General features: G+C 58.2%; 52 protein-coding genes, 1 rRNA gene and 1 riboswitch. Of the genes, 43 read left to right on the plus strand and 10 right to left on the minus strand.

Annotation, left to right across the window (positions count from 1 at the left end):
* The coding region (locus FTE24_RS01580; protein WP_202111714.1) for a glycosyltransferase family 39 protein at positions 1 to 964 on the minus strand (964 nt) is incomplete at its 3' end.
* A gap of 308 nt (positions 965 to 1,272) precedes the next feature.
* Here FTE24_RS01580 and kduI point away from each other — a divergent pair.
* The 8 genes from kduI (at position 1,273) to FTE24_RS01620 (ending at position 8,847) form a co-directional block, all read left to right on the plus strand.
* On the plus strand, positions 1,273 to 2,106 hold the full coding sequence (gene kduI, locus FTE24_RS01585) for a 5-dehydro-4-deoxy-D-glucuronate isomerase (RefSeq protein WP_141447214.1): 834 nt from the start codon (positions 1,273 to 1,275) through the stop codon (positions 2,104 to 2,106).
* Positions 2,107 to 2,146: 40 nt separating this feature from the next.
* Positions 2,147 to 2,926: a DeoR/GlpR family DNA-binding transcription regulator gene (locus FTE24_RS01590; protein ID WP_150235403.1), complete on the plus strand. Its 780-nt coding sequence runs from the start codon at positions 2,147 to 2,149 to the stop codon at positions 2,924 to 2,926.
* Positions 2,927 to 2,963: 37 nt separating this feature from the next.
* The gene (kduD, locus tag FTE24_RS01595) at positions 2,964 to 3,716 is read left to right on the plus strand and encodes a 2-dehydro-3-deoxy-D-gluconate 5-dehydrogenase KduD (protein WP_141447212.1); all 753 of its coding nucleotides are present in this window, start codon (positions 2,964 to 2,966) and stop codon (positions 3,714 to 3,716) included.
* A gap of 32 nt (positions 3,717 to 3,748) precedes the next feature.
* The gene (locus FTE24_RS01600; protein WP_150235405.1) at positions 3,749 to 4,609 is read left to right on the plus strand and encodes a sugar phosphate isomerase/epimerase family protein; all 861 of its coding nucleotides are present in this window, start codon (positions 3,749 to 3,751) and stop codon (positions 4,607 to 4,609) included.
* 120 nt (positions 4,610 to 4,729) lie between these two features.
* A complete protein-coding gene (locus FTE24_RS01605; protein ID WP_150235407.1) occupies positions 4,730 to 5,557 on the plus strand; it encodes an SDR family NAD(P)-dependent oxidoreductase in 828 nt (275 codons plus the stop codon).
* 354 nt (positions 5,558 to 5,911) lie between these two features.
* On the plus strand, positions 5,912 to 7,207 hold the full coding sequence (locus tag FTE24_RS01610) for a homocysteine synthase (RefSeq protein WP_150235409.1): 1,296 nt from the start codon (positions 5,912 to 5,914) through the stop codon (positions 7,205 to 7,207).
* 280 nt (positions 7,208 to 7,487) lie between these two features.
* Positions 7,488 to 8,447, plus strand: a complete 960-nt coding sequence (gene trxB, locus FTE24_RS01615; protein WP_141447208.1) for a thioredoxin-disulfide reductase — start codon at positions 7,488 to 7,490, stop codon at positions 8,445 to 8,447.
* 169 nt (positions 8,448 to 8,616) lie between these two features.
* Positions 8,617 to 8,847, plus strand: coding sequence for a glutaredoxin family protein (locus FTE24_RS01620; protein ID WP_141447207.1), 231 nt, complete (start codon positions 8,617 to 8,619; stop codon positions 8,845 to 8,847).
* A 658-nt stretch (positions 8,848 to 9,505) separates the two neighbouring features.
* On the opposite strand, the gene FTE24_RS01625 is transcribed toward FTE24_RS01620, so the two are convergent.
* Positions 9,506 to 10,690 (minus strand): ROK family transcriptional regulator, encoded by a 1,185-nt coding sequence (locus FTE24_RS01625; protein ID WP_150235411.1) that lies wholly within the window; start codon positions 10,688 to 10,690, stop codon positions 9,506 to 9,508.
* Between the two features lie 238 nt (positions 10,691 to 10,928).
* Here FTE24_RS01625 and xylA point away from each other — a divergent pair, with 238 nt between their 5' ends.
* The 3 genes from xylA (at position 10,929) to FTE24_RS01640 (ending at position 15,585) form a co-directional block, all read left to right on the plus strand.
* Entirely contained in the window at positions 10,929 to 12,242 is a 1,314-nt protein-coding gene (gene xylA, locus FTE24_RS01630; RefSeq protein ID WP_141447204.1) for a xylose isomerase, read from the plus strand.
* 430 nt (positions 12,243 to 12,672) lie between these two features.
* Positions 12,673 to 14,175 carry a xylulokinase gene (gene xylB / locus FTE24_RS01635; RefSeq protein WP_150235413.1) on the plus strand — a complete coding sequence of 501 codons (1,503 nt, stop codon included), beginning with the start codon at positions 12,673 to 12,675 and terminating at the stop codon, positions 14,173 to 14,175.
* Between the two features lie 288 nt (positions 14,176 to 14,463).
* Positions 14,464 to 15,585, plus strand: coding sequence for a transglutaminase domain-containing protein (locus tag FTE24_RS01640; RefSeq protein WP_150235414.1), 1,122 nt, complete (start codon positions 14,464 to 14,466; stop codon positions 15,583 to 15,585).
* 110 nt (positions 15,586 to 15,695) lie between these two features.
* Here the strand turns inward: FTE24_RS01640 and FTE24_RS01645 are convergent, their stop codons facing one another.
* Positions 15,696 to 17,168 (minus strand): amino acid permease, encoded by a 1,473-nt coding sequence (locus FTE24_RS01645; protein ID WP_150235417.1) that lies wholly within the window; start codon positions 17,166 to 17,168, stop codon positions 15,696 to 15,698.
* A gap of 120 nt (positions 17,169 to 17,288) precedes the next feature.
* Positions 17,289 to 17,477: riboswitch (Lysine riboswitch) on the minus strand.
* 196 nt (positions 17,478 to 17,673) lie between these two features.
* The gene (locus tag FTE24_RS01650; RefSeq protein ID WP_150235419.1) at positions 17,674 to 18,822 is read right to left on the minus strand and encodes a virulence factor; all 1,149 of its coding nucleotides are present in this window, start codon (positions 18,820 to 18,822) and stop codon (positions 17,674 to 17,676) included.
* Positions 18,823 to 18,990: 168 nt separating this feature from the next.
* Here FTE24_RS01650 and FTE24_RS01655 point away from each other — a divergent pair, with 168 nt between their 5' ends.
* Together FTE24_RS01655 and FTE24_RS01660 are read left to right on the plus strand one after the other, a co-directional pair.
* Complete coding sequence (locus FTE24_RS01655) at positions 18,991 to 20,151, plus strand: MBL fold metallo-hydrolase (protein WP_150235420.1); 1,161 nt, start codon at positions 18,991 to 18,993, stop codon at positions 20,149 to 20,151.
* Positions 20,152 to 20,357: 206 nt separating this feature from the next.
* Positions 20,358 to 21,983 (plus strand): ABC-F family ATP-binding cassette domain-containing protein, encoded by a 1,626-nt coding sequence (locus tag FTE24_RS01660; protein WP_141447198.1) that lies wholly within the window; start codon positions 20,358 to 20,360, stop codon positions 21,981 to 21,983.
* A 95-nt stretch (positions 21,984 to 22,078) separates the two neighbouring features.
* On the opposite strand, the gene FTE24_RS01665 is transcribed toward FTE24_RS01660, so the two are convergent.
* The 3 genes from FTE24_RS01665 to FTE24_RS01675 form a co-directional block, all read right to left on the minus strand.
* Entirely contained in the window at positions 22,079 to 22,261 is a 183-nt protein-coding gene (locus tag FTE24_RS01665; RefSeq protein WP_141447197.1) for a hypothetical protein, read from the minus strand.
* A gap of 260 nt (positions 22,262 to 22,521) precedes the next feature.
* Entirely contained in the window at positions 22,522 to 23,307 is a 786-nt protein-coding gene (locus tag FTE24_RS01670; RefSeq protein ID WP_150235422.1) for a hypothetical protein, read from the minus strand.
* A 321-nt stretch (positions 23,308 to 23,628) separates the two neighbouring features.
* Complete coding sequence (locus tag FTE24_RS01675) at positions 23,629 to 23,799, minus strand: DUF1328 domain-containing protein (protein WP_150235425.1); 171 nt, start codon at positions 23,797 to 23,799, stop codon at positions 23,629 to 23,631.
* 272 nt (positions 23,800 to 24,071) lie between these two features.
* Here FTE24_RS01675 and FTE24_RS01680 point away from each other — a divergent pair, with 272 nt between their 5' ends.
* From FTE24_RS01680 to FTE24_RS01720, 10 genes are all read left to right on the plus strand, one after another.
* Positions 24,072 to 24,590 carry a DUF948 domain-containing protein gene (locus tag FTE24_RS01680; RefSeq protein WP_160441615.1) on the plus strand — a complete coding sequence of 173 codons (519 nt, stop codon included), beginning with the start codon at positions 24,072 to 24,074 and terminating at the stop codon, positions 24,588 to 24,590.
* 94 nt (positions 24,591 to 24,684) lie between these two features.
* A complete protein-coding gene (locus tag FTE24_RS01685) occupies positions 24,685 to 25,224 on the plus strand; it encodes a hypothetical protein (RefSeq protein ID WP_150235429.1) in 540 nt (179 codons plus the stop codon).
* 109 nt (positions 25,225 to 25,333) lie between these two features.
* Entirely contained in the window at positions 25,334 to 25,468 is a 135-nt protein-coding gene (locus tag FTE24_RS23410) for a hypothetical protein (RefSeq protein ID WP_272915048.1), read from the plus strand.
* Between the two features lie 209 nt (positions 25,469 to 25,677).
* Positions 25,678 to 26,832 (plus strand): PP2C family protein-serine/threonine phosphatase, encoded by a 1,155-nt coding sequence (locus FTE24_RS01690; protein ID WP_150235431.1) that lies wholly within the window; start codon positions 25,678 to 25,680, stop codon positions 26,830 to 26,832.
* Positions 26,833 to 30,510 carry a response regulator gene (locus tag FTE24_RS01695; protein ID WP_150235433.1) on the plus strand — a complete coding sequence of 1,226 codons (3,678 nt, stop codon included), beginning with the start codon at positions 26,833 to 26,835 and terminating at the stop codon, positions 30,508 to 30,510.
* Between the two features lie 62 nt (positions 30,511 to 30,572).
* On the plus strand, positions 30,573 to 31,442 hold the full coding sequence (locus tag FTE24_RS01700; RefSeq protein WP_150235435.1) for a CheR family methyltransferase: 870 nt from the start codon (positions 30,573 to 30,575) through the stop codon (positions 31,440 to 31,442).
* An 18-nt stretch (positions 31,443 to 31,460) separates the two neighbouring features.
* The gene (locus FTE24_RS01705) at positions 31,461 to 33,119 is read left to right on the plus strand and encodes a response regulator (protein WP_150235437.1); all 1,659 of its coding nucleotides are present in this window, start codon (positions 31,461 to 31,463) and stop codon (positions 33,117 to 33,119) included.
* Between the two features lie 124 nt (positions 33,120 to 33,243).
* Entirely contained in the window at positions 33,244 to 33,582 is a 339-nt protein-coding gene (locus FTE24_RS01710; RefSeq protein WP_141447188.1) for an STAS domain-containing protein, read from the plus strand.
* 18 nt (positions 33,583 to 33,600) lie between these two features.
* Positions 33,601 to 34,050 carry an anti-sigma B factor RsbW gene (gene rsbW / locus FTE24_RS01715; protein ID WP_141447187.1) on the plus strand — a complete coding sequence of 150 codons (450 nt, stop codon included), beginning with the start codon at positions 33,601 to 33,603 and terminating at the stop codon, positions 34,048 to 34,050.
* On the plus strand, positions 34,047 to 34,820 hold the full coding sequence (locus tag FTE24_RS01720; RefSeq protein ID WP_037291373.1) for a sigma-70 family RNA polymerase sigma factor: 774 nt from the start codon (positions 34,047 to 34,049) through the stop codon (positions 34,818 to 34,820). Before rsbW ends, FTE24_RS01720 begins: the two co-directional genes overlap by 4 nt.
* Positions 34,821 to 34,903: 83 nt before the next feature.
* On the opposite strand, the gene FTE24_RS01725 is transcribed toward FTE24_RS01720, so the two are convergent.
* From FTE24_RS01725 to FTE24_RS01735, 3 genes are all read right to left on the minus strand, one after another.
* Positions 34,904 to 35,323, minus strand: a complete 420-nt coding sequence (locus tag FTE24_RS01725) for a DUF5665 domain-containing protein (protein ID WP_237401584.1) — start codon at positions 35,321 to 35,323, stop codon at positions 34,904 to 34,906.
* Positions 35,324 to 35,428: 105 nt separating this feature from the next.
* Positions 35,429 to 36,073, minus strand: a complete 645-nt coding sequence (locus FTE24_RS01730; protein ID WP_150235438.1) for a YtxH domain-containing protein — start codon at positions 36,071 to 36,073, stop codon at positions 35,429 to 35,431.
* A 397-nt stretch (positions 36,074 to 36,470) separates the two neighbouring features.
* On the minus strand, positions 36,471 to 36,695 hold the full coding sequence (locus FTE24_RS01735) for a DUF1128 domain-containing protein (protein ID WP_150235440.1): 225 nt from the start codon (positions 36,693 to 36,695) through the stop codon (positions 36,471 to 36,473).
* A gap of 192 nt (positions 36,696 to 36,887) precedes the next feature.
* Between FTE24_RS01735 and yyaC the strand changes: the two genes are divergently transcribed.
* From yyaC to FTE24_RS01835, 20 genes are all read left to right on the plus strand, one after another.
* Complete coding sequence (gene yyaC, locus FTE24_RS01740; protein WP_150235442.1) at positions 36,888 to 37,469, plus strand: spore protease YyaC; 582 nt, start codon at positions 36,888 to 36,890, stop codon at positions 37,467 to 37,469.
* A gap of 45 nt (positions 37,470 to 37,514) precedes the next feature.
* Positions 37,515 to 38,300: an alpha/beta fold hydrolase gene (locus FTE24_RS01745; protein ID WP_150235444.1), complete on the plus strand. Its 786-nt coding sequence runs from the start codon at positions 37,515 to 37,517 to the stop codon at positions 38,298 to 38,300.
* A gap of 33 nt (positions 38,301 to 38,333) precedes the next feature.
* The gene (locus FTE24_RS01750; RefSeq protein WP_150235445.1) at positions 38,334 to 38,990 is read left to right on the plus strand and encodes a DUF6483 family protein; all 657 of its coding nucleotides are present in this window, start codon (positions 38,334 to 38,336) and stop codon (positions 38,988 to 38,990) included.
* Positions 38,991 to 39,072: 82 nt separating this feature from the next.
* On the plus strand, positions 39,073 to 40,251 hold the full coding sequence (locus tag FTE24_RS01755; RefSeq protein WP_150235446.1) for a class I SAM-dependent methyltransferase: 1,179 nt from the start codon (positions 39,073 to 39,075) through the stop codon (positions 40,249 to 40,251).
* A gap of 71 nt (positions 40,252 to 40,322) precedes the next feature.
* The gene (locus tag FTE24_RS01760; RefSeq protein ID WP_150235447.1) at positions 40,323 to 40,937 is read left to right on the plus strand and encodes a DedA family protein; all 615 of its coding nucleotides are present in this window, start codon (positions 40,323 to 40,325) and stop codon (positions 40,935 to 40,937) included.
* A 95-nt stretch (positions 40,938 to 41,032) separates the two neighbouring features.
* Positions 41,033 to 41,602, plus strand: coding sequence for a thioredoxin family protein (locus tag FTE24_RS01765; RefSeq protein ID WP_150235448.1), 570 nt, complete (start codon positions 41,033 to 41,035; stop codon positions 41,600 to 41,602).
* Position 41,603: 1 nt separating this feature from the next.
* Positions 41,604 to 42,236, plus strand: a complete 633-nt coding sequence (locus tag FTE24_RS01770) for an MBL fold metallo-hydrolase (protein ID WP_141447178.1) — start codon at positions 41,604 to 41,606, stop codon at positions 42,234 to 42,236.
* A gap of 275 nt (positions 42,237 to 42,511) precedes the next feature.
* Positions 42,512 to 42,766, plus strand: coding sequence for a hypothetical protein (locus tag FTE24_RS01775; protein WP_150235449.1), 255 nt, complete (start codon positions 42,512 to 42,514; stop codon positions 42,764 to 42,766).
* Positions 42,767 to 42,986: 220 nt separating this feature from the next.
* Positions 42,987 to 43,376 (plus strand): ATPase, encoded by a 390-nt coding sequence (locus FTE24_RS01780; RefSeq protein ID WP_150235450.1) that lies wholly within the window; start codon positions 42,987 to 42,989, stop codon positions 43,374 to 43,376.
* A 187-nt stretch (positions 43,377 to 43,563) separates the two neighbouring features.
* On the plus strand, positions 43,564 to 43,851 hold the full coding sequence (gene gatC / locus FTE24_RS01785; protein WP_141447175.1) for an Asp-tRNA(Asn)/Glu-tRNA(Gln) amidotransferase subunit GatC: 288 nt from the start codon (positions 43,564 to 43,566) through the stop codon (positions 43,849 to 43,851).
* Between the two features lie 45 nt (positions 43,852 to 43,896).
* Complete coding sequence (gene gatA, locus FTE24_RS01790; protein ID WP_150235451.1) at positions 43,897 to 45,354, plus strand: Asp-tRNA(Asn)/Glu-tRNA(Gln) amidotransferase subunit GatA; 1,458 nt, start codon at positions 43,897 to 43,899, stop codon at positions 45,352 to 45,354.
* Between the two features lie 31 nt (positions 45,355 to 45,385).
* Positions 45,386 to 46,822, plus strand: a complete 1,437-nt coding sequence (gatB, locus tag FTE24_RS01795) for an Asp-tRNA(Asn)/Glu-tRNA(Gln) amidotransferase subunit GatB (RefSeq protein ID WP_150235452.1) — start codon at positions 45,386 to 45,388, stop codon at positions 46,820 to 46,822.
* 140 nt (positions 46,823 to 46,962) lie between these two features.
* Positions 46,963 to 47,448 (plus strand): GNAT family N-acetyltransferase, encoded by a 486-nt coding sequence (locus FTE24_RS01800; protein ID WP_150235453.1) that lies wholly within the window; start codon positions 46,963 to 46,965, stop codon positions 47,446 to 47,448.
* Positions 47,449 to 47,485: 37 nt separating this feature from the next.
* Entirely contained in the window at positions 47,486 to 48,199 is a 714-nt protein-coding gene (locus FTE24_RS01805) for an MgtC/SapB family protein (protein ID WP_150235454.1), read from the plus strand.
* A gap of 28 nt (positions 48,200 to 48,227) precedes the next feature.
* Positions 48,228 to 48,851, plus strand: a complete 624-nt coding sequence (locus FTE24_RS01810) for a hypothetical protein (RefSeq protein WP_202111716.1) — start codon at positions 48,228 to 48,230, stop codon at positions 48,849 to 48,851.
* Positions 48,848 to 50,110, plus strand: a complete 1,263-nt coding sequence (locus FTE24_RS01815; protein WP_150235455.1) for a DUF4097 family beta strand repeat-containing protein — start codon at positions 48,848 to 48,850, stop codon at positions 50,108 to 50,110. The genes FTE24_RS01810 and FTE24_RS01815 overlap by 4 nt, the downstream gene beginning before the upstream one ends.
* A 97-nt stretch (positions 50,111 to 50,207) precedes the next feature.
* Positions 50,208 to 50,633, plus strand: a complete 426-nt coding sequence (locus tag FTE24_RS01820) for a Fur family transcriptional regulator (protein WP_141447169.1) — start codon at positions 50,208 to 50,210, stop codon at positions 50,631 to 50,633.
* Positions 50,634 to 50,874: 241 nt separating this feature from the next.
* Positions 50,875 to 52,446 carry a glycosyl hydrolase family 18 protein gene (locus FTE24_RS01825; RefSeq protein ID WP_337190001.1) on the plus strand — a complete coding sequence of 524 codons (1,572 nt, stop codon included), beginning with the start codon at positions 50,875 to 50,877 and terminating at the stop codon, positions 52,444 to 52,446.
* Positions 52,447 to 52,638: 192 nt separating this feature from the next.
* Positions 52,639 to 53,508 (plus strand): nucleotidyltransferase-like protein, encoded by an 870-nt coding sequence (locus tag FTE24_RS01830; protein WP_150235458.1) that lies wholly within the window; start codon positions 52,639 to 52,641, stop codon positions 53,506 to 53,508.
* Between the two features lie 570 nt (positions 53,509 to 54,078).
* A 16S ribosomal RNA gene (locus FTE24_RS01835) occupies positions 54,079 to 54,330 on the plus strand; the annotation flags it as partial.

A 54,330-nucleotide genomic window follows, 5' to 3' on the forward strand; every position in this document is an offset into this window, starting at 1 on the left:
CGCCGGCGCCGGCGCCGGCCGCCGCCGATGCCGCCCAGCCGCCGCCGGCTCCGCCCGCGAAGCCGAATGCCGACAGCGGCCCCGCTTCCGGCCCGCCCGGCGCCGCCGGCAACAATCCTCCCGCTTGCGCGGCGGAAGCGTTCGTCGGCGCTGCGGCAATCGGGCTGCCGCCCATCTGCCCGGTCAGCCGGCCGATGCCGTTGTAGCCGAGCGCAAGTTCCAGCACGGAATTGTGCATGCTGCTGCCCACATAGGGGCGTTGGTCGGCCGGCGTGGCGTCGACGAACGTCGCCCACGAGAGCGAGACGGCGACCAGCACCGCCAGGGCCGCCGCCGACTGCTTCAGCAGGCGTCTCCACGGCAGCGTGCGAGCCGCCAGTACAAACAGCGCGAACGCCGGCAGCACGAGGTAAGCCTGCATCATCTTGACGTTGAAGCCGACGCCGACGAGCGCAGCCGCGGCGCACAGCAGCAGCGTACTCTCGGTGCGTACGGCCCGCTTCAAGGCGAGGGTCGCAAGCAGCACGCAGAAGAGCAGCACGCTGTCGGCGTTGTTGGTCCGGCTGACCGCCGCGGCGATCGGCGTCAGCGTCAGGATCAGCGCGGACAGCCGGGCCGCCGCCAGACCGAACGAAGGCCGCACGAGCAGGTAGAGCAGCACGACCGAGCCGGCGAACGCCAGCGCGGACGGCAGCGCCAGACTCCAGGCGTGCAGACCCAGCAGCTTGACGCTGATCGCCTGCAGCCAGAACGCGACCGGCGGCTTGTCGATCGAGATAAAGCCGCCGGGATCGAACGCATTGTACAAAAAGTTGTGGAAGCTCTGGCTCATGCTGACGGCCGCGGCCGTGTAATAAGCGTTGAGATAGCCCGATTTGTCGATCCGCAGCAGCGATAGCAGCAGGGCCGCGAAGGCAAGCGCCGCGGGCAGCGGATCGATTCGGCGAAGCGAAAACAGATTCATGCGCGATTCCTCCGGTCGGGCAGGAACAGGCGGACAGCGTCGCGGTCCGCCTGTTTGCCGTGCCGCTTTGTTTGCTTCCGAGTATAAGCCTCAAGCCTGAGCGGAATCTGAAAAGGCGCTGAACGAAAGCTGAATGTTTGCGCCGGCGCCGGAGAAGTTTTCTTTTTTACCGGAAAGTCTATACAAAAGGAAATAAAAGAACTAAAATGAACCTATATAAACGTTCATTTGCGTATTTGCGCTGGATAGCAGCATGAATGGTCCGCCCGGCAAGTTCTTCACACTCCCAACCCGAAAGGATGAATGTTATGGAAAACCGTTATGCTTCGCACCCGAACGCCGTCAAGACTTTTGATACGACCCAACTGCGGGAGGAATTTTTGATCGAGACGCTGTTTGCGCCGGATCAACTTGTAACCGTTTACTCGCATGTGGACCGTTATATCGTCGGCTCCGCCGTGCCCGTATCGGGCGAGATCAAGCTGGAAGTCGATCTCAAGCAGATCGGCGCGGACTACTTCCTGGAGCGGCGCGAAGTCGGCATCATCAACGTGGGCGGCGAAGGTTCCGTGACGGCGGACGGCGAGACGTTCGAAGTCGGCAAAAACGAATGTCTGTACGTCGGCCTCGGCGTTCGCGACGTGACGTTCCGCAGCGCGGACGGCGGCAGCCCGGCCAGGTTCTACCTCGTCTCCACGCCGGCCCACAAAGCGTATCCGACCCGCAAAGCCGGTCAGGGCGAAGCGATCAAAGCGCATCTGGGCAGTATCGACAGCTCGAACGAGCGCACGATCAACAAGTACATCCTGCCGGGCGGCATCGAGAGCTGCCAGCTCGTCATGGGCATCACGGAGCTTGCGCCGGGCAATATGTGGAACACGATGCCGTGCCATACGCATAACCGCCGCTCCGAAGTGTATCTGTATTTCAATATGCCGGAAGACGCCGCGGTGTTCCATTTCATGGGCGAGCCGCAGGAGACGCGCCATCTGGTCGTACGCAACCAGCAGGCCGTCATCTCGCCGAGCTGGTCGATCCACAGCGGCGTCGGCACGAACAATTACACGTTCTGCTGGGCGATGGGCGGCGAGAATCAGCTGTTCGACGATATGGACGCGGTGGACATGAAAGACTTAAAATAGAGCCTAATCACTTTTTGCGGAATAGGGGCTATATCGACACATGAACGCACTCAAACGGCACGAGAAAATTATGGAAATCCTGATCGAACGGCAGGAGATCGGCGTGGGCGAATTGAGCTCGCTGCTGGACGTGACCGGCAAGACGATACGGGAAGATCTGGCGCGGCTCGAAGAGAAAGGGCTGCTGACGCGGGTGCACGGCGGAGCGATGCTGGCGCAAAACGACCAGTTCGGCATCTTGTCGCCCCGCGGAACGGGAGACCGGCACGCAGCGGAAAAAGCGGAAATCGCCGCCCGCGCGCTGCGTTATATCGAGCCGGGCGACATTATCGCGCTCGACGGCGGCGGGACGACGCTGGAGATGGCCCGCCAGCTGGAGAACGCGCCGCTGACCGTCATCACGAACGACCTGTTCATCCTCAGCGAGCTGGCACGCAAAGACCGGATTCGGCTGGTCGTGCCGGGCGGCGAGCGCGTACGCAACGTGCTGATCGGACCGGGCAGCGCGGACTTCGTGGGCGGGCTGAATATCAGCAAAGCGTTTCTGTCGGCGACCGCGCTGCATGCGGAACTGGGCGCTTCGATCTATACGGGCGATCTCGTGCCGTACAAAAAGGCGCTCGTCCGCACGGCCCGGCACGTATACGGCGTAGTCGAGCACCAGAAATTCGGCAACTTTGCGCTGTGGACGTTCGCGGACTGCGCGGACCTGGACGTGATCATTACCGACGGCGGGCTGGACGCGGCGCAGAAAGAGTTTTTTGCGCAAAAAAACATCAGGCTGGACGACGGAAGCGGAGAACCGGGCCATCCGGCGTAATCCGCTGCCGCGGTTCGGCGATATTCGGGAGGCACTCATGGGCATATTCGATCTAAGCGGCAAAGTGGCAATGGTAACGGGAGCAAGCGGCGGACTCGGGCAGGGGATGACGCTGGCGCTTGCGGAAGCGGGCGCGGACATCGTCGCCGTCTCGTTCAGTTCGTGCGCGGACACGGTAGCAAAAGTACGGGCGCTCGGACGCCAGGCGTATGAAATCCAGGCCGATCTCAGCCAAAAAGAAGGACTGGAAAACGTCGTGGCCCGTGCGCTGGAAGCGGCGGGACGCATCGATATTCTGGTCAACAACGCAGGCATCATCCGGCGTACGCCGATCTCGCAGCACAGCTGGGACGATTTCGACGACGTGCTGGATCTGAACCTGAAGACCGTCTTCTACCTGACGCAGCTCGTCGGCAACCATATGGTCGAGCGCGGCAGCGGCAAAGTGATCAATATCGCGTCGATGCTGTCGTTCCAGGGCGGAATCAACGTGCCCGGCTATACGGCGAGCAAGCACGGCGTAGCCGGGTTGACCAAAGCGTTCGCGAACGAATGGGCTTCCAAAGGCGTGCAGGTGAACGCGATTGCGCCGGGCTATATGTCGACCGACAACACGGCGCCGATCCGCGAAGACAAAGAGCGGACCGATTCGATCACGACCCGCATACCGGCGGATCGCTGGGGCACCGCCGAAGACGTCGGCGGACCGGCCGTGTTCCTCGCTTCGTCGGCGGCCGATTACGTGAACGGTCATGTGCTCTGCGTCGATGGAGGCTGGATGAACCGCTAGACGGCCCGCACCCCACGAGGAGGAATCATAAGATGAAACTTGGCATTCTGGCCCATACGTACGGCAAGCTTCCGGCGGCGGAACTGGCGCGCAAAGTGGCGGACGAAGGCTTCACGTCCGTGCAGCTCGCGCTGCTCAAAGCGATCGGGGATATCGACTGCTCGCCCGGCAAATTGAGCCCGGGGCTTGCGAACCATATCGCCGAGACGTTCGACCGCGAAGGCGTGCGCATCGCCGTGCTCGGCTGCTATATCGATCCGGTGCATCCGGACGAGAGCGTGAGGCGCGCCGAAATCGCGCGCTTCAAAGAACATCTGCGCCTGGCGCGCGATTTCGGCTGCGGCCTCGTGGCGACGGAGACCGGTTCGATCCGGACGTACGCCGAATATCATCCGTCGGATTACGAAGCACGCGGCTGGGGCATCCTGCGGGAGAGCGTATCCGAATTGGCGGAAGAAGCGGAGAAATGGGGCGTGAAGCTGGCGATGGAACCGGTCGCCGGCCATACGCTGCATTCGCTCGACCATTTCCGCCGGCTGCTGGAAGAAGTGCCGTCTTCGACGATCGGGCTGCTGTTCGATGCGTGCAACCTGCTCAACGAAGAGCGGCTGCCGCAGCAGGATCGACTGATCCGTGACGCGTTCGAGACGCTGGCCGACAAAATGGTGCTGATTCACGCCAAAGACGTGGATTTCGGCGAAGGCGGGCATTTTGCCGGCAGCGGACAGCCGCGGCTGGATCGGCCGATCGGCGACGGCCTGCTGAACAAGGCGCTGCTGTACCGGCTGCTCAAAGAACGCAAGCCGCACATCGATATTTCGATTGAAGGCGTCACGGCGAGTGAAGCGAAGCGTTCGGCCGATACGCTGCGCCGCATGTACGCGGAAGCCTGAACAGGCTCTACGAAGCGAAGGAATCGGGCGATTCGCGCTTATGCGGGTTCCGGGCCGGGTAATGGGGCGTGAACGTAAACGTCTATCTATACCGATCTACGGCAAAAGGAGCGAACGCAAATGAACAATCACGTGCTGGATTCGGAACAAGTTCTCGTAGCGCTCGTCACCGGCGGAGCCAAAGGCATCGGCCGCGGCATCTGCCACGTGCTGGCCCAAAAAGGCTATCGCCTCGCGCTCACCTATCATTCGGATTCGGATGACCCGGAAGGCATCACCCGGGAACTGAAACATATTTACGCGGCGGACGCGTTTGCGCTGCAAAGCGATCTGACGCAGCCGGGCGAACCGCAGCGCGTCGTCGAAGACGTATTGGAGCATTTTGGCCGCATCGATCTCGTCGTCAATAACGCCGGGCACGGCTTTTCCGGCGAATTGATCGAATTGGAAGAGGAAAAGCTGGCGGCCATGATCGCGCTGGACTACACCGCGCCGGTGCTGCTGTCCAAATACGCGGTGCGATCGATGATCGAGCGCGGCATCCGGGGCAGCGTCCTGTTTATCACTTCGTCCCGCGGCGAACGCGCCTATCCGGGCGACAGCGTCTACGGGGGCATGAAAGCCGCGTTGATCCGCTCCTGCGGCTCTTTCGCCCTGGAATGGGCGCCGCACGGCATCCGCGCCAACTGCGTCGCGCCCGGCGCGACGGTCAACAAGCCGGAGCAGGATGCCCGGACCGAACCGCTGGGGCGGAAGATTCCGCTCGGACGCATGGGCACGCCGTCGGACATCGGCGAAGCGATCGCCTGGCTGGCGTCCGACAAAGCCGCCTACATCACGGGCATCAATCTGCGGATCGACGGCGGGCTGATCCTGCCGGGCATGCCCGAAGACCTGTCCGAAGCCGCCGGTTACGGCTGGGGCTATATGCATCCGAAGCCGGACTGATCGCACGGATTGCGCGGATCGCGCCGATCCTGCGCCGGTCTTCGTCCGGTACCTTATTCAAGCGGCTCCCGTATGCGGAGCCGCTTTGTCGTTTCATAACAGACTAATCGCATCGGAATTTATTTTAAGGTCTTTTCATTCCTGCCCATCTGTGTAAGAATAAGAGCCAAGTACCGCGTTCAAGAACTAAAGACAAGGGGATTTCCCAATCGCTTGAAGGCATCCAGAGCTGCATGCGCAGGCGGAACACATCGAACGGCCGCAAAGCGGCCGCAATCGTTCCGCAGGCGGGAACAGGGGGAGATTCCGTTCACTATCCGGCGCAAGGCGCCGGCATTTCGGGAGGAATCGAACATGACGGAAGACAGAAAGCTTGCTTTTGAGACGCTCGCCGTACACGGCGGGCAGGAGATCGATCCGGTTACGGGAGCCCGCGCCGTGCCGCTGTACCAGACGACTTCTTACGGATTCCGCGATACGGAACATGCCGCGAACCTGTTCGGCCTCAAGGAATTCGGCAATATTTATACGCGTCTGATGAATCCGACGAGCGACGTGTTCGAGCAGCGCGTCGCCGCGCTCGAAGGAGGAGCCGGAGCGCTCGCGACCGCGTCCGGCCAGGCGGCGATCACGTTCTCGCTCCTGAACATCGCGGGAGCCGGAGACGAGATCGTCTCGTCGGCCAGCCTGTACGGCGGTACGTACAACCTGTTTGCCGTTACGCTGCCGAAGCTCGGCATCAAAGTGCATTTCGTCGATTCGAGCGATCCCGAGAACTTCCGCAGCGTCATCAACGAAAAGACCAAAGCGGTCTACGCGGAGACGATCGGCAACCCGCGCGGCGACGTGCTGGATATTCAGGCGGTAGCGGACATTGCCCACGAGCACGGCGTGCCGCTGATCGTGGACAATACGTTCCCGAGTCCGTACCTGCTGCGCCCGATCGAACACGGCGCGGACATCGTCGTGCATTCGGCCACCAAGTTCATCGGCGGCCACGGCACTTCGATCGGCGGCATTATCGTGGACGGCGGCAAGTTCGACTGGGCCGCGAGCGGACGCTTCCCGGGCTTGACCGAGCCGGACCCGAGCTATCAAGGCGTCGTTTATACCGAGGCGGTCGGCCCGATCGCCTATATCATCAAAGCGCGCGTGCAGCTGATGCGCGATCTGGGTGCAACGATCTCGCCGTTCAACTCCTGGCTGCTGCTGCAAGGGCTGGAGACGCTGCATCTGCGGATGGAGCGCCACAGCCAGAACGCGCTGGCCGTCGCCAAGTTCCTCGAAGGCCACGAGCGGGTCGAGTGGGTCAGCTACTCCGGCCTGCCAAGCCATCCGTCGCATGAATTGGCGCAGAAGTATCTGCCGAAAGGGCAGGGCGCGATTCTGACATTCGGCATTCAGGGCGGAATCGAAGCCGGCAAAAAACTGATCGAGAGCGTCAAGCTGTTCTCGCATTTGGCGAACGTCGGCGACTCGAAGAGTCTGATCATCCACCCGGCGAGCACGACGCACCAGCAGCTCGGCGAGCCGGAACAGATCGCGTCCGGCGTCCTGCCCGGCATGATCCGCCTGTCGATCGGCACCGAATCGATCGACGACATCCTGCACGATCTGGAGCAGGCGATCGCGGCTTCGGGCCAAGCCTGATCCCTGATCCCTGATCCCCGAACCGCCTTCGGCCGCCGGGGAAGAACAGGGAACAACGCGAACGGTCGCGTGAACGGCCGCATGAAGAACGACAGAAAAGCCCATTTTCCGCCGCGGCGGAAAATGGGCTTTTCGCTGCGCCGGCAGGCGGGCGGTTCATGAAATCTTCATTTTCATAGTGGGAAATTCAACTTGACACAATACATTTCAGGACCCATAATGAGAACTACATTGTAATCATTATAAAATAGGAATGACTGAGAAAGAGGAGGATCACCGTATGTATAAATCGATCATTGTCGGTACCGGACCCGCCGGACTGACTGCTGCTATCTATCTGGCTCGCGCCAACATGAGCCCGCTGATCATCGAAGGACCGCAGCCGGGCGGACAGCTCACGACGACGACCGAAGTCGAGAACTTCCCGGGCTTCCCGGACGGCATCATGGGCCCCGAATTGATGGACAATATGCGCAAGCAGGCCGAACGTTTCGGCGCCGAGTTCCGTACGGGCTGGGTCGAGAATGTCGATTTGTCGCAAAGACCTTTCAAGCTTAACGTGGAAGGGCTGGGCGAACTGGTCACCGACACGCTGATCATTTCGACCGGCGCAAGCGCCAAGTACCTCGGCATTCCGGGCGAAGAAGAAAATATCGGCATGGGCGTGAGTACCTGCGCCACGTGCGACGGATTCTTTTTCCGCGGCAAAGAAATCATCGTGGTCGGCGGCGGCGATTCCGCGATCGAAGAAGCGAACTTCCTGACCCGCTTCGCCACCAAAGTGACGCTCGTGCACCGCAGAGGCGAACTGCGCGCATCGAAGATCATGCAGGATCGGGCCCGCCAGAATCCGAAGATCGAATGGGCGCTCGACCATACGCCGCTCGAAGTGGTCAAAGGCGGCATGGAGCTGCAGGGCCTCAAAGTCCGCGACAACCGCACGGGCGAAGAGAAGCTGCTCGAAGCAAGCGGCGTGTTCGTCGCGATCGGTCACCATCCGAACACGGGCTTCCTGAACGGGCAGGTCACGACGGACGAGAACGGCTATATCGTCGTGACGCCGGGCACGAGCGAGACGAACATTCCGGGCGTGTTCGCCTGCGGCGACGTGCAGGACACTCGCTACCGCCAGGCGATTACGGCTGCGGGCAGCGGCTGCGCCGCGGCGATGGACTGCGAACGGTTCATCGAGAGTCTGGAATTTGCCGAAGCTGCGGCCGAAGCCGAAGCGGTCGTCTAAGCATCCATCCAAGCATCCAACCCGGCATCCGTTACGCCAGACCTGTTCTTTTTCACGCTTCCGATCGTTTCCGCGCTTGGTATTGCGGAGCGATCGCGTTACAATATAAGACGACGGATATCCAATCAACAGCCAGTCCAATAATAGAGCGAAAAGGTGGAGAGAGTATATGGCAACCGCAATCGTATACACCAAAACGACTTGTCCGCACTGCACGCAGGTCAAGACTTATCTGAATGCAAAAGGCGTCACGTACGAAGAGCGCAACATCGAGCAGAGCGACGCTTTCGCGCAGCAGGTGTGGGACATGGGCCTGCGCGCCGTACCGGTTACGGTAATCGGCGACGCGAAGATCGTGGGCATGAACAAGCTGCAGCTGGAAAAAGCGTTGAACGCGTAAATCCGGATTTCAAGCGAACTGTTTGAGCGAACTATCATCACGCATAAGCAAATTGAAAAGGCGAAGCCCCTTGGGGCTTCGCCTTCAGTGTGTCGGGAAACCCGGTTCTCCAGCGCGGAGAATCGGGTTTTTTGCATGAACGGTGGATACAGGGCAAGGGAGGTGTGAGCATTCTAACGGATTCAGAGGACGCTTGGAATGAAATGGGGCTTGTTTTTGGCGAAAAAAAGGCGATAAAAAGCGGCTAACGGAACTACGATCCGTTAAAAGTTTGGGGAGGCTTGGTTGGGTGTTCTAAAGGACATACAATCCGTGAGCCGAGCCGAGTCGGATTGCTCTTTTTATCGGCAAGCGTGGAGGCTCGTCAGCGCCTTGCCCGGCGCACAGCGTGCCTGGCCGCTTAATCCGGATCAAAAGTCAGCATTTTATGCGAAAAAGCTGCTCAAAAAGCAAAAAGCTGACCGGAAGTCAGCTTTTTACTTCGATGTAGCCTGCCCAAAGCGAATTTTGAAGAAAAAGTGGACGGGAAGTCAACATTTCCTCCGAACAAGCCGTTCAAACAGCAAAATGTGGATTCCAGATCAGCATCAGGCAGGAGAGCCTTTTTCGCTTGTCCGTGTTCGGACGTTCAGTTGGCCTGTCGGCGTCTCGCTGCCCGCTACAGCGAGACGCGGACGCGGCCGAGAAACTGCGAGACGGCCAGATGCGCCGCGCCAAGCGCCGCCGAGCGGCTGCCCAGCTCCGAGAACGAGACGGCCAGCTCGCGCCGGTGATACGGCAGCGCCCGCTGCGCGATCTCCGCGAGCATGGCGGGCTCGATCCAGGCTTTCGCTTCGGTCAACGGCCCGCCCACGACGATCTTCTCGGGATTGAAGCCGTTGACGAGATTGGTGATGCCGATCCCGAGCCTGCGGCCGATCTCGGCGTACATCGCAAGCGTCCCGGCATCGCCGAGGCTCGCCCGCTCCGTCAGCTCCCGCGTCGTGAGCGCCGGCATGTCCCGCGCCGGCTCCGCCTGCTCCAGTCCGTCGGCATAGGCGTAAGCCCGCTCCGACGCGTACAGTTCCCAACATCCCCGGCTGCCGCAGCTGCACAGCCGGCCGTCGCTTTCGATCGACATATGGCCGGTCTCGCCGGCGTAGCCCCACGCGCCTTTGTACAGCTGTCCGTCGATAATCATGCCGGAACCGATGCCCATGCCCGCGCTGACGTAGACGAGATGCCGCACATGCCGGCCGGCGCCGTATTCGCGTTCGCCCGCCGCGCCGGCATTCGCTTCGTTGTCGACGACGACGGACACGCCGAATTCGGCTTCGAGCCGACTCTTGAGATCGACGCCTTCCCAGCCGAGGTTGGGCGCGTACAAGATGACGCCTTCGTCGTCGACCATGCCCGGTACGCCGATCCCGATGCCGATCAGCCCGTACGGCGTATGCGGCGCCGCTTCAAGCAGCGGCGCGGTCACTTCCCGGATCGCCGCAAAAGCCGATTCCGGATCGTGATCCGCGAGCGGCGCGCTGCGTTCCAGCAGGATGCGTCCGCGCAGATCCGTCAGCGCCGCCTTAACCGCATTGACGCCGAGCTCGATCCCGACCGCGCAGCCCGCCGCGGCGTTGAACAGCAGCATGAGCGGCTTGCGCCCGCCGCTGGATTGTCCCGGCCCGGTCTCCTCGACCAGCTGCTGCTCCAGCAGTTCCGTCGTCAGGTTGGAGACGGTCGCCTTGTTGAGTCCCGTCCGTTCCGAGACGTCCGTACGCGACAGCGGCCCTTTTCTGCGAATCGTGTCCAGCACGATCGATTTGTTCAATTTTTTCACGAGCGCCTGATCCCCGGTCACCCTCATTTCGATTCCTCCATCCGTGCCTCAAACCTCTTGTTATCTTAATCCAAACGTTCCGGGAAAAGAAGGTCGCCGCGCAAACTCCCTGTGCCGTACAGGTTGGTAGCGCTATCATCTTCTGATTCTAACGTACCTGAAGTTTTTGCGAAAGACTTAGTTTATCCAATAGACAAAGTTTTTACGATGTGCTAGGATATCCATGTAAACGATTTCCGCGAACCTATGAGGAGGCATTTCTTACATGGCTTATTTTGAAAATATCGGTAAAGTGGCTTACGAAGGCAGTCAGTCGCAAAATCCATTCGCTTTTAAATTTTACAATGCGGACGAGGTTGTCGCAGGCAAGAAAATGTCCGAGCACCTGAAATTCTCGATGGCTTACTGGCACACGCTGACAGCGGAAGGCAACGATCCGTTCGGCGACACGACGGCGATCCGTCCTTGGCATTCCTACAAAGGCATGGACATGGCCAAAGCCCGCGTCGAAGCCGGCTTCGAGTTCATGGACAAAATGGGACTGGAATACTTCTGTTTCCACGATATCGACATTACGCCTGAAGGATCGACGCTCAAGGAGTTTTTCGCGAACATCGACACGATCGTCGACCTGATTGAGACCCACATGAAATCGACCGGCAAAAAACTGCTGTGGAACACGGCCAACATGTTCACGAACCCGCGCTTTGTGCACGGCGCGGCCTCGACGAACAATGCGGACGTCTACGCCCACGCAGCGGCCCAAATCAAAAAAGGTCTTGAAGTCGGCAAACGCCTCGGCGGCGAGAACTACGTCTTCTGGGGCGGACGCGAAGGATACATGTCCCTGCTCAACACGGACATGAAGCTGGAGCAGGACAACATCGCCCGCATGTTCCACATGGCGGTCGACTATGCCAAGGAAATCGGCTTCGATGCCCAATTCCTGATCGAACCGAAACCGAAAGAGCCGACGAAGCACCAATACGACTTCGACGCGGCGACTTCGATCGCATTCCTGCAAAAGTACAACCTCGACAAAGACTTCAAGCTCAACCTGGAAGCCAACCACGCGACGCTTGCCGGCCACACGTTCGAACACGAACTGCGCGTAGCCCGCATCAACGGCATGCTCGGTTCGCTCGACGCCAACCAGGGCGACATGCTGCTGGGCTGGGATACCGACGAGTTCCCGGTTAACGTCTACGATTCGACACTGACGATGTACGAAGTGTTGAAGAACGACGGCCTGGGCAAAGGCGGCATTAACTTCGACGCCAAAGTTCGCCGCGACTCTTTCGAAGCCGACGACCTGTTCCTGGCGCATATCGCCGGTATGGACACGTACGCCAAAGGCCTCAAAGTCGCAGCCAAGCTGATCGAAGACGGCGCGTTCGATAAAGTGATCGAAGAACGCTACAGCAGCTTCTCCGAAGGCATCGGCGCCGATATCGTAGCCGGCAAGACGACTCTGGCCTCCCTGTCGGAGTATGCGATGAATAATGAGAACCCGCGCCCGAATAAATCGGGACGTCAAGAGCTGCTTCAAGCTGTGCTTAACCAATATATTTATGGTTAAAGGAACGAAACTCGCCGACCCCTCCGGGCAAGGCGAATTGAGTTCCCGCGCCAAGCGACAATCTTTACACGCCGGATCCCCCCAATCCGGCTCCGCGCCTAGCGACTTTTAAATGTTTTAAATCTTCTCAAAAAAAGCCGGCAATTCGACCGGCTAAGCCGCAGCTTACGCTTATCTCTGGGTCTGAATCCTTCAGGTTTCACTTGTTTGGTGCTCGTTGAACCTTCGGGCTTCCCCGTTCGGTTTTCATCGAATCTCCAAGAGGTTCCCCCCAGCGATTTCCGCCGCGGCCGTCAGGGTTCCACACATACAGAATCGCATAAGCGATCACCGCTTTATAATCGGACGGCTTCCCGCAAGCTCCCTTCGGGGAGGGGAGCCGTCCTTTTATCTTTATTCGTAAGCTCCACACCCAAAGGAGGAACCACCTATGACTTACGTAATCGGGATCGACCTCGGCACGAGCGCCGTCAAATCGGTGCTCGTAGACCGCACAGGCAACGTCGTCCGCGAAGAATCGGAACAATATCCGCTGTACCAGCCGAAGCCGGGCTACAGCGAGCAGGAAGCGGAAGACTGGGTTGAGAAGACCGTGCTGTCGCTGAACAAGCTGCTCGCAGCAAGCGGCGTGCAGCCGGAAGAGATCGAAGGCATCAGCTTCTCCGGCCAGATGCACGGACTGGTGCTCGTCGGCGAAGACGGCCGGGCGCTGCGCCGCGCCATCCTCTGGAACGACACGCGCACGACGCCGCAGTGCCGCAAGATCGAGCAGGTGCTCGGCGACAAGCTGCTGAAGATCGCGCGCAACCGCGCGCTGGAAGGCTTCACGCTGCCGAAAATTCTCTGGGTGCAGGAGCACGAGCCGGAAATTCTGGATCAGGCTGCGCTGTTCCTGCTGCCCAAAGACTATGTGCGCCTGCGCCTGACCGGCCAGGCCGCAATGGACTATTCGGACGCGGCCGGCACGCTGCTGCTGGACGTGGGCGGCAAGTGCTGGAGCGAAGAGATCGGCGCGGCGTTCGGCCTCAAGCCGTCGCTGTTCCCGGAACTCGTCGAATCGTTCGACGATACGGGCGCGCTGCTGCCGGAGATGCAGCAGCGCACCGGCCTGACGGGCTCGACGCGCGTCTACGCGGGCGGAGCGGACAACGCCTGCGGCGCGATCGGCGCGGGCATCCTGAGCGAAGGCCAGACGATGTGCAGCATCGGCACGTCGGGCGTCGTGCTCTCGTACGAGACGCGCCGCGACCTGGACTTCGAAGGCAAAGTACATTTCTTCAACCATAGCGAAAAAGACGCTTTCTACATCATGGGCGTCACGCTTGCGGCCGGCTACAGTATGCAGTGGTTCCGCGAAACGTTCGGCGGCGGCGTCTCCTTCGAGGAACTGCTCGGAGGCATCGGCGAAGTATCGCCGGGCGCGAACGGCCTGCTGTTCACGCCGTATATCGTCGGCGAACGCACGCCGCACCCGGACGCGGACATCCGGGGCAGCTTTATCGGCATCGACGCCAGCCACAAGCTGCCGCATTTTGCCCGTGCCGTGATGGAAGGCATCACGTTCTCGCTGCGCGAATCGATCGATATCCTGCGCGCGGCCGGAAAGACGGTCGACAAAGTGGTCTCGATCGGCGGCGGCGCCAAAAACAAGGAATGGCTGCAAATGCAGGCGGACGTATTCGGCGCCGACGTCGTCAAGCTCGAAAGCGAGCAGGGCCCGGCGATGGGCGCGGCGATGCTGGCCGCTTTCGGCAGCGGCTGGTTCGAGACGCTGCAGGACTGCGCAAGCGAGTTTATCCGCGAATCGGTGACGTACACGCCGGACGCGGAGCGCGCGCAGACGTATGACCGACTGTTCGCCGTCTACCAGGACGTCTACGGACAGACGGCCGAATTGAACCGCAAACTGTCCGCTTTCCGCGGCGGCAGCTAAAGCCCGCGCCGGGTTCGCACCCGACGTCCATACGATGCGAAAGCCGTTTGCCCGATTTTGGGGCAGCGGCTTTTTGCCGTGCGCACGCGCCAAAATATCGGAAAACAGCAGGAAGTTGCTTTTTGACGGGAGACGTTCATAATAAAATAGGGGGCTTTTTGAGTCGTCCAACCGAATGCCAGACCGAATAAACGACCCAATGAAATGATGCAGCGCGATAACGAAAAACGATCCGAATACCGATATAGGAAAAGAGACTTTCGTCAATAAAGGGGAGAATGCAGGCACATGAAGGGAAAAGCAAAAAGACAGCTGTTGAAAGTGGGCACGGCACTCGCACTGGTGGCGGGAAGCACGGTCGGAGGATTCCAGCCGCTATCGGCGACTCCGTCCGCAAGCGCGGCATCCGTATCGCAGACCCAGGCGCAGGCTCAGCTGCAAAACCAGCTGTTTCAGGCGCTGTCGGCGCATAAGGACAGCGTGAAGCTGACTTATTCCGGCGGGATCGACCAACTGAAAAGAGCGATCGAACCCGCGCTGGACGCGGCGATTGCCCAGAACCCATACATTCATTACACGATGAAAGGCTATGCGTATTCGCTGAGCGGCAGCCGCACGTCCGCCACCGCCACGGTGAAGCTGACGTACCGGGAAACGGCCGAGCAGAGCGCTTACGTCCACCAGCAGGTCGGAGCGGCGCTCAAGCGGATCGTCACGCCGGGCATGAACGATCACCAGCAAGTCAAAGCGATCCACGACTGGGTCGTGCGTACGCTGAAATACGATACGACGCTGTCGAAATTCACGGCGTACGAAGGGCTCAAGACGGGCAGCACCGTCTGTCAGGGCTACGCGCTGCTCACGTACGACATGCTGAAGCAGGCCGGGTTCGAGACGAATATCGTCGAAGGCTACGTCGGCAGCGAAGCGCACGCCTGGAACATGGTGAAGCTGGACGGCAAATGGTATCAGATCGATACGACATGGGACGATCCGGTGCCGGACCGCGGCGATCGCGTGTCGACTTCGTATTATCTCGTGACCGACGAGCAGTTGAAGCAGGATCACACGTGGAAAACGGCCCATTATCCCAAAGCGGTCACGCCCTACAACGAGACGGTGGACAGCCTGATCGCCCAAGGGGTAAAAGGAGCCAAAGAACTGCGGGTCGCGCTCGGCTACTCGGCGACTTCGTCCACGCTCGTCACGACGGCGGCGGTGCTGCAGCAGGTCGTAAAAGCGGCCGACGGCGACGGGCAGAGCAGCCTGACGTTCCGTTACAAAGGCACGAAGTCCAAGCTCAAAAACGATCTGCTGACGTTGTACGGACAGGGTCTGTCGCCGATCGGCTACACGAGCAAATCGCTTGCCGGCGCCAACAACTGGCAGGTTACGCTGTATTGGAGTTAAGGGATACTGAATGGAAATCAAGCGAGCCGCATGAAAGAAAGACAGGCATACGAAAAGAGCCCGCGTACCGGACAACCGGTACCAGGCTCTTTTTTATGGGAGAAGACAGGTTACAGATCGCTGCCGCGCCCGTTCAGGTCGCATTCTTCCAGCGGTACGACTTTGGTGCCTTTGACCCGTTTGTAGCCGAACCACAGGATCAGGAACAGCGGCACGCTCAAGTAAGTCGCGATGAAGCCCATCCAGTCGACGTTTCCGTTCTCGATCGTGGACAGGCTCTGGCCGACGATGACGAAGAGGCAGAGCGCAAAAGCGAACAGCGGTCCGAACGGGAACCAGCGTGCGCGGTAAGGCAGTTCGTCCAGGCTGCGGCCCTGCTTGATAAACGCGCGGCGGAAGCGGTAATGGCTGACCGCGATGCCGACCCACGTGATGAAGCCGCACATGCCGGACGCGTTGAGCAGCCAGCTGTAGACAACCCCGTCACCGAAAAACGAAGCGAGGAACGCGAGCATGCCGACGGCTGCCGTCATGATCAGCGCATTGATCGGTACGCCGCCGCGGGTCAGCCGCGCCAGAAACTTCGGCGCTTTGCCTTCGATGGCGAGCGCGTACAGCATCCGGGTGGATGCGTACATGCCGGAGTTGCCGGCCGAGAGCACGGACGTCAGGATGATCGCGTTCATGACGGCCGCCGCGAACGCGAAGCCGGCTCGTTCGAACACGAGCGTGAACGGGCTGACGCCGATCTGGTCCAGCTCGCCGTTCAGCAGGTTCGGGTCGGTGTACGGAATGAGCAGGCCGATCACGAAAATGGCCAGGATGTAGAAGATCAGGATGCGCCAGAATACCTGGCGGATCGCACGTGGCACGTTGCGGCGCGGATCTTCGCTCTCGCCGGCGGCCACGCCGATCAGCTCGGTGCCCTGAAACGAGAAGCCGGCGGCCATGAAGACGCCGAGGAAGGCGAGGAAGCCGCCGTTAAACGGAGCGTCGCCGGTCGTGAAGTTGCTGAAGCCGACCGATTCGCCGCCCATGACGCCGAAGATCATCGCCACGCCGATAATCAGGAACAAGACGACGGTCACGATCTTGATCAGGGCGAACCAGTATTCGGCTTCGCCGTAAGCGCGGACGGACATGGCGTTCAGCAGGAACAAGATGGCCAGGAACAGCACGCTCCAGAGAAACGACGAACTGCCCGGGAACCAGTATTTGATGATCAGCGTGGCGGCGGCAAGCTCCGCTGCGATCGTGACGGCCCAGTTGTACCAGTAGTTCCAGCCCATGGCGAAGCCGAGGGCGGGATCGACAAAGCGTCCCGCGTACGAGCTGAACGAGCCGGGTTCCGGCGAGTAGGTCGCAAGTTCGCCGAGGCTGGTCATGAGAAAATAGACCATGATGCCGACGGCGGCGTAGGCGAGCAGCGCGCCGCCGGGTCCGGCTCCGGCGATCGCTCCGCCGCTTGCGAGGAACAGTCCCGTACCGATCGCGCCGCCGAGAGCGATCATGGTCATATGGCGGGCTTGAAGCCCTTTTTTCAGTTGAGACGCCTGAGGCGCTTTTTCGTGCGATGCTGTCATGGGAAGTCAACTCTCCTCGTGTGGGTTTGAAAATCCACGAAAAGAAGCGTACGGCAAAAAGCCGGAAGACGCGGGTCCGCCGGCTGAGGGCTGCTTCCGCATCGCAAAATCGCTTCGTTTCGTGAAGATAGCTCAACATCCGCCCTGCGGCGGATGACAGTTCCGTTCCTTGTCGGAGACGGGCCCAACGCGGGATTCAGGTCAGAGAAATCCGCGCTTCGGCGGGTGCGCCTTTCCAGGCCGGCTTCTTCGGCGCTCTGCTGCGCCTCTGCCGGTGTACTGATCGCCACCGCAACCTCTACCTCATCAACGCTTCGAACTGCGGTGCGATGAGGGAATGCCTATGGAATTCGGACAAACAAGTCCGGAGCAACAAAAAAAGCCCTGTATTCGCAGGGCGAACAACTTTCACAGTATACGGGATTGCCCCGCGTGAGGCAACCCTATTTCGCACAATCTTTCCCGCACCGTGTCCGGCAGACCAAAGGCCGACCGGGCGGCGGTTTTACGCCGGATCGCCCGGCTTCTGGCGGCTTTTGGCCATCTGCTGCCAGATCGTACCGGCCGCTTCCTCGCCGGAATCGATCCGCTCCAGCGCCATGCGCGCCTGCAGCCCGACTTCGAATTCCGGATCGTTCGACGCCTGTTCCAGCGCTTCCCGGGCGTCGGCGGTGCCGACTTCGTACAGGAAGCGCGCGGCGCGCCAGCGGACGATCTTGCTGACGTCGGTCAGCGATTCGAGCATGACCTGGGTCGCGGACGGATCGCCGATGTCCGACAGCGTATCGCCGGCCGTCCGGCGCACGGCCGGCGAGCCGTCCTTCATGGCCCGGAACAGCAGCTGCATCGCGTCCGGCGTCTTGAGGTCGCCGAGATAGACGACGGCCAACCGGCGAACCTGCATCTTGTCGTCGCCGAGCGCGCGTTCGATCAGCGGCAGCGTCTGCTCGCTCGCTTCCATCGCTTCAAGCGCGGCGTAGCGGCGGCGCCAGTCGTCGCCGGCCAGCGTCTCTTCGATCTCGGCCTGCGACCATTCCCGGCGCTGCTCCACGAATTCTTCCGCTTTTGCGCCGTGGGCAATCGCCTGCTTGATGACGCGTTCCAGCCGTTCCTGCGGGAAAGCCGCTTCAAGTTCCTGTTCCACTTCGCGCGCGATATCCGGCAGGTCGCCGTAGCGCACGCCGTAATCGGTCAGCTTGCGTTCCTTGATCATCGTGGCGCTTGCGACTTCCGTCACGGCATCGACGAAACGCTGGGCCAGGCCGATCCGTTCTTCCCGCAGGCCGGATTTGACCCGGATCTGCATCGGGATGCCGCGGAAGAACTGGACGAACACCTGCGCTTCGCCGAAATGGCCGGCCGCGTCTTCGATGTCCGAGTCGACCGGCAGGTCCGAACGGCTGCCGAACACTTCCTGGACGCCGGACAAGATGGCGGGCCAGTCCGCGCCGGGCTTGCGGTCGATCGCCATGAAGTCCGTCGTGTGGAAAATACTTTTGACGCCTTCGACGTGCAGCAGCCGCGCGATGATCGGCGGGGCGGAGCGTTCGTTGTCCAGCGTATATGTTTTGCGAATGCCCGCTTCCAGCGTCTCGTCCAGATGAAGCTTCATCGTATTCGGGCTGGGAGTAGGTTCGATCAATTTGATTTCCATGGGGTAATCAAGCCTCCTTCATATGTTTATTTTACACGCCGCCGTAATAATTGTCACAATCTTGTGCCCGCCGAATCACGAATCGTAAAAAAATTGAGCTTTCTTAGTCGATATAAGGAAAGAGAGGGTAATGAGAGAGAGAGGCAGTCTAGCGAAGGAGGAACGGATATGCCGAAGGTGAAGTACCTGAACGCAAACAATACCCCAATGGGGAAAACGCTCAAAGAACATCGCGACCGGCATCTGCACCGTAGACGCAAAAAGCGCGATTATTCGTATATCATCCCGAGTCAGCCGGCCAAGCTGGATTACCTGACGGACAACCGCGACGATGTGACGATTACGTGGGTCGGCCATTCCACTTTCCTGATCCAGTACGCGGGACTGAACATCCTGACCGACCCGATCTGGGCCAAACGGATGGGCATCGGCAAGCGCCTGACCGAACCGGGCATTCCGATCGAGAAAGTGCCGCCCGTCGATTTGATCCTGATCTCCCATTCCCACTACGACCATATGCATATCGCGTCGATTCGCAAGCTGCAAAGCCCGAAGACGCAAATTATTGTACCGGTCGGCCTCAAGAAAAAGCTGGCGCGCAAGCAGGTCGGTCCCTGCATCGAGCTGGCCTGGTGGGAAGAGATCGTCGTACAAGGCGTGCGTATCACGTTCGTTCCGACCCAGCACTGGACGCGCCGGACGCTGTTCGACGCGAACACGTCGCATTGGGGCGGGTTCGTGCTGGAGCCGGCCGATGCGGTCAAAGTGACGCCCGGCAAGATGGTCGGAACGTCCAAGGCGCCGGCGGGGGAAGCGGCCGAGCCGCTGTCTTCGAACCGGGACAACCTTCCGGAAGAGAACGATAGGGAAGAGGACGACAGAGAAGAATCGGGTGGAGAAGAAGAGGAAGCGAAATGCGGGCGCTGGAGCGAGACGTTGAACGCCAACGTGTCGGCCGACGGCCGGCCGCTTCCGCCGACCGTGTATTTTGCGGGAGACAGCGGTTATTTTGCCGGCTTCCGCGAGATCGGTGACCGCTTCCCGATCCATATTACGCTGATGCCGATCGGCGCCTACGAACCCGAATGGTTCATGGGGCCCCAGCACATGAATCCGGAGCAGGCGCTGCAGGCGTTCCGCGACGTCGGCGCCGAGATCATGATTCCGATGCATTTCGGCACGTTCAAGCTGTCCGACGATACGGCCGAAGAAGCGCTGGCGCGCCTGGAAGCCGAGCGCGAGCGGACCGGCACGTCGCGGGACTGCATCAAGCTCATGGCCCACGGCGAGACGATGATCGTGCACGCGCAGCAGAAGATGATCGAATAGCGGGCCAACCGCCCCGGCGCGCCGGGGCGGTTTTTGGCGCGTCCGGGCGTGGAGGCTGCGAAATTTTGCGGAAAACAGTCAGGAAATGTCTTACGGAGCGCCGTTTTGTGCTATAATAAGCTTTTGAAAAGTACCCCTGATCTTTCGGAATCGAAGGACGACTCAAGCGTTTAACGAAAAGTTTATAATAAAGGATGGGAATACACATGATCAGTACAAGCGGCATTACGCTTCGCTACGGCAAGCGGCCACTTTTTGAAGACGTCAACATTCAATTCAACCCGGGCAACTGCTACGGCCTGATCGGCGCGAACGGCGCCGGCAAATCGACGTTCCTGAAGATCCTCTCCGGAGAGATCGAAGCGAACCAGGGCGAAGTCTCCATCACACCGGGCGAACGCCTGGCCGTCCTCAAACAGAACCATTTCGAATACGACGAGTATCCGGTGCTGGAAACGGTCATCATGGGCCACAGCCGTCTCTATTCGATCATGAAAGAAAAAGACGAGCTGTACGCGAAAAGCGATTTCTCCGAAGCGGACGGCATTCGTGCCGGTGAGCTGGAAGGCGACTTCGCGGAACTGAACGGCTGGGATGCCGAGTCCGACGCGGCTGCGCTCCTGATCGGTCTGGGCATTTCGCGCGACCTGCACGAAAAGAAAATGGACGAGCTGAGCGGCAACGAGAAAGTCCGCGTCCTGCTTGCGCAGGCGCTGTTCGGCACTCCGCAGATTCTGCTGCTGGATGAGCCTACCAACCACTTGGACATCGAATCGATCAACTGGCTGGAAAACTTCCTGATGAGCTACGAAGGCACCGTCATCGTCGTCTCTCACGACCGGCACTTCCTGAACAAAGTATGTACGCATATCGCGGACATCGACTTCGGCAAAATCCAGCTGTACGTCGGCAACTACGATTTCTGGTACGAGTCGAGCCAGCTCGCCCTGCGCCTCGTACGCGACCAGAACAAGAAAAAAGAAGAGAAGATCAAAGAACTGCAGGCGTTCGTGCAGCGCTTCTCGGCGAATGCCTCGAAATCGAAGCAGGCGACTTCGCGGAAGAAACAGCTGGAGAAAATCTCGCTTGACGATATTCGTCCTTCCAACCGCAAATATCCGTTCATCAACTTCAAGCCGGAACGCGAAGCGGGCAAGCAGCTGCTGACGATCGAGAACCTGAGCAAGTCCATCGAAGGCGAGAAAGTGCTCGACAACTTCAATCTGGTCGTCAACAAAGGCGACAAGATCGCGTTCGTCGGTCCTTACGGCATGCCGAAATCGACGCTGTTCGATATCGTGATGGGCGAGATGGAAGCGGACGGCGGCGAATACACATGGGGCGTCACGACGACCCAGGCGTATTTCCCCAAAGACAACTCCGCTTACTTCGAAGGCGTCAACCTGAGCCTCGTCGAATGGCTGCGCCAGTATTCGAACGAGCAGGACGAGACGTTCCTGCGCGGCTTCCTCGGCCGCATGCTGTTCGCGGGCGAAGAAGGCCTGAAGAAAGCAAGCGTCCTGTCCGGCGGCGAGAAAGTGCGCTGCATGCTGGCCAAGATGATGCTCAACGGCGCCAACGCGCTGATCATGGACGAACCGACCAACCACTTGGATCTGGAATCCATTACGGCGCTCAACAACGGCCTGATCGATTTCGACGGCACGCTGCTGTTCGTCTCCCATGACCATCAGTTCATCCAGACGATTGCCAACCGCATCGTTGAGATTACGCCGAACGGCGTCATCGACCGCGTCATGACGTACGACGAATACCTGGAGAACGAAGAAGTCAAAGAACTGCGCAACCGCATGTATACGGTACAGGTGTAAGGTTTCCCCGCCTGATGCCCACGCATTGAAAAAGCCCCTTGTCCGGCACGAACCGGATAAGGGGCTTTTGCTGCTGCCAGGGCGCAAGGATACGTTTATGATCCTCCGGTACGGCGGCGCTGATTATTCGCTTTTTTGTTGTTTTGGGTCGTCAGCTTTTTGGGGTCGTTGCCATGGAAGCCGCTTTTGTTCGAACCGTTCTGCTGTTTTTTCTGCTCCAGCTTGCTGCGGATCGCTTCGGCCAGATCGACTTTCCGGGTTCCTTTTTCTTCGGTCATGCGGAACTCCTCCTCGCTGCGCGGCCCGGATGCCGTCCCTGGGGGACGAACGTTCGGGCGCGGATTTCTTCTTTATCTTATCCGCTTTCAGGCGGCGGGACAAGCGCCAAATTCGGCGTTCGCCCGCCAGGAGGCCCGCCCGTCGATTCGCTGCGCGGGCCTGCGGGCGCAGCGAGCGGCTCCGCATACGGTACGCGCACCAAAAAGCACCGGCATAAGCCGGTGCTTCGAAGGGAAAAGAGCGTGCGAGGAAGTATCGATTACTCGACTACGATCCAAGCCATACCCATCCAAGTGTAGATTTCTACCCATTGGCCGCTTGCAGGATCAGTCTGGCCTTTGCCAGTCGTATCGAGCTTTTGGGGTCCGAGGTAGCCGATCATCGTGCCGCCTGGGGATTTGTAGAACGGCGTCATACCCGTCAATTGAATCGTAGGAGTCGGGTTAACGGATACTTTCGAAGGATCGTTGGCAATAACCGGGCTTCCTGGCATCATACCCGTAGTCGGGTTAACCATGAAGTTCGGCAGAGCGCCGCTGCTGATGCTTTGCAGCAGAGTGTTGAACGCGTTAACGTCCGCAGCTGCCGTGAATGGGTTGCTTGCGCTCGAAGACAGGACGTAAGTCACGCCACCGCTTGTGTTGAGGGCTTTACCCATAGCATCTTTGTTTGTCATGCTGTTCCATACGCCGCTGTCATAGCCGCGGATCGAAGCGAACACGACTGGTGTAGCATTGGAATCCGTAGGAGTGTATGTAAATTCAACCAGGTATACGCCAGCTTCTCCGCGTGCTTGCAGGGCTGCTGCGTCAAACTCTTGGCTTTTTACTCTTTCGTTCCAAGCCGTTGGGTTTGTGAAGCTAAAAGCGTTTTTGCTTGCAGTGAACTTCGAAGAAGTTGTGCCGGTAACCGGAGCGGTGTAAGTCGTGTCCGTAACCGTTGCAGGTGTTGTCGTTGTAGCTGGAGTTGTTTCAGCTGCCGAAGCGGCTGTCGCCATCGTGCCCATCAGCAGGGCCGAAGCTGTAAGAGTAACTAATTTTTTCATAAGGTGAACCTCCTTGGTATTTTGGGAGCTTGTTTGCTCCATCCTGCTATAACAATAAACTAGACCTTAGTCGGTTGAACCATTTCTTCACAAAAAAATTACGGAATCGTAACTTGTTTTTGCAAGCGCTTGAAGTTTACGTCCGCCGCGAGAAAGTTGCTATAATGATAATGCCAGGTAAATTGCTTGAAAAAAGCGTCTGAACAGAGGTCAAAATAGAGGTCGAAAAAAGAAAATGAATTTTGTCGAAAAAACAAAAAAACCGCTCCCGAAGGAGCGGCTTGGCGAAACGTTGACTTGCTGCATGCATGTTGTGGAACGTTACCTGCGAGCTCCGCGTCCCCGGCCGAAGAACAGCGAGATGACGAACAAAGCCAGGAACACCCAGAACAAGACTTTGAAAATTGCCGCTGCCGCTTCGATGATGCCGACGAATCCGAAGATGCCGAGCACGACCGCGATCACGAGCAGGATCAAAGACCATTTTACCATGACCTTCATCCTCCTTTCAGTATGTAGAATCAAATGCGGGAAAACCTCAGACTAATAGTAGGAAACCAAAAGGTTTCGAGAAAGCTTCGGGTTCCCTGCGTCTCGTAGACAGACATTAACCGGGCACTTTGTCATTGAAACAAAGCTTACATCGGTATTCATGGCGTTGTTTTCGCTTTTGTTTCGGGTCAAAAACCTCAGGGTAACTATGGAGTAGCGCATGAGAGAGTTTTATCCATTATCGAAAAAACGGACGAGAAGAAAGCGAGGTTTTGAATTTGGAAATTTGGCAGTGGGCTGTGCTTATCGTAGCCTTGGCGTTTGTGGCATTGGTGATCTTCCTGATCAAAATGCTGCAAGCGGGAACCAAGACGCTGGAAAATACGGCACAAACGTTGAAAGAAGTACAAAAGACGATGGACGAGCTGACTTACGAGGTCAAACAGATCGTTCGGCACACGAACGACATCGCGCTGGATGCCAACCACAAGCTCAAACAGTTGGATCCGGTCATGGAATCGGTCAAAAACCTCGGACAGCTGCTTAACGAAGTCACGCTGGTGTCGCAGCAGTATTCGCACCGCATGATCGAAAAAGCGAAGCATCACCGGGAAAACAAAGAAAAGCAAAAACACGAGCATGAAGGTGCGGCGATGCTTCCGGAATCGGGACACAGCAAAACCGTTCGCTCTTACGAAGCCACTTACGGATCGGGAGAAAAAGCCGGTGCGCAAAAAATCGTGCAATGGGTCGATACGGGCGTATCGATTTGGCAGAAGTTCCGCCGCTAAGCGAACCTCGGTCCACATGTAACAAGCAACGACGGTTTGCCGGGGAACGGCGGGACTTCCGAAGGCCCTGACGCGACACGAGAGGATGAGGACCATGTTTACAATCATGATGCTGCTGACCGGAATGTTATCTTCCTTTTCGACGCAGGATTTCGCTCCTTCCCATACTTCGGCTGCCCTAGATCCGCCTGCGATTCAGCAGGCGGGTTCTTTTTTGTCACATCAAGACGTTTCACGCGCGAACCTCTATCCCGCTCCGTCCGGTTTCGAGAGCCTGAACGGGCTGACGCTTCGGGACCGGATCGAAGACGCGGAACGTCTGCACGGTCCGGCTTCCCGGCAGGTGCCGGCCTATATGGGCGGGGAAGAACGCCGCTACGGCGAGGCGAACGTCGGCTTGTACGAAGGCTGGATCTATTACGTGTCCGTGCCGGGCGACGCCGGAAGCTTTACGTTGAACGGACACAAGCTGCCGATGGACGCGGACCGGATTCGCGCGTCTCTCGGAACGCCGGACTTCGAAGCCGAAGACGGGTTCGGGTACGCGCATGACGGCCAGGCGATCAAAATCTTCGTCGAGGCGTCTACCGGAACGGTGCGCAGCGTGGATTTGTTCGACGATACGCCGGTGTAAAACAGCCGAATTGCAAAAAAAACATTTTAACTGTTTCATTCTCGTTTGAAGTGGGTAAAATATAATTTGTGCTTGTAGTAACAATCACCTTGCAAAGGAACGTGCACAAATGGATGCTGCCGATGCCAAAGCATACGCCAAGATCGTGGAGAACGGCCTGCAGGCTGTTGAGACGATTCGTCAACTTCGGATGACACTCGAATTGGGCAAGGTTCTGGTCGTCGCATTGACGCCCGTGCTGTAAGCGCCCTGCTGCGTAAACACGTTTATTTGCCGCCCGGGGGCGGATTCGAAGTATAGATAAGGAATGGGACTTTGCTGCCCATTCCTTATCTATGTTTATGGGATCTTTTACAAGAAGTAGATAATAAGGTTGATGCAGGATGGAACGTCAGATATTCGCTGAAAATAGAGGGTTATAATGCGCAAGCGCATAAACAGAGGGAGAGGATTATGAAGATTCTAGTTGTCGACGACAATCCCACCAACGTCATTATCATTCGCGAAATTTTGAAAAAAGAAGACTATCGCAATATCGAGATCGCGGCTTCGGCCCGTGAAATGTTCGCTATTCTCGGCGTGCCCGATCTTGACCCGCAGGTCAAACCGAAAAATTCGGATATTGACCTTATTTTGCTGGACATGATGATGCCGGAGATGGACGGGATCGAAGCGTGCCGGATCGTGCAGACGTACGAACATCTGCGCGATATTCCGATCATCATGGTCACGGCCGTAGGCGATTCCAAAAAGCTGGCGGAAGCGCTCGACGCGGGAGCCGGCGACTACGTCACCAAACCGATCAACAAAGTCGAACTGATGGCCCGCATTCGCCTCGCGCTGCGGCTCAAGCAGGAGAAAGACTGGCATACCGAGCGCGATCAGCGCATTCAGGACGAACTCAAGCTGGCCGCGCTCGTGCAGAACGCGGTGCTCAGCCTTCCGGTCAACGACCGTAACATCCAGATCGATGCGCTGTACAAGCCTTCGTTCGAGCTGGCCGGCGATCTGTACGCCTGGTATCCGCTTGGCGACGGACGTTACGGCATCATCTTGCTGGACATGATGGGGCACGGCATTTCTTCCTCGCTTTTCTGCATGTTTATCGCGTCCGTCCTCAAAGATACCGTCATCACGTACGTCGATCCGGAGAAAGTCATTCAGGAACTCAACCGCCGCTTCAACCAGCTGCATATCGAGAACCAGCTGATCCAGTATTATTTCACGGCCATCTACATGGTCGTCGATACGCGCTTCAAGCGGATTGACTACGTCAATGCGGGGCATCCGCCGGGACTGCTGTTCCGCGGCAGCGGCGAAGTGGCCAAGCTTGAGCGCACGTCGCATCCGGTCGGCCTGTTCGATCGCATCGACGCCGAGCCGCAGACCGTATCCTACGACGGCGAGAGCCACTTGGTCCTGTACACCGACGGTCTGCTGGAAGCGGTTGACGGCGAGCAGGAAGATCAGCTGAATTTCCTCGTCAATCATCTTCGCGAAGGTCATTCGTTCGAAAAAGAGCGGATGGAAGAAGTGTTTTTCGAAGGGGAAGCGGCGGACGACAAATGTCTGGTTTGGATTTCTTTGAAAGAAGGAGCGGCTGAATAGATGAAAATAAAGACCAAACTGGTCGTCGGGTTTACGGCGCTTTTGATCATCATGCTGTCGCTGTCGCTGGTCAGCTACGATCGAATGAGCTATATGAACGACCAGATCGACCGGGTGTACCAGGAACGTTACATGAAAGTCCGGTACAGCAGCGGCATGCGGGGCGAAGTCAACGGTATCGCCACCGAGCTGGCCAACCAGCTGCTCGGCGGACAGGCTGCCGACTTGTCGGCGAGCCGCGTGCTGATCGAGAACGCCAAAGGCCGCGCCCAGACGTATTGGGATTCGATCACTTCGGAAAAAGGCTCCGCCGAAGAACGCCGGCTTGTGCAGAACGTCGGCACAAGCTGGGAGAACTTCTCGAGCTACGAAGCGAACCTCATGCAGCTGCTTGAGAACGGCGATACCCAGCAGGCCCAGACGTACCGGGATACGACGGGCATCGAGCTTCAGCGGGCGGCGCTCGGCGCGCTGAACGAGCTGGCCAGCTACCAGGATCTGCAGGTCGAAGCGGAAGTGGCCAGCGTCAAGGAAGCGTATGAACGCTCGACGCAGATCACGACGGCTTTTCTCGTCGTCGGCCTGCTGCTCGGGCTTGGTATCATGCTGTGGATCATTCCGAGCGTGACGCGCGGACTGAATACCGTGTCGATGATGATCTCGAGCTTCGGCAAAGGCAAGTTGAAAGCGATCCGCCGGATCAAGGTCAAGTCCAAAGACGAGATCGGCAGCGTCGCTACCGTGTTCCAGCAGATGGCGCAGGACATCGAAGAGAAGCAGCGCCTGGAGCGGGAATACATGGAAGCGCAGAACGACCAGGGCTGGATCAATTCCAACATGGCCCGCATCACAGACGTGCTCAAAGGAATCATGTCGCTGGAAAAAGTGTCGCAGACGTTCGTCAGCGAATTCACCCCGATCCTCGGGGCCGAATACGGCGCGCTGTATTTGGCCGGCACGGACAATCCGAACGAACTGAAGCGCTACGGCTCCTACGCTTTCTCGAGCGAGCCGCGGGCGAAGTCTTCGTTCGCGATCGGCGAAGGGCTGCTCGGCCAGAGCGCGGCCGACCGCCGGACGATTCTGCTGGACGAACCGCCCCAGCAGTATATCGAAATCGGTTCGGCGCTCGGGGAGAGCGCTTCGACCCAAATTCTGATCCATCCGATCGTCGCGGAAGAAGAACTGATCGGCGTGTTCGAAATCGCGTCCCTGACGCCGTTCAACCCGCTGCAGCTTCAACTGCTCGATCAGCTGCTCGCCAATCTCGGCGTCATCTTGAACAATATCAACGGACGGCTGCGCGTGGAAGAACTGCTGCGCGAGTCGCAGGCGCTCACCGAAGAACTGCAGTGCCAGTCCGAAGAACTGCAGACCCAGCAGGAGGAACTCAAGCGCTCGAACGAGAACCTGGAATCGCAGGCCGAAGCGCTGCGGCGCTCGGAAGACCTGCTGCAGCGTCAGCAGGAAGAACTGGAGCATTTCAACACCGAGCTGATCGCGAAGACGCGTGCGCTCGAAGAGCAGGTACACGAGACCGAAGAGAAGAATCGGGAAGTGGAACTGGCGCGCGTCCAGCTGGAACGCCAGACGATGCAGCTCGCCGTGTCGAGCAAATACAAATCCGAGTTCCTCGCGAACATGTCGCACGAACTGCGGACGCCGCTGAACAGCCTGCTCATCTTGTCGCAGCTGCTGGCGGAGAACAAAGACGGCAACCTTGCGCCGAAGCAGGTGGAATACGCGCAGACGATCTACATGTCCGGCGCGGATCTGCTGAAGATGATCGACGAGATTCTCGATTTGTCCAAAGTCGACGCCGGCAAAATGGAACTCAACCGCGAACCGGTGCCGATCGAAGAGATCAAGGCGTTCGTCACGAACAACTTCGGGGCCGTCGCCGAGAAGAAAGGCATCGAGCTGAACGTGGAAGCAAGCGACGCCGAACTGCCGACCGCGCTGCTGACCGACGGGCATCGCCTCAATCAGGTGCTGCGCAACCTGCTGTCCAACGCGTTCAAGTTCACTTCCGACGGTTCGGTCACGTTCCGGATTCGCCAGGCGGACCCCGAATATCTGCCGGACTATCTGGAGAAAAAGCGCAAATTTATCGAGTTCTCCGTCATCGACACCGGCATCGGCATTCCGCAGGACAAGACGGACATCGTCTTCGAAGCGTTCCAGCAGGTCGACGGAACGACCAGCCGCAAGTACGGCGGAACCGGGCTCGGTCTCTCGATCAGCCGCGAGCTTGCCAAGCTGCTCGGCGGCGCGATCGAGCTTGAGAGCGAAGAAGGCCAGGGCAGCCGATTCAGTCTGTACATTCCGAAGCTGAGCGCCTATGCTTCCGGCGAAGACGCCGACGCGCGGGAAGAAGCTTCGGCGCAGTCCCGTTCCGAAGAACGGACATCTGCGCGTTCGGTCAAGCCGGCCGCCGTCGCCCCGATCGAGCCGAAGCCGCAGCAGGCCGATATCGAAGACGATCGGGAAGGGCTCGCCCCGCACGACAAAGTGCTGCTGATTATCGAAGACGATCCGAAGTTCGCTGTCATTTTGCGCGATATGGCGCGGAGCTACGGTTACAAGGCGATCGTCGAAGTGCAGGGCGACACCGGTCTCCAGACGGCAAGAAGCCGGATGCCGGACGCGATCATCCTCGATATCCAGCTGCCGGTCATCGACGGCTGGACGATTCTGAGCGAGCTGAAGAGCAGCTCGGAGACGCGCCATATTCCGGTGCACGTCGTGTCGATGGTCGACGACGTCAAGCAGGGCCTGATGATGGGCGCGATCGCGTACCTCAAAAAGCCGGCCGACAAAGACGGGCTGGAACGCGCGTTTTCCTACATCGGTTCGTATGCGGACAAGAGCCTCAAGCATCTGCTGATCGTCGAAGACGACGAGACGCAGCGCAACGCGATTATCGAGCTGATCGGCCACGACGACGTGGCGATCAAGGCGGTCGGTACCGGCTCGCAGGCGCTTGAAGAACTGCAGCGGCATCATTACGACTGCATGGTGCTCGATCTTATGCTGTCCGACATGACCGGCTTCGAGATGCTGGACCGGATTCGCGAAGACGACCGGCTGCGCGACCTGCCGATCATTATCTACACCGGCAAAGACCTGGATTCCAAAGAAGAAACCAAGCTGCGCCAATACGCGGAATCGATTATCGTCAAAGACGTCAAATCGCCGGAACGCCTGCTCGACGAGACGACGCTGTTCCTGCATCGCGTCGAAGCAGACCTTCCGGAAGACAAACGCAAGATTTTGCAAAAGCTGCACAACAAGGAGACGCTGTTCGAAGGCAAAAAGATTTTGCTTGTCGACGACGACGTCCGCAACGTGTTTGCGCTTTCGAGCGTGCTCGAAGGATACCGCATGGACGTGACCTTTGCCGAGAACGGGCGCGAAGCGATCGAGACGCTGGAAGAACGCACCGATTTCGACCTGATTTTGATGGATATGATGATGCCGGAAATGGACGGGTACGAAGCGATGCGCCTGATTCGGCAGATGCCGGGCTTCGAGCGGATTCCGATCATCGCGCTCACGGCGAAAGCGATGAAGGAAGACCGCAGCAAATGTATCGAAGCCGGCGCTTCCGATTACGTCAAAAAGCCGATCCAGACCGAACAGCTTCTTTCCCTGATGCGAGTCTGGTTGTATTCGTAAGAGCAGGAATTGGGTAATAGACAAGGAATAACGACGATTTTGCACATATCGGGGCTGAATTTATGACATTTAACGATTTTAAGGCATTGTCTTTATCGGAAAAAGAACCCGACCTGACGGAAAGAGAAACGATCGAAGCGGATCTGCTGCTCGAAGGCGTGCACCGGATGTACGGATACGATTTCCGGAATTATGCCCGCCCTTCCCTGCTGCGCCGCATTTGGCATCATGCCCATTCGGAAAACCTTACAACCATTTCACAGCTCCAGGACAAAGTGCTGCACGACCGTTCGTGCTTCGAGCGAATGGTACAGAACCTGTCCATTCCCGTGACCGAAATGTTTCGCGATCCCGAACTGTTCCGGACGTTCCGGCGCGAAGTGGTTCCGATCCTGAGAACCTATCCCTATATCCGCATCTGGCACGCGGGCTGCTCCACCGGCGAAGAAGTGTACTCGATGGCGATCCTGCTGCACGAAGAAGGACTGTACGAAAAAGCCCGCATCTATGCGACGGACATGAACGACCGTTCGCTGCAGCAGGCCAAAGAAGGCATTTACGGGATCGACAAAATGAAGCTGTACACGAAAAACTATTTGGAAGCCGGGGGAACACAATCTTTTTCCGACTATTACACCGCCAAATACAATTCGGTCATGCTGCAGCCTTTTTTGCGCAAGAACATCATTTTTGCCGAGCATAACCTGGCGACGGATCGCTCGTTCAACGAGTTCAACGTCATTTTTTGCCGCAACGTCATGATCTATTTCAACGATACGCTCCGGGATCAGGTGCATGGACTGTTTTACGAGAGTCTCAGCCGTTTCGGCATGCTCGTGCTCGGGTCCAAAGAGTCCATTCACTTCACCCGCTTCAGCGATTGTTACGAACCGCTGGATCGGGTCGAGAAGATCTATCGGAAGATTAAATAGAAAGAGTAGGGGGATTCCATGGGGGTTCAAGAGCCGATTCACATCCTGTTGGTCGACGACCGTCCGGAAAACTTGCTCGCTTTGGAAGCCGTGCTGGGCAGTGAGCGTTATACGTTGATCAAAGCGACTTCGGGCGAAGAAGCGCTGCGCTGCCTGCTCAAAGACGAGTTCGCGGTCATCGTCCTCGATGTCCAAATGCCGGGCATGGACGGAATCGAGACCGCGAAGCTGGTTAAGGCCAGAGAGAAGACCAAGGATATTCCGATCATCTTCATATCCGCCAATAGCAAAGAATCCGAGCATCTGTTTGCCGGATATTCCGCGGGCGCGATCGACTATATGGTCAAACCGTTTATCCCCCAGATTTTGAAATCCAAAATCGAGGGGTTCGTTAGCATGTATTTGGCCAACAAGCGCCTCAAAGATCAGAGTAAGCTGCTGCACCAGAAAACGCAGGAGCTGGAAAAGATCAATGAGGAGCTGGTCAAGGCCAAGGAAGCGGCCGAGATCGCGGTCAAAGCCAAAACGGAGTTTCTGGCCATGATGAGCCACGAGATCCGTACGCCGATGAACGGGGTAATCGGCATGATCGACCTGCTGATGGAAACGGAATTGAAGCCGGAACAAAAAGAATATACGGAAATCATTCGGGGAAGCGCAGACGCGCTCGTGACGGTCATCAACGACATCTTGGACTTTACCAAAATGGAATCCGGCAAAATGGAGCTCGAAGAGCATCCGTTCGAATTGAAGACATGCATCGGCGAAGTGTTCAATCTCTTTACGATGGAGACGGCGCGCAAAAATCTGGAAATGGTGTACTTCACCGAAGATTCGGTGCCGGAACTGCTATATGGGGATATGGCGCGGCTGCGGCAGGTGCTGATCAATCTGGTCGCCAACGCCGTGAAGTTTACCGATCGCGGCGGCATCTACCTCGTCGTCTCGACGCGCGGCGAAGAAGACGGCCGCCTGACGCTGGAGTTTGCGGTCAAAGATACCGGTATCGGCATCTCGCCGGACAAGATCAACCGGCTGTTCCAGCCGTTCTCCCAGCTCGATTCTTCGATGACGCGCAAATACGGCGGCACCGGCCTCGGCCTTGCGATCTGCAAAACGCTCGTCGAAATGATGGGCGGCGAGATCCGGGTCGAAGCGATGGAAGAAGGAGGGGCCACTTTCGTGTTCACGATCCAGGTACAAAGCTTCCAACCGGAAGATCCCGGTCCTTTTCGCGGCGAACCGTTGACGGTGCCGCGCGACAAAGCCGGCATGCCGGCTTCGGTGCTGATCGTGGACGACCATCCGGTCAACCGCAAGCTGATGACGAGCATGCTGCAGAAGATGGACATCTCTTCGGACGCCGCGGAAGACGGCGAGCAGGCGCTTCGTATGTTGGCGAGACGTCCTTACGACTACGTGTTCATGGATTTGCAGATGCCGGTCATGGACGGGCTGGAAGCGACCCGCAAGATCCGGACGCTTTTCGCGGACGATCGCGGACCGGTCGTCGTGGCGATGACGGCCAACGTCATGAACGATATCCAGCAGCGCTGCAGCGAAGCGGGCATGGACGATTACATCAGCAAGCCGGTCAAAATGGCAGGGATCAAACAGGTCTTTTCGCGCCATCGATCGGGGTACGGCGGGTTCGCCATAAAAAAAGCGGCACATTGAATATAAAACCTGATTTTTTGCAACTTTTGGTATCGAAGACGTGGTAAGCTAAGGGTACGCCGGGTTTCAATTGCTTGGTTTATGTTTAATAAGTTTAGAAAACATTTTTTTAGGGAGAATGTCTATGACCACAAATAAAAGCGATAAGTTTAATGCAAGAACGGTTCTGGAAGAAGGCAAAAGCGTTGTTTACTTGAGCGGAGAGCTCGATTTGTCCGTAGCACCGGATTTTCGCCTCGTGATGGAGCCGCTTGTAGGGGACTCTGATGTCGATCTGGTAATCAATCTCAAAGATTTGAAGTACATCGACAGTACGGGAATTGGCATTTTGCTGTCTATTTTGAAAGCCCGGCATTCCGCGAATGCTTCGTTCAGCGTAGCAGAAGTGCCGACACAAATTCAAAAACTGTTTGATATGACAGGCATTGCCAAATTTTTTGAACCCCAAGGGAATTCCCAATAGGAAAGGATCGAACAACGCATGAAAGCAGATCAAACCGTTACCCTCAACTTACCGGCTACCGCCGACTACGTGGATATTGTACGGCTGAACCTGTACGGCATCGCGTCCAAGATGGGCTTTTCCTATGAAGACATCGAAGATATGAAAGTCGCCGTATCCGAAGCTTGCAATAACTCGGTTCTATACGCTTACGGACAGGAAGGAGGATTGGTTGAAGTCATCTTCGGAGTCAACGGAGAAGAACTCACCATCACCGTCAAGGACGAAGGCGTAAGTTTCTCGCTGCCGCAGGAGAAGTCCGATGCTTCCACCCTGCACGACAAAGAACTGCATGACGTGGAAATCGGCGGGCTCGGTTTCTATCTGATGCAAGCTCTGATGGACGACGTTAGCGTTGCCAGCGAGAGCGGAAAAGGAACGCAGGTCATCTTGACCAAGCGTCTCACCAGGAGTGAGGAGAAAGTATGAACGATAAAGTGACCCCGCCTGAATCCATGTCGGAAGCGGTATCCTTGATCTGGGAATATCAACAGACCAAGGATAACGAAATCGCCACGGTGCTCATCAAAAAGTACGAGCCGATGGTCAAGATGGCCGCAGGCAAGATTGCCAGAAACCGGCCCGATCTTTATGAAGACTTGTATCAGGTTGGTCAAATGGCGTTAATCCGCCTGCTTCAACAGTACGATATCCAATTGGGAATTCCTTTTGAGCCTTATGCGATGAAGAGCATGATCGGGCATATGAAGAACTTTTTGCGCGATAAATCGTGGTACATTCAAGTGCCAAGAAGAATCAAGGAAAAAGGAGCGCTTGTCCAACAAGCGATCGACGAACTGACCGTTCGGTTGGAGCGCTCTCCCGATGTCAAGGAAATCGCGCAGTATCTCGACCTCAGCGTAGAAGAAACGGTCGAAGTGCTGGCCGGGCGCGAATGTTACCATTATGTATCTCTGGATTCTCCCCTGTCCCAGGAAGAGAGTGCGGCGACGCTCGGCGAGCTGATCAGTTCGGACGTGAACGATTACGATACGGTCGAACGGCGCATGGACCTTCAGCAGGCTTTGAGCCAACTGAAGGAACAGGAGCAGAAAGTGCTGCTGCTGGCCTTCCAGGAAGGACAATCGCAGCGGGCGATCGCTCAGAAGCTGGGCGTGTCCCAGATGAGCGTATCGCGGATTCAGAAGCGAGCGACCGAGAAACTCAAACAGATCATGTCCAATTCTTCTTCGTTATGATGAATATCGATATAAATAGCCAGGCCGTCTTCCTTGCGTACGCAGAGACAGCCTGGCTATTTTGTTGATTCCGCTGATCGGGATCAGGCTCCGCCGTTTCGGCCCTGCTGAATCAAGCTGCCCATATAGTCGAAGAAATCGCTGACGTAAGGAACGCCCAGGCTGGCCATGACGGAAGCGATCCAGGTCAGCAGCGCGATGACGACGACCGTGCCGACGGACAGGCCCAGACCGCGGGCAATGCCGGCCGTGAAGTTGGAGATGATACGCCGTTTCCAATCGGTGTAGTTCTCGACAAGATCTTTGAAATCGCCTTTTCGCAAAGCGATCGAAATATCTTCCAGCTGCTTGTTCAGTCGGGTCACTTCGTGACGAAGCTCGAACGGGTGATCTTTCGACAGATCCTGGGGACGAAGCGTTCCGTCCTGGGTCCGCTCATTTTGCTCGATCGTTCCGCTGGCGAATCGATCGCCCGGATTCGGTCGGGTCTCTGTAGGTGCCATGGTTGAATACCCCGCTTTCGGTCAAGTTGTTGGAGCTGGGAAGCCGGAGAAGGTCGATAAAAAAAGCCGGCTGATTCCAGCCGGCTTCTAAGCGTGCATCAGGGATTAAAGAACCGGTTTGCCGTTTGTGGAGTTACCGGAGTTCGAATTGCCGGAAGTCGAGCTGCCCAGGTTCGGGGTACCCGGAGTCGTGCTGCCGGAGTTCGATCCGCCCGTATTGGCAGTCTTGATTTCCTTTTTGGCTTCTTCGACTTTTTCGGCCGTTTCTTTCATCGCTTCCTTGTCCGCTTTGGCGGCTTCGTCCGCTACGTCGGCAGAAGCAGATTTGACCGCTTCGCCTACGTCTGCAGAAGCGTCTTTGACGACTTCGGCTACGTCAGCGCTGTTTTTGCGTACCGATTGAACGACGTTCGACGTTTTTTCGGATACGGATTGAGCCAGCGTCGTCGCTTTGTCGCTCACGACGGTAGCAGCCGTTTTGGCTTTGTCGCCTACGAGAGTAGCTGCGCTGGTCGCTTTGTCGCCGACTACCGTAGCGGTATCTTTGACTTTGAGGCCGATTGTGCTGGCCGCACCTTTGGTCTTGTCGGTAGCTACGCCGACTTTGTCGGAGATGTCGCTGCGAAGATCGCGACCCGGTTTCGGTGCGAACAGCAGGGCTGCCGCGGCACCGATCAATCCGCCGATCAGTACGCCTTTATAGAAGGTAGAACCGCTTTGCAATGGGTATTCTCTTTCTGCTTCGTTCATCATCAATCACTCCTTAAGTGTAGTCGGAGGCCGGAAGGCCGTAACCGAATTGGGATGCTGCTGTTTGAACTTGCTTGCGTGTGGATCTTTACGTTACTCGAATCTGTTAAGCTGCGCGTCTGAACGTTCGGGCAAGCAGCTCCGGCACTCGGCTCGCTTCCGTTACCGGCATTCCGCTGCCGACGCCTCGTTCAGCTTGCTGCGCCGCTGCTCTTAATTGCTATATAAACGCTGCTTTTCCCGCTGAAACAGGCAAGCGGCGTATAGCGGTGCAAACGCAGGCGTTTGTGTCAGGTCCGGAAAACGCAAAAACCCGGCTTTTGGCTCGGAAAAGAGCACAAAAGGCCGGGATTGGCATAAGATGTAGGTTCTGGGGAGAGGTTCGGCGATTTCGCGCTTATTTCCGGCGTAAACGGCCCAATTCGGACGCGACCGCTTCCACTTCGGAAATACTGAGAGTAGGCTTGCTCATGACGACTTCATAGACGTCTTGAATGTCTTCGTACTGCTCGATCGAAAACGAGGAAGACTGCATCGCCGCTCCGGAAGCCATGCGAAGCTTGGTCTTGATGCCTTCGATCATGTATTCTACGTTTTCTTGCGTTTTGTTGGACAAATCCATGCGTAATCTCCTTCCGTCATCCTTTTCCGTCGATAGACCCGACGGCTCATGTTCCCCATTGTAGCACGATCCCAAGACGGACTCACCTTTTTTTGCAGAACACCGGTCAAGTGGGTTAAAATCGTAAGGAATGCGGCGCGCGCGTCCCGGACGCGCGTACGGCTTAACCGGGATGAAGAGGAGAACGAAAGAGTGAGCATAAGCGAATCGGTATGGGCCCGAACGGACGGCGGCAGACGACAAGACCGCTTCACGGGGATCGGGCCGCTGTTTGCGGAACTGGCGGATCGGCATGGCCCGGAACAATTGTTGTTTTTGTGCATCGGCACGGACCGCTCCAGCGGGGACGCGTTCGGCCCGCTGGTCGGGACGCGGCTGAAAGCGGCCGGATTTCCGCATGTCGTCGGAACGCTGGAGAAGCCGTGCGACGCGACCAATCTGGGGACGATCGCCGCTGCGCTGCCGCCCGAACTTACCGTCGTGGCCGTCGATGCCTGCCTCGGCAAGCCCGGTTCGGTCGGTACTTTTGTGGCGCTGCGCGGGCCGCTCGTTCCGGCCGCTTCCATGAAAGGGGCTTTTGCCCCCGTCGGCGCCTACAGCATTGCGGCAGTCGTCAATATGAACGGGCCGAAGCCGTATCAGACGCTACAAACGTCGTCGCTGCGCCTCGTGCTGGATATGGCCGACCGGGCTGCGGCCGCGGCGGAAGCGGCATTCGGATTGGGACCCGGCGATTTCGTTCGGCGTCCCCAAGATTTTCACGAACGTCCATAAGATCTTCATGAGACAAGCGTCCATCCTACGAAAGAAGGTGCCAAAATGGAAAGACGGCAATCGCAACAACTTCCGATTCGATACGTGGATCGCGGAACGGGGCCGGTCGTAGTCCTGCTGCACGGCTTCGTCGGCAGCGCCGATTATTGGGAGCGGATCGTTCCGCTGCTGGAGAGACATTTCCGCTGCATCGTGCCGGACCTGCTGGGACACGGCTTGTCGGATGCGCCGGACGGCCCGTATACGATCGAGCAGATGGCCGACGGCGTCCTGCAGCTGCTGGACGAATTGAAGATCGAGCGCGTCGTGCTGCTCGGACACTCGATGGGCGGCTATACGGCGCTGTCGTTCGCGGAACGTTATCCCGAGCGGCTGTCGGCTTTCGGGCTGATCCATTCCATGGCGCTGCCCGACGACGAAGCCGGCCGCGAGAAGCGCACGGCCGTGGCCGAGCGGGTACGCCGCGAAGGGGTCGGGCCGTTCGCGGAGCAGTCCGCGCCGAATTGGTTCGCGCCGGAGAACGCGAAGTCGATGCACGCGGAACTGGAACGCGTGATCGGGATCGGGCGCGAGACGAAGCCCGAAGGTGCCGCCGGCGCCGCGCTGGCGATGCGCGAGCGGCCGGATCGCACCGGCGTCATTCGCGACTCGACGCTGCCCGTGCTGCTTGTGGCCGGCAGCGAAGACGGCATCGCGCCGCCGGACAAAGCTTTTGCCGCCGAGAACGGGCGGACGACCCGCCATATTATCGAAGGAGCCGGCCATATGAGCCTGTTCGAAGCGCCGCAGGAGCTGGCCCGCCATATCGCTTCGTTCGTCGAACGCCTATAACGGCCAAGCAGGGAAGAGAAGAGGGAAACTGGCATGCTGAGAAAAGATTATTTGACGCGCATGATCGAGGAGATGACGGAAGCCGTCGGTTCGATGCTCGGTCTGCGCCGCGAACAGAAAAACGAACAGGCTCTGGAGAAGCTGGACGGCCTGCTGAAGCGCAATTTCCGCATGAGCGAGCAGATGCTGCGTTCGCTCCCGCCGGAAGAACTGATCACGCTGTTCCGGCAGCGGGGCGGCGTCGACGCGGAGAGCCTGCAGCTTGTGGCGCGCATGCTGCAGGAGAACGGGGAGATCCGCGAGAACATGGGCGAAGCAGGCGAAGCGGCGGCGGTGCGGATCAAAGCGCTGCATCTGTACCTGTACGCGGCGCTGAACGGCGGCAGCCGGGAGTTGGTCGATTACCCGCAGCGGATCGCCGAGCTGACGGAGCGGCTTGAGCGCTACCGGCTGCCGGCCGACGCGGAGCGGCTGACGCTGCTGTACGAAGAAAGCGAAGGGCGCTACGTCCAGGCCGAAGATGCGATGTACCGGATGCTGAACGCAAGTCCCGAAGACGATCCGGACGCGCTCGAAGAAGGCCGGATGTTCTACGCGCGTCTGGCGCAGCTTGACGAAGCGACTCTGCGGGCCGGCGGATTGACGCGCGAAGAACTGCAGGAAGGCATCGAAGCGCTGCAGGGCGAATAGGCCGACCGGATTCGATCCGGCCGGCTTTGCGCGCTGCGGCGAACACATAGGCAAGACCTACCCGAGAGGATGAGAGTGACCCATGCAAACGATCGAGGAAATGCTGGAATCCGTGCTGCCGGAAGGGCGGCTCGTATCGGCGACGATCAGCCAGCCCCGGCGCAAAGACAGCGAAAGTTTCGGCAAAGTCGCCATCAAGCCTCTTTTGCTCAAAAACGACCTGCATTACCAATTCGCTTACCATTACGACAAAAAGGTGACGCACGACAACGTAACGCCGGAAGACGCCAAATCGAAAATCGCCGATCTGCTGGAGAACGAGATGCGCCAGGGGCTGTTCAATACGCTTGCGGCCGATTACCAGGTACTGGTCAGCAAAAAAGGCAAAACGGCAATTCTTCAAAAGCCGCCGACCAAAAAACAGGCGCCGGATCTGGCACACAATCGCAAAAAGACCTACGTGCTGGAAGAAGGCGAGCCGGTTCCGTTTCTGGTGGAACTGGGCGTCATGAACGACAAAGGCCGCGTGCTGGCCGCCAAATACGACAAGTTCCGCCAGATCAACCGTTTCCTCGAAATGGTGCGGGATATCCTGCCGTCGCTGCCCAAAGGCCGCAAACTGACGATCGTCGATTTCGGCTGCGGCAAATCGTATTTGACGTTTGCGCTTTATCATTATTTGGCCGTGCAGGAAGGGTTCGAACTGAACGTCGTCGGCCTCGATCTCAAAGCGGACGTTATCGAACACTGCGAATCGCTGGCCCGGACGCTCCGGTACGAAGGACTGCATTTCCGCATCGGCGATATCGCCGACTACGACGAATTCGACGCGGTCGACATGGTCATCACGCTGCACGCCTGCGATACGGCAACCGATGCCGCGCTGGAAAAAGCGGTACGCTGGGGCGCTTCGGCGATTCTCTCGGTTCCGTGCTGCCAGCATGAGCTGTTCGCGCAGGTACAAAGCGACGTGCTGGAGCCGATGCTGTCGCACGGCATTCTCAAAGAGCGCTTCTCCGCGCTTGCCACCGACGCGATCCGGGCGAAGCTGCTCGATCTGGTCGGCTACAAAACGCAGCTGCTCGAATTTATCGATCTGGAACATACGCCGAAAAACATCCTGATCCGCGCGGTCAAAGCGGATGTACCGGATACGGAGGCATCCTGGCGCGAATACGAAGCGTTCCGAAACTTTCTCGGAGCGGCTCCGTATTTGGAAAAGGCGCTGCAGGACCGACTGCCGGCTTCTTCGGGCGTCTGAGCATTCCGCCGGAGTCGGCAGCCTGACGACAAGCCTACACAGAAAAGCAAGCAGCGAAAAGAGGGAAAACATTGGGTTTCATTTCGGATATCGTGGCGCAGTTGTTTACGTGGATTCAAGGTTTGGGTTATTTCGGCATCATGTTCGGCTTGATGGTCGAAGTCATTCCGAGCGAAATCGTGCTGGCTTACGGCGGTTTTCTCGTGTACTCGGGCGAGATCAATTTCTGGGGCGCGGTGCTGTTCGGCACGATCGGCGGCGTCTTGGCGCAGCTGTTCATCTATTGGATCAGCCGCTACGGCGGACGTCCGGTGCTGAACAAGTTCGGCAAATATATTTTTATCAAGGAATCGCATATCGACCACGCCGAGAAATGGTTCAAAAAGTACGGAGCTGGCGTTATTTTCAGCGGTCGGTTCATTCCGGTCGTCCGCCACGCGATTTCGATTCCGGCCGGATTGGCCAAAATGTCGATGTGGCGCTTTACGTGGCTGACGACGCTTGCCGTCATTCCATGGTCGATCCTGTTCGTCTTCCTCGGCTACCAACTCGGCGGCCAATGGGAACGCATCGACGAAAAAGCGGCTCCGTACGTCGTTCCGATCATCTTGGGCGCGGTGTTCCTGCTGCTCGTGTATTTGGTCGTAAAAGCCTGGTTGACGCGGCGCAAGAAATCGAACGCTTAACAGGCCCGGCTACAACGTTCGGATAACATGCTCGGGCAAGCACTTCTGACGTCTTCGTTCTCAAATTCCATTTCAACAAGAAAAGAGGGACTCCCATGCAAAAATCCAACCTGAAATCCCGATTCGGCACCGGCTTGAGCCCGCAGGGCTTTATCGATTCGATGCAGCAAAACAAGGAAACGTTCGAGAGCGGCTACCGGGACTTCGCATGGAAAAAAGACGACGACCGCGCTTTCTTCGAAGACATGCGCGCCCGCGAAGATCTGAGAGTCGTGATTCTGGCGGCCGATTGGTGCGGCGACGTCGTACGCAACGTGCCGGTCGTATTCCGGGTGCTTGAAACGGCCGAGATTCCGGTCGACGTGTTGATTCTGGAACAAAACTTCGATCTGATGGACGAATATTTGACGATGGGCGGCCGTTCCGTGCCCGTCGTAATTTTCGCAAACGGGGAAGGCGAAGTGTTGGCACAGTGGGGGCCGCGTCCGGAAAAGGTCCAGGAGCTGATGCGCAAATTCAAAGCCGAAAATCCGGACCGCGAAGCATCGGACTATGCGGACAACATGAAAGTCGTGCGGGCGCAGATGATAGAACGTTACGGCGAAGGCACGTCGATTCACGAAGTGATCGTGCACGAACTGCGTACGCTTCTGTCGGGGGTGTAACATGCTGCGAGTCGAAACGTTCAATCTCGGGCCGCTCCAGACCAATGCCTATCTGCTGAGGGGCGAAGACGATCTCAAAGCGGTCGTGATCGATCCCGGCATGAATCCCGCCGCGCTGATGCGCCGGGTCGAACATCTGCACGTCGAAGCGATTCTGCTGACGCATGCGCATTTCGACCATATCGGCGGGGTCGAAGAACTGCGCCGGGCCAAAGGCTGCCCGGTCTATCTGCACGACCTCGAAGCCGACTGGCTGACCGATGCCAAGCATAACGGTTCCGCCATGTGGTCGGAACTGGGCGGTCCGGTCGTGACCGAGCCGGCCGAGTTCGCACTGGCCCAGGGCCAGACGCTGAACCTGATCGGCCATGACTTCAAAGTGCTGCATACGCCGGGGCATTCGCCGGGCAGCGTAAGCTTCCTGTGCGGCAAAGATTTGTTCGCCGGCGACGTGCTGTTCCGCGAAGGCGTCGGCCGCACCGATCTGTACGGCGGCCGCCAGCGGGACCTCGAAGACTCGATCCGGTTGAAGCTGTACAAGCTGCCGGACGAGACGGTCGTCTATCCGGGTCACGGCCCGCGGACCAAAATCGGCCACGAGAAGATCAACAACCCGTTCGTGCCCGCTTTGTAAGCGTAGGTACGCGCCGTGGAAAAAGCTGGACAAGGCAGAAGGCCGATAGTAAGATACAGCTATCGAAAAGTCGTCGGAACCTGATACGGAACGGCGCCTGCAGGGCGGCAGCGTGATCGAAGCCGCCCGCCTCTGCCGTACGTCCCATGCCTGCGAAGCACGCAAGCCGAGAATTCATTCTCGGTTTGCGTGCTTTTTTGCGTATCGGGCCAAGCCGCGTTTGTACAGGCAATCCAATAGCCGCAAGGCGATAAATCGGGAAAGGCGTGAAAATCATGGATGAAGCAAACCGCGGTAATCCGCATACAGGCGAGAAGTCGGCAGAGGGACCGCCCGCCGCCGAATCGCTCCTGCCGAAGGAGCGGCCGGAGCGGCCGGAAATTCGGGAAACGCAGGCGGAATACGGGCCCGACCGCGCCGAAGTGTGCGTGCGAACATGGGAATCGGCCAAATGGCGGAGCGGCCGGGTCGCACAGCCCTGGCACGACCGATTGGTTCGGCTTCGCGGCGGCCAAGACCCGCGTCTCTAGCCGTTTTTGGAGCCCGAGCGGCGCCTGCTTGAACATTAAAGCGACAATTTCGCATAAAACCGAGATTTAACGAGTTCGCGGCGTGGACAGCAAAACTTTTTTTTAGTACGATATAAGCTAAGCATTTGCAATTACATTCATTTTCATAAGAAGCGGACCATACAGAGGATAACGCCCGGATCAACCGGGCTTTGTACATGACGACCGAGGGGGACAAACCATGCTTCATCTGGGAGAAAAAATCGTGATCGTCGCGGATGTGTTTGAGCAGAACCTTCCTATGGGGGAACACGGCTATTTGATTGCCTACGACCGTAATCCGGATAACGCTTTCGATTACATCGTGCGGATTCCGCAGGCCAACCGCAACTTTTTCGTAACCGAAAAGGATATCGAGCCGGAAGAAAACGTCATGCGCTTCGAAGCCGAACAAGTCGAACGCGCCGCGCTGATCGATTACGCGCTGGCGACCCACAACGAGAAACTGTTCTATCAGGTCATGAACGGCGGCCAGGAAGAAGACATGCGCGAATCCGACGTCGAAGCATCGGCCGAGCCGATGTCCGAAGCAGAATTTATCAAACGCATCAATTTACGGGCATGGATCTAAAGCCGGCGGCTGCCGGTTTTTTTTCTTTATACGGGCGCTGCGGGGAAGACGGCGCGCCGCTTGCGACCCCTGTTCGGCGAGCGCGCAACCTGCGCGATCCTCTGGATTTTTGCGGGTTGCTCCCCTATAATGGGGGACGTTGGGGAGTTTCGGCACTTTAACCCTTTAAACGACAGGAGAACATACGATGAAAATTACGGTGGAACAGGTCGAGCACGTAGCCAAGCTGGCCCGGCTGAACGTAAGCGACGCTGAAAAAGAAAAGTTCGCGGAGCAGCTCAGCGCCATTTTGCAGTATGCGGAGAAGTTGGACGAACTGGATACGGAAGGCGTGGAGCCGACGACCCACGTGCTGCCGCTGCACAGCGTGATGCGCAGCGACGAGGTCCGCGAGAGCCTGCCGATCGAGCAGGTGCTGCGCAATGCGCCCGAAGACGAAGACGGCCAGTTCCTCGTACCGGCGGTACTGGACTGAGGCGGCAGAAAGCGATTAGTTAACGATCAACGCGGAGGTGCGATAGTGACATTGTTCGATTTGGGACTTCGGGAGATTCAGAACCGGCTGCATGCCGGTGAACTGTCCGTGACCGAACTGGTCAAGGATTCCCTGCAAAAAGTCGGGGAGCGCGACGGGCAGGTAAAAGCATTTTTGACAGTGGACGAAGAAGGCGCGCTGGCTTCGGCGGCCAAGCTCGACGAGAAAAAGGCGGCGGGCGAAGCACGCGGCCTGCTGTTCGGCCTGCCTGCGGGCATCAAGGACAACATCGTGACGGAAGGGCTGCGCACGACATGCGCGAGCCAGTTCCTGCGCAATTTCGATCCGGTCTACGATGCGACCGTCGTGCGGAAGCTGCGCGCGGCGGACAGCGTCACGATCGGCAAACTCAACATGGACGAGTTCGCGATGGGCGGCTCGAACGAGAATTCGAGCTTCGCCCCGGTACGCAACCCGTGGAACCTCGATCGCGTTCCCGGCGGTTCGAGCGGGGGCTCGGCCGCCGCGGTTGCGGCCGGCGAAGTGTATTTCTCGCTCGGTTCCGATACCGGCGGTTCGATCCGGCAGCCGGCTTCGTACTGCGGCGTGGTCGGGCTGAAGCCGACGTACGGCCTCGTCTCGCGCTTCGGCCTCGTGGCGTTTGCGTCTTCGCTTGACCAGATCGGCCCGGTCACCCGGACCGTGGAAGACTCCGCCTACGTGCTGCAGGCGATCGCCGGTCACGACGACCGCGATTCGACTTCGGCGAACGTCGAAGTGCCGGACTACGTGTCCGCTTTGACGGGCGACGTCAAGGGACTGCGCATCGCCGTGCCTACGGAGTACATGGGCGAAGGCGTCGATCCGAAAGTCAAAGAATCGGTCATGGCGGCGATCCGCAAGCTGGAATCGCTCGGCGCGACCTGGGAAGAAGTGTCGCTGCCGCATACGGAATATGCGCTGGCCGCTTATTACCTGCTGTCGTCTTCCGAAGCTTCGTCCAACCTGGCGCGCTTCGACGGCGTACGTTACGGCGTGCGCGCCGAAAATCCGGACAATTTGCTCGATCTCTATCTGAAATCGAGAAGCGAAGGCTTCGGCGACGAAGTGAAGCGGCGCATCATGCTCGGCACTTACGCGCTCAGCTCCGGCTATTACGACGCGTACTATTTGAAGGCGCAAAAAGTCCGCACGCTGATCAAGCAGGACTTCGACCGGGTGTTCGAGAAGTTCGACGTCATCGTGGGGCCGACGGCGCCGACGACGGCGTTCGCGATCGGCTCGCAGACGGACGATCCGCTGACGATGTACCTGAACGATATTCTGACGATTCCCGTCAGCCTTGCGGGCGTGCCGGCAATCAGCATTCCGTGCGGATTCGAAGACGACCTGCCGGTCGGCCTGCAGATCATCGGCAAGCCGTTCGACGAACAGACCGTGCTGCGCGTCTCGCATGCGTTCGAGCAGCATACCGATCATCACAAACGCCGCCCGCAGATTTAATCCGCGCGCGTAAGAGGAGGAACTGCCTGACATGTCCACCGTACAATACGAAACGGTCATCGGACTCGAAGTGCACGTCGAACTGCACACGAAGACCAAAATCTTCTGCGGCTGCTCGACCGAGTTCGGCGCGCCGCCCAATACCCATACCTGCCCGGTCTGCCTCGGGCATCCCGGCGTCCTGCCGGTCCTGAACCGCCAGGCGGTCGAGTACGCCGTCAAGGCGGCTACGGCTTTGAACTGCCGGATCGCCGACGTCAGCCATTTCGACCGCAAAAACTATTTTTATCCCGATTCGCCCAAAGCGTACCAGATCTCGCAGGCGGCCCGCCCGATCGGCGAGCATGGCTGGATCGATATCGAAGTCGGCGGCAAGACGAAGCGGATCGGCATTACCCGGCTGCATCTGGAAGAAGATGCCGGCAAGCTGACGCATACGGGCGCTTTCGGCTCGCTGGTCGATTTCAACCGCGTCGGCACGCCGCTCGTCGAGATCGTCTCCGAGCCGGAGATTTCTTCGCCGGAAGAAGCCCGCGCTTATCTGGAGAAGATGCGCGCCATCATGCAGTACTGCGAAGTGTCGGACGTGAAGATGGAAGAAGGCTCGCTGCGCTGCGACGCCAACATCAGCATTCGGCCGCAGGGCCAGCAGCAGCTCGGCACGCGTGCCGAATTGAAGAACATGAACTCGTTCCGCGGCGTGCAGCGCGGTCTGGAATACGAAGAGATTCGCCAGGCCGGCATTCTGGACGAAGGCGGCGCCGTCGTGCAGGAGACCCGCCGCTGGGACGAAGCCAAAGGGCTGACGCTTTCCATGCGCGGCAAGGAAGAAGCGCACGATTACCGCTACTTCCCGGACCCGGACCTCGTGTCCGTCGAGATCGGCGCCGACTGGAAAGAGCAGATCCGCGCCAGTATTCCGGAACTGCCGGACGCGCGCCGTGCCCGTTACAGCGCCGATTACGGCCTGCCGGCGTACGATGCCCAGGTTATTACGGCTTCGAAGCCGCTCGCGGACCTGTTCGAACAGAGTCTGGAGCATACGCAGGATGCCAAATCCGTCTCCAACTGGATCATGGGCGAACTGCTCGGCCACCTCAATACGAGCGGGCTGGAACTGAACGCCGTTCCGCTGACCGGACAAGGCCTCGGCGAACTGGTCGGCCTGATCGAGAAAGGCACGGTCAGCAGCAAGATCGCCAAGACCGTGTTCAAGGAAATGCTGCAAAGCGGCAAGCGTCCGCAGCAGATCGTCGAAGAACAGGGCCTCGTCCAGATCAGCGACGAAGGCGCGATCCAGGCGATCGTCACGGAAGTGGTCGCCGCCAACCCGCAGTCGGTTGAAGATTACCGGGCCGGCAAAGACAAAGCGATCGGCTTCCTGGTCGGCCAGGTCATGAAGCAGAGCAAAGGCAAAGCCAATCCGGGCCTCGTCAACAAGCTGCTTATGGAACTGCTGAAAAGCTGATCCCGGCGCGGCGTACAGGCTCTATAGAAGGCGCGTTCGCCTCGCGAACGCGCCTTTCCTTATGCGGCAGACGCCGAAGAACGTAACCGAACGACGAAAATTCGGTTAAAGGATAGAGAGAAGCGAGGAGGAATGACGCGATGGCCGACCCCATTCAAAAGATCGATATGCGCGACGAACGAAGAGTCGAAGAGCTGCTGAGTCTGCAGACGACGGCGTATCGCCTCGAAGCGAAGCTGATCGGCTTCGACGAGATCCCGCCGCTTGCCGATACGCTGGAGACGCTCAAGCAGAGCAGCGATACGTTCTACGGCTATCTGACCGACTCCGGGCTGTTGGCCGGAGCGGTCGCCGTCGAGGAAGAACGGCCGGACGAGCTGACGCTGACCCGGATGATGGTGCATCCGGACTTTTTCCGCCGCGGCATCGCGACCCGGCTGATCGAGCATGTCTTCGCCCTGTACCCGGATTATTCGGCTTATATCGTCTCGACCGGCTCAAGCAACGAACCCGCCATGCGATTGTACCGACGTTTCGGCTTCGTCCCTTTTCGGCGCGAATCGATCGCTCCCGGCGTCGAATTGAGCACCATGAGGCTGCGCAACGCGGCCCGACCTACCTACTGACCGTTATTTTTTCGGCACAAAAAGGAGCAGGAAGCCCATGACCAACCCCTGGATGATCGACAATACCCATATCTTGCTGCGCCTCGTATGCGCCGTGCTGCTCGGCGGACTGATCGGCTGGGAACGCGAACGTTCGAGCCATGCGGCCGGCCTGCGCACGCATATTCTCGTCTCGGTCGGTTCCGCGCTGATCATGCTGCTGTCGATGTACGGCTTCGTCGCTTTCGTCAAAGAACCGAGCGTCCGGGTCGATCCGGCGCGCCTGGCGACCGCCGTCATTTCCGGTATCGGCTTTCTCGGAGCCGGTACGATCCTGTTCACCGGCAAGTCGATTACCGGCCTGACGACGGCCGCCTCGCTGTGGGTCGTCGCGGCGATCGGACTGGCTGTCGGAGCCGGGTTTTATTTTGCCGCCATCCTCACGACGCTGTTCGTCTTCCTGACGCTGCTTCTGCTTAACATCGTCGAGCAGCGTTATATTCGCGGTCATCACACGCACGTCGTCACCGTAAGGGGCAGGACAGGCAGCGGATTGTTGGAGAAAGTGTCCGATTTCATGAAAGAGCGCGAAGTGCGCATTCGCAAAATGGAAGTTCACGTGAAGGATGAAGGGACGCCGTCCGTGCCGGGCCAGACGTCTTCCGCGGCCGAGATCACGATGCATCTGACTTCGGAGAAGCGGATGGACCCGGCGGAAATGACCCACCAGCTGCTGCGAATGGAAGGCGTCTATTCCGTCGCGATCGAGTAGGCCCGGCAGGAGAGAGGAGATCCGGAACATGGCCAAGAAACGCAAGACCCGGCGGCAAAAGCGGACCTTGATCGCCTGCTTGCTGTCCGCGCTCGTTCCCGGAACGGGGCATCTGTACCTGGGATTGATTCAAAAAGGCATTTCTTTCATGCTGACGATTCTGCTCGTCATCGAAGCGCTGCTCTATTTTTCGTCGACGGGCATCCAAATAAACGTTCCGCTGCTCATTTTGCTCGGCCTGACGATCCCGGTCATCTACTTCTACAGCGTGTACGACGTGCTGCAGGCGACCGACCGGGTCAACGAACGGCGCCGCGCCGCGGAGAGGGATATGTACAACTGGCGCAAAAGTATGACGTTCGGTCTGCTGCTGCTCGGCGAAGGCGCGCTGCTGCTCGTGCTGCACGGCAGGCCGATCTGGTTCCGGCAGCTGATCGAGCAGTACGGCCGGGAGACGGCCGCCGTCGCCCTGGTGGCGCTTGGCGTGATCTTCGCCGCCGTGCAGGCCGCCGGCGTGCGCCGGGCCGCCAGACACTCGCGCGCGGCCGTTCCCGCCGCGCCGCCGGGCGTTGAACCGGACGTTGAAGCAGAAGTTCCGCAAGAAGCGGACGTTCCGACGGAAGCGGCCGGCCAAAAGGAGGGAACGCCATGAATCCCAAGATTCGGATCGGGCGCTGGACGGCGTCGCTTGTGCTCGTCGCCTCCGGGCTGCTGCTGCTGAGCGACGAGCTGCTGGGGCGCGAGGACATGCTGCTGCTCGTGCGCTGGTGGCCGGCCGTATTCGTCCTGTGGGGCGTTGAGTATATCGTCATGCTGCTGCTGTTTCGCGGAAAACGCGGCAGCGGCCGGCGCTTCCGTGTCGATTTTGCCGGCGTGCTGATCGCTTCCGTGCTCAGCGCGTCCGTCTTTATCGTCACCCAGCAAAATCATTATTTGCATTTGTGGAACCGGGTCAGCCTCGATCTGACCAGTTCCGCGATCGAATTCAGCGAAGCGGAAGGCAACAAGTTCGCCAAGCCGTCCATCGACGTGCCGGCGGCGCTGGAGATGACCGGTCTGTCTGTCGAAGGCATCAACGGGGACATTACGGTCCGCCGCGGCTTCGCCGACCGGATCCGCATTCGCACCAGCGTCTGGGTCGATCAGGCCGAACCCGAAGAAGCCAAGAAGATCGCCGAGAAAACGGGTATCCGCGTCGATGAAGGCAAGACATTGTCCGTGACGACCGAATCGCAGCCGTACGGCTCGCTCGGCCGGCGCCAGCCGCGCGTCGACCTGGAGATTCTGCTGCCGTCGCAGCGCAGCTTCGATATCGATATCCGCACGAACGGCGGCTCCGTGACGCTCAACGGCGTGCAGGCGATCCGCTCGATCTCCGTGCAGACGGGCGGCGGCAATCTCGATTTCGCCAACCTCGGCGGCAATGTCGTCGCGTCCACCTCAAGAGGGGCGGTCCGTATCGATACGGTCGCCGGCAGCGTACAGGCCGAGACGCAGCAGGGCGATATCGAGAGTTCGAACGTCGCCGGCTCGCTCAAACTCACGACGATTCTAGGCAATATTACCGCCAACGGCACGATCGGCGATATCGCCGTCGATACGCGCAACGGAAGCATCGACGTAGGCGGCGTCAATTTCGGCCTATCCGCGCAGACGCTGAACGGCAACATCGCTGTCCGCTCCCGGTTCGTCCGCGGCGACTGGTCGGTCTACAGCGCCGTCGGCCGGATCGATCTGACGCTGCCGGCTTTCGGCAGCTACCGGATGGACGGCTCGAACGGATACGGCGATATTCGCAGCGAGCTGCCGTTCGCGATCAAGGATCGGACGCTGACCGGCACGTACGGCGAAGGCGAATTTACCGTTCGCGCGGACGGCAACGGAGACCTCAACATTTACCGTTCCGAATGAACGCGGACACCGGGGGCGTTTTCGCACGTTGACAAAAAATATTCACAAACCTTACAATGGAGAGTAATCAAGGAATAACGGCAAGGAGGAGAACGGGATGACGACACGCGTACAACATGCTTTGGAACAGTTGAAAATCAACGGTGTGCGCATCACTCCCCAGAGACATGCCATTCTGACTTACCTCATGGAGAACATGGGTCATCCGACCGCGGACGAGATTTATCGCGCGCTGTGTCCGCAGTTTCCGAGCATGAGCGTAGCGACCGTATACAACAATCTCAAGATGCTGATCGAAGCCGGGATGATTCACGAACTGACTTACGGAGACAACTCCAGCCGGTTCGATGCGAACGTCAGCGAGCATTATCATATTATCTGCGAGACATGCGGCAAGATCGAAGACTTCCATCATCCGTATCTGGGCGAAGTCGAACGTGCCGCGGCGAAGTCGACGGGCTTTACGGTCAAAGGGCATCGTTTGGAAGTGTACGGAGTATGCGAGGGTTGCAGCGAACAATGACGTTTGCTTACAATAAGGCGTGTGGAGCCGGTTCGGGCTCCCGCGCTTTTTTTTGTGGCGTAACCTGGCAGACATGCAGAAGGGCAGCTGTTGCGATTTGAAGAGGAACAGACAAGGACGTATCCGGAAAAAGAGGCGGCCTGGCCGGGTTCTTCTCCTGGGCGCGGTCATTGCGGGCGCGGGCTGGGCGGTATGGAGCTTCCTGCCGAACTTCGACCGGGAGCAGCCGGAATGGAGAACCGTGGAGAAGCCGATTTTTATAGAAGGAAAATGGAGCGGGTACCATGCCGTGGGCTCGGGCGAGTCGCTCAAGCTCCCGCTGTCGCTGATCCGGGAGAGTATTCATGCGTACGCCTACGAAGATCCCGACGGCGAGACGGCGATCCTGACTACCGCGAACGAACTGCTGGTCATGGCCAAAGACGGCAAAACGGCCGAATCCAACGGCAAAGCGTATGCACTGGCTTCGCCTCTGCAGGAAGAGGAAGGCTCGTTGTACGTGCCTGTAGAGCCGCTTGAACGGCTGTACGGCATCCGGATCGAGGAGCAGAGCGCCGCAGGCAGCGTGATCGTGCTCAAAGCCGGCGACCGGTTCCGCAGCGCTTCCGCCGTCGACGGCGGATTGTTCGGCTCGCCCAAGCTTCGCGGCGACGCGACGTTGAAGGCGCCGATCGCGTCCGAACTCGAAGCGGGAACGAAGCTGCGCGTCTGGAGCGAGCGGGACGGCTGGTTGTATGCGCAGACGGCCGACGGCAGCTCCGGCTACATTCGCGAGAGCGAAGTGCAGCTCGGGCAGGAAGAACAGATTCCCGTGCCCGAGACCGCTCCGACGGCCGCTTCCAGGGAATGGGCGGACCAGAAGGTCAATCTGGCCTGGGAAGCCGTATACGAGCGCCGGCCCGACCCGGAAGTGATCGAAGAGATGCAGGGAGTCAACGTCGTGAGCCCTACCTGGTTCGAGCTGAAGGACGGAGCAGGCAATATTCGCAGCAAAGCCGATTCGGCCTACGTCGGACGCGCCCATAACAGAGGGAAGCAGGTGTGGGGCTTGTTCAGCAACAGTTTCGAAGCCGATTGGACGCGGGAAATGCTGGGTGACTACGAGACCCGGGCCAACGCGATCCGCCAGGTGCTGGACGAAGCGGCCGAATACAAGTTGGACGGGATCAATCTGGACTTCGAGAACGTCTATACCGAAGACAAAGCGCCGTTCGTCACATTCGTGCGCGAATTTACGGTGCGGGCGCGTCAAGCGGGACTGACCGTCTCCGTCGACGTCACGCCCAAATCCAATTCCGAGATGTGGTCCGCGTTCCTCGATCGGCGCGCGCTCGGCGAGACCGTCGACTTCATGATGCTGATGGCGTACGACGAGCATTGGGCCAGCAGTCCCAAAGCCGGTTCCGTCGCCTCCCTGCCCTGGGTGGAACAATCCGTGAGCCGCATTCTGGAAGAAGACGAAGTGCCCGCTTCCAAGCTTGTGCTGGGCATTCCGCTCTATACGCGCGTATGGACGGAGACCGAGGAGAACGGAGAAGTCAAAGTGTCTTCTTCCGCCGTAGGCATGGAGACGTCCCAGAAGCTGGTCGACGAGAACGGCGCCAAACGCGAACTGCTCGCAGACGTCGGGCAAAACTATGCCGAGTACAAAGAAGACGGAGCGCTCAAGCGCATCTGGCTGGAAGACGGGGAGTCGCTGAAGCGCCGGATCGAATTGGCCCGGAAGCACGAACTGGCCGGCGTAGCCAGCTGGACGCGAAGCTTCGCTTCGGCGCAGGCGTGGGGAATTTTGCAAACCGTCAACGAAAAATAAAGTCGCTTAATCGGAGTATGGGCCCATACTCCGATTTTCTTTTGTCTATGAACACTTCCTTTCATAATCGAACGAATTTGAAGAAGGAATAGAGGGCCCAGCGTAGAATAACCATTAACGGCCCAAAAGCGGATGCGGTTCATTCGCGGCAAAGCCGAACGGCCGGGCGGACATGCGGAGGAGGAGACGAGAATGAGCCCTTTTACATTTGGAGATTGGATGAAAACCGAACCTGTTCCATTGGGCGCCGTTGCCTGCTACCGTCCCGGCGGAACTTTTCACGGTGCGCTGCTTCAGGACTTTGACGGATTGATTTTTCTGATCTTCGAAGATCTGGACGAACAACTACAAATTCATCATCGCGTGGAGAACGGGCTGCATTATCAGCTGATCGGCCTGCAGGCCAAAGAATTGAAGCGCTGGATCGTGACCGGGGAAAACCGTTCGCTGGTTCATTATTTTTTACAGGGGGAAGTGGTGAATGACTTGAACGGCCAAATTTTTCATTTGAAGCAGCAGGTCGAGCATTTTGAACAGCCTCTTCGGGAACAACGCCTGTTTTTCGAATTTTCCCGCCTGGTCCGCAATTATGTGGAAGCCAAGCGCCATATCAACGAAGGCCACGAGATGGATGCCTACTACAGCACGCTCAAAGCGCTGCACCATTGGGCCTGTATCGAATTGGTGCAAAAAGCCGTCTATCCCGAGAAGACGATCTGGAACCAGGTACGCGCGCACGGGACCCAGGTGTATAAATTGTACGAGCAGCTTGCTTTCAGTCAGGAAACGCTGAGAGAGAGAGTAGAGCTTGTGCTGCTGGCGTGCGAATTTTCCGTCATGTCGAAAATGGCCGTGTGCTCCGAACTGCTTATTCACGTGCTGCGCAGCCGCAGGATGCCGTGGACGATCGGAGAGTTGAGCCGGCACCCGGATCTGCAATATGTCAAAAACGAACTGCCGATGGTCGTGCGCAAATTGGTCTACCGCTCGCTTATTACACAGTGGCCGCGCGACGGCAAACACGGTGCGCAAAGCGAAGAAATTAGGTACAGCGCGGATTGAAGCCTTGATTCTTCACAGCAACCAGACAGCAAGACAGCAAATTTTCAAAAAAGGGTTGACTGGAATAGCCGCTACGTGATAAATTAAATCTCGGCCTTTGAAGCCGCTGAGCGCTAAGTCGCTGAGCGCCAAACGCCTCACAGTGAAGTTTAAAAAATGCTTTGAAAAAAGTGCTTGACGAACTGCTTGCCACTGTGATAGGATATAAAAGTCGCCGCTGAGATGCGGTGGTGAACGAAAGAAACAAGCAAGACAAGCAAATAAACGAGTTTGTTCTTTGAAAACTGAACAGTGAGTAACGAGAATCACGGAACCCAGCCGGGCCAAGTGATTCGAGGAACCGCGCTTAGCGAAGGGTTTTGATCTTCGGATCTGAATCTTGGAGCACAAGACGGTTTAGAGTGAATATAGGGAATGCAAATTCCCGCCACGTTTTAACGAGCACATGGTGCTTTCTTTAAAAAGCGAAGATCAAGTGACCGNACATTGTGATTACTTAAATGGCATGCCATTTAAGTAATCACAAGCCGGTTCCGGCTTTGAAGTCGCGGTTGCGAAAGTGTTCGCAACTTAATGGAGAGTTTGATCCTGGCTCAGGACGAACGCTGGCGGCATGCCTAATACATGCAAGTCGAGCGGATTGGANCAGTTAGCGGCGGACGGGTGAGTAACACGTAGGCAACCTGCCTTTCAGCCTGGGATAACTTCCGGAAACGGATGCTAATACCGGATACATCGTTTCTCCGCATGGAGAGATGAGGAAAGACGGCGCAAGCTGTCACTGAGAGATGGGCCTGCGGCGCATTAGCTAGTTGGTGGGGT

The organism is Saccharibacillus sp. WB 17 (assembly GCF_008634075.2).
Taxonomy (GTDB): domain Bacteria; phylum Bacillota; class Bacilli; order Paenibacillales; family Paenibacillaceae; genus Saccharibacillus; species Saccharibacillus brassicae.

Excerpts from the sequence above, each read along its gene's own strand:
- kduI (WP_141447214.1), top strand. The coding sequence starts at position 1,273 with ATGGAAAACCGTTATGCTTCGCACCCGAACGCCGTCAAGACTTTTGAT.
- FTE24_RS01590 (WP_150235403.1), top strand. The coding sequence starts at position 2,147 with ATGAACGCACTCAAACGGCACGAGAAAATTATGGAAATCCTGATCGAA.
- kduD (WP_141447212.1), top strand. The coding sequence starts at position 2,964 with ATGGGCATATTCGATCTAAGCGGCAAAGTGGCAATGGTAACGGGAGCA.
- FTE24_RS01600 (WP_150235405.1), top strand. The coding sequence starts at position 3,749 with ATGAAACTTGGCATTCTGGCCCATACGTACGGCAAGCTTCCGGCGGCG.
- FTE24_RS01605 (WP_150235407.1), top strand. The coding sequence starts at position 4,730 with ATGAACAATCACGTGCTGGATTCGGAACAAGTTCTCGTAGCGCTCGTC.
- FTE24_RS01610 (WP_150235409.1), top strand. The coding sequence starts at position 5,912 with ATGACGGAAGACAGAAAGCTTGCTTTTGAGACGCTCGCCGTACACGGC.
- trxB (WP_141447208.1), top strand. The coding sequence starts at position 7,488 with ATGTATAAATCGATCATTGTCGGTACCGGACCCGCCGGACTGACTGCT.
- FTE24_RS01620 (WP_141447207.1), top strand. The coding sequence starts at position 8,617 with ATGGCAACCGCAATCGTATACACCAAAACGACTTGTCCGCACTGCACG.
- FTE24_RS01625 (WP_150235411.1), bottom strand. The coding sequence starts at position 10,690 with ATGAGGGTGACCGGGGATCAGGCGCTCGTGAAAAAATTGAACAAATCG.
- xylA (WP_141447204.1), top strand. The coding sequence starts at position 10,929 with ATGGCTTATTTTGAAAATATCGGTAAAGTGGCTTACGAAGGCAGTCAG.
- xylB (WP_150235413.1), top strand. The coding sequence starts at position 12,673 with ATGACTTACGTAATCGGGATCGACCTCGGCACGAGCGCCGTCAAATCG.
- FTE24_RS01640 (WP_150235414.1), top strand. The coding sequence starts at position 14,464 with ATGAAGGGAAAAGCAAAAAGACAGCTGTTGAAAGTGGGCACGGCACTC.
- FTE24_RS01645 (WP_150235417.1), bottom strand. The coding sequence starts at position 17,168 with ATGACAGCATCGCACGAAAAAGCGCCTCAGGCGTCTCAACTGAAAAAA.
- FTE24_RS01650 (WP_150235419.1), bottom strand. The coding sequence starts at position 18,822 with ATGGAAATCAAATTGATCGAACCTACTCCCAGCCCGAATACGATGAAG.
- FTE24_RS01655 (WP_150235420.1), top strand. The coding sequence starts at position 18,991 with ATGCCGAAGGTGAAGTACCTGAACGCAAACAATACCCCAATGGGGAAA.
- FTE24_RS01660 (WP_141447198.1), top strand. The coding sequence starts at position 20,358 with ATGATCAGTACAAGCGGCATTACGCTTCGCTACGGCAAGCGGCCACTT.
- FTE24_RS01665 (WP_141447197.1), bottom strand. The coding sequence starts at position 22,261 with ATGACCGAAGAAAAAGGAACCCGGAAAGTCGATCTGGCCGAAGCGATC.
- FTE24_RS01670 (WP_150235422.1), bottom strand. The coding sequence starts at position 23,307 with ATGAAAAAATTAGTTACTCTTACAGCTTCGGCCCTGCTGATGGGCACG.
- FTE24_RS01675 (WP_150235425.1), bottom strand. The coding sequence starts at position 23,799 with ATGGTAAAATGGTCTTTGATCCTGCTCGTGATCGCGGTCGTGCTCGGC.
- FTE24_RS01685 (WP_150235429.1), top strand. The coding sequence starts at position 24,685 with ATGTTTACAATCATGATGCTGCTGACCGGAATGTTATCTTCCTTTTCG.
- FTE24_RS23410 (WP_272915048.1), top strand. The coding sequence starts at position 25,334 with ATGGATGCTGCCGATGCCAAAGCATACGCCAAGATCGTGGAGAACGGC.
- FTE24_RS01690 (WP_150235431.1), top strand. The coding sequence starts at position 25,678 with ATGAAGATTCTAGTTGTCGACGACAATCCCACCAACGTCATTATCATT.
- FTE24_RS01695 (WP_150235433.1), top strand. The coding sequence starts at position 26,833 with ATGAAAATAAAGACCAAACTGGTCGTCGGGTTTACGGCGCTTTTGATC.
- FTE24_RS01700 (WP_150235435.1), top strand. The coding sequence starts at position 30,573 with ATGACATTTAACGATTTTAAGGCATTGTCTTTATCGGAAAAAGAACCC.
- FTE24_RS01705 (WP_150235437.1), top strand. The coding sequence starts at position 31,461 with ATGGGGGTTCAAGAGCCGATTCACATCCTGTTGGTCGACGACCGTCCG.
- FTE24_RS01710 (WP_141447188.1), top strand. The coding sequence starts at position 33,244 with ATGACCACAAATAAAAGCGATAAGTTTAATGCAAGAACGGTTCTGGAA.
- rsbW (WP_141447187.1), top strand. The coding sequence starts at position 33,601 with ATGAAAGCAGATCAAACCGTTACCCTCAACTTACCGGCTACCGCCGAC.
- FTE24_RS01720 (WP_037291373.1), top strand. The coding sequence starts at position 34,047 with ATGAACGATAAAGTGACCCCGCCTGAATCCATGTCGGAAGCGGTATCC.
- FTE24_RS01725 (WP_237401584.1), bottom strand. The coding sequence starts at position 35,323 with ATGGCACCTACAGAGACCCGACCGAATCCGGGCGATCGATTCGCCAGC.
- FTE24_RS01730 (WP_150235438.1), bottom strand. The coding sequence starts at position 36,073 with ATGAACGAAGCAGAAAGAGAATACCCATTGCAAAGCGGTTCTACCTTC.
- FTE24_RS01735 (WP_150235440.1), bottom strand. The coding sequence starts at position 36,695 with ATGGATTTGTCCAACAAAACGCAAGAAAACGTAGAATACATGATCGAA.
- FTE24_RS01745 (WP_150235444.1), top strand. The coding sequence starts at position 37,515 with ATGGAAAGACGGCAATCGCAACAACTTCCGATTCGATACGTGGATCGC.
- FTE24_RS01750 (WP_150235445.1), top strand. The coding sequence starts at position 38,334 with ATGCTGAGAAAAGATTATTTGACGCGCATGATCGAGGAGATGACGGAA.
- FTE24_RS01755 (WP_150235446.1), top strand. The coding sequence starts at position 39,073 with ATGCAAACGATCGAGGAAATGCTGGAATCCGTGCTGCCGGAAGGGCGG.
- FTE24_RS01765 (WP_150235448.1), top strand. The coding sequence starts at position 41,033 with ATGCAAAAATCCAACCTGAAATCCCGATTCGGCACCGGCTTGAGCCCG.
- FTE24_RS01770 (WP_141447178.1), top strand. The coding sequence starts at position 41,604 with ATGCTGCGAGTCGAAACGTTCAATCTCGGGCCGCTCCAGACCAATGCC.
- FTE24_RS01775 (WP_150235449.1), top strand. The coding sequence starts at position 42,512 with ATGGATGAAGCAAACCGCGGTAATCCGCATACAGGCGAGAAGTCGGCA.
- FTE24_RS01780 (WP_150235450.1), top strand. The coding sequence starts at position 42,987 with ATGCTTCATCTGGGAGAAAAAATCGTGATCGTCGCGGATGTGTTTGAG.
- gatC (WP_141447175.1), top strand. The coding sequence starts at position 43,564 with ATGAAAATTACGGTGGAACAGGTCGAGCACGTAGCCAAGCTGGCCCGG.
- gatB (WP_150235452.1), top strand. The coding sequence starts at position 45,386 with ATGTCCACCGTACAATACGAAACGGTCATCGGACTCGAAGTGCACGTC.
- FTE24_RS01800 (WP_150235453.1), top strand. The coding sequence starts at position 46,963 with ATGGCCGACCCCATTCAAAAGATCGATATGCGCGACGAACGAAGAGTC.
- FTE24_RS01805 (WP_150235454.1), top strand. The coding sequence starts at position 47,486 with ATGACCAACCCCTGGATGATCGACAATACCCATATCTTGCTGCGCCTC.
- FTE24_RS01810 (WP_202111716.1), top strand. The coding sequence starts at position 48,228 with ATGGCCAAGAAACGCAAGACCCGGCGGCAAAAGCGGACCTTGATCGCC.
- FTE24_RS01815 (WP_150235455.1), top strand. The coding sequence starts at position 48,848 with ATGAATCCCAAGATTCGGATCGGGCGCTGGACGGCGTCGCTTGTGCTC.
- FTE24_RS01820 (WP_141447169.1), top strand. The coding sequence starts at position 50,208 with ATGACGACACGCGTACAACATGCTTTGGAACAGTTGAAAATCAACGGT.
- FTE24_RS01830 (WP_150235458.1), top strand. The coding sequence starts at position 52,639 with ATGAGCCCTTTTACATTTGGAGATTGGATGAAAACCGAACCTGTTCCA.